Origin of the sequence: Sphingopyxis sp., from assembly GCF_036261875.1 — a bacterium.
Lineage (GTDB): Bacteria > Pseudomonadota > Alphaproteobacteria > Sphingomonadales > Sphingomonadaceae > Sphingopyxis.
Genome location: NZ_DATAJZ010000032.1, coordinates 1 through 57,671 on the forward strand (window position 1 = coordinate 1; position 57,671 = coordinate 57,671).

The following is a 57,671-nucleotide window of genomic DNA, read 5'->3' on the forward strand; positions in this document are numbered from 1 at the left end:
CCCTCGATCTGCACGCGGTTGCCGCGCGCCGAGATATAGACGCCGAGGCGGTTCTCGATCGCGACGAGATTGCGGTCGAACTCGCCGAAGAGGATGCCCAAAAGCTGCGTTCGCTCGAACTCCGCGGTCAGTCGGACGCGGTCGCCGGGTTCGGCGGGGGTTGCGGCGGTCAGCGGGCGTTTGGACATCAAGCCTCCTGCAATTGGCGCAAAATCGCGCCCAGACTGTTCGGACCTGCCGAAATGATTTCGACATCGACCATATCGCCGATCGCAAGCCCGGGCGCGGTGACATGGACCGACTGGAGCCACGGCGACTTGCCGATGAGCTGGCCGTCCAGCTTGCCCTTGCGTTCGAGGAGCAGGCGCGTGGTGCGGCCGACGGTCGTTTCGTTGAACGCCTGCTGCTGTTCGTTGAGCAGCGCCTGCAGGCGCTGGAGGCGGTCGTTCATCACCGCTTCGTCGATCTGCCCGTCCATCGTCGCCGCGGGCGTGCCGGGGCGGCGCGAATATTTGAAGCTGTAGGCCATGGCGTAGCGCGTCGCGCGGACGATATCGAGCGTCGCCTGAAAATCCTCTTCGCTCTCGCCGGGGAAGCCGACGATGAAGTCGCCCGAGATCGCGATATCGGGCCGCACCGCGCGGACGCGCTCGATGACGCGAAGATAGGATTCGACCGAATGGCTGCGGTTCATCGCGGCAAGGATGCGGTCGCTGCCCGCCTGCACCGGCAGGTGGAGGAAAGGCATCAGCTTCTCGACCTCGCCATGCGCCGCGATCAGGCCGTCGGTCATGTCGTTGGGGTGGCTGGTGGTATAGCGGATGCGTTCGAGGCCGTCCTCTTTCGCGAGTTCGCGGATCAGGCCGTCAAGGCCGATCGCCCGGCCCTTGTCGTCCTCGCCGTCCCACGCATTGACGTTCTGCCCGAGCAGCGTGATTTCGCGCACCCCGCCCGCAACAAGCGCGCGCGCCTCGGCGATCAGGTCGGCGAAAGGCCGGCTGATCTCGGCGCCGCGCGTATAGGGCACGACGCAATAGGTGCAGAATTTGTCGCAGCCTTCCTGCACGGTCAGGAAGGCGGTCGGGCGCTGCCCCCCCGCGCGCTTCGGCAGCGCGCCGAACTTGCTGTCGAGCGGCATATCGAGGTCGATCGCCTTCTCGCCGCGCTCGGCGCGCGCGATCAGATCGGGAAGGCGGTGATAGGCCTGCGGGCCGACGACGACGTCAACCGATGGCGCGCGGCGCGCGATCTCGGCGCCCTCGGCCTGCGCGACGCAGCCCGCGACCGCGATCGTCGGGGTGCTGCCGTCCTCGCGCTTCAGCCGGCCGATGTCCGAATAGACTTTCTCGGCCGCCTTTTCGCGGATGTGGCAGGTGTTGAGCACGACGAGGTCGGCATCGGCGCCATCGGCCGCGGGAACATAGCCCTCGGCGCCGAGCATCTCGGCCATGCGCTCGCCGTCATAGACGTTCATCTGGCAGCCGAAGGATTTGACGTGAAAGGTCTTGGGGGCGGGTGCGGACATGGCGGCCCCGATAGAGGAAGCAGGCGGGGATTTGAAGGAGATTCGGCCGGTCATCCGTCGCCCTCGATACTCGCAGGCTGATAGCGGACCGGCGCGACATAATGCGGAAAAGGCCGCAGCGGCTTGCCGAGCGTCGCGACCAGCGCCTCCTCGATCCGCCGCCGCGCCTCGGCGGTGATCGCCTTGCGGCCGGGAAAGTCGCGCGGGTGAAAGGGTTCGAGGAAATGGATGTCGAGCCGGAAAGTGCCGGGCCGCGCAAGGATGCGGCGGGCGTTGTCGATCCCCGCCTCGTCGCCGATCCAGCCGATCCACTCGGCGATCGGCCCGTAATCGAGCATCACCGGCTGGACGAGCACCGCGGGCGGAGGCGGATCGAGCACCTGCATCATCGAGCTCTTGAACGGCAGCAGCGACTGACCGTCGGTCGTCGTCCCCTCGGGAAACACCGTCACCGACCAATTGTCGGCGAGCGCCTCGCGCAGCAGGTTGATCTGGTCGGCGACTCCGCTGCGATCCTCGCGGCTGACGAACACGGTGCGGTTGAGACGGCAGAGCCAGCCGATCACCGGCACCCTGCCCAGTTCGGCCTTGGCGACGAAAGCGGTGCCGCTGGCCCCCGCGAGCGACAAGATGTCGACCCAGCTGATATGGTTCGAGATGAAGAAGACGTCGCGGCGCAGCGGCGTCCCGTGCTGCACCACCCGCGCGCCGGCGATGCGCGCGGCGAGGAACAGGAACAGCTTCGGAAAGGGCGAGCCGTAGCTGACGAACCGGTAGAGGTAATGGAGCGGCACCAGGACGAGAAGCGCGAGGAGAAGCAGCATCACGCGCCACGCGATGCGCGCCTTTCCCCTCAGCGAAATCGGTGCCGGCTGCCCCGCCGCGATCGCAGCGCGCGCTGCGGCCGGATCAATCCTTGCGGTCGAGCCGGACGCCATAAAGCTCCATGCGATGATCGACGAGGCGGAAGCCCAGCCGTTCGGCAATGACCTTCTGCAACGCCTCGAGCTCGGGATCGACGAATTCGATGACCTTGCCGGTTTCGACATCGATCAGATGATCGTGATGCGCCTCGGGCGCCGCTTCGTAACGCGAGCGGCCGTCGCCGAAATCGTGGCGGTCGAGAATCCCCGCCTCTTCGAACAGGCGAACGGTGCGATAGACGGTCGCGATCGAGATGCCGCTGTCGACCTTCGATGCGCGCTCATAGAGCGTCTCGACGTCGGGATGATCCTCGGAATCGGAGATTACGCGGGCGATGATGCGGCGCTGCTCGGTGATGCGCAGCCCCTTTTCGTGGCACAATGCTTCGAGGTCGATGGTTCCGGACATGCGGGCCTTTCCTGCAATATGCAGTCGGATCTTTCTTGTTGCGAACTGTATAGGCACGGCCCGTCGATAGAACAAGGGCGGCCCCCGCTGGCACCGCCCTCCTTCCGTCCCGACGGAACCAATCGTCGTTCCGACTCAGGCCTTGCGGCGCTTCCGCCCGCCGCCGCGCCCCTTGGTGCCGAGGCCGATTTCCTTCGCGAGCGCGCGGCGCTTTTCGGCGTAGGAGGGCGCGACCATCGGATAATCGGCGGGCAGGCCCCATTTGGCGCGATAGTCGTCGGGGGTCATGTTGTAGTGCGTCATCAGGTGACGGCGCAGCATCTTCAGCTTCTTGCCGTCCTCGAGGCAGACGATGTAGTCGGGCTTCACCGACGCGCGCACCGACACCGCCGGCACCGGCTTTTCCTCGACCACCGGCTGTTCACCAAGGTTCGACAGCGCCGCATGGACATTGTTGATCAATATGGCGAGGTCCGAAATGGCGACGCTGTTGTTGCTGACATGCGCCGCGACAATATCGGCGGTCAACGTCACGAGCATTTCATTGGTATCGGCTTGATCCGACATGGGAGGATTTTCCTTTTTTGCGAGACCCTTGGAAGAGCGAGCGGACTATAGTGTGGGAATAGTATCCGGGCGGCGATTCATGCCATTCTGGATGTAATTTCGCAATGACCGATTTCGCCTGAAAATCCTAGCGCCGCCGCATGGTTATCGCGTCGCGGACGACGCCGTCGCCGCCGCGATAATAAGAAGGGCGGCGGCCGCATTCCGAAAAACCGGTGCGCTCGTAAAGATGAACGGCGTCATTGTCGGCGCGCATTTCAAGAAAATATTCCTCGGCCCCCTCCTCCTTCGCCCAGGCCATCCAGTCGTTCATAAGCATCCGGCCGACCCCGCGGCCCCGCCAGCCCGGATCGACCGCGAGAAGAAGCAGTTCGCTTTCGGGGCCTACCAGGCGCGCCGCCGAGAAGCCGCACGCCGTGTCGCCGTCCCAGGCGAGAGAGACGCGCGCCGAGGGGAGCGCGAACAGGGTGAGAAGCTGTGCGGTGCTCCACGCCTCGCCATAAGCGGGGTCGAACGCCGCCTCCATCACGCGCATCGCCGCCGACAGATCGCCGACGCGGGCGGTGGCGAGGCGGATCGAAGCGCTCATGTCGTCGCCATCGGCTTGGCGTCGGGCGCGCGGCCGTAGATGGGGCTGGGATCGGCAAAGAACGCGCCGACCGGCAGGTTCGGGAAGGCGCGGGCATCGGGCAGGACGGCGATGGCGCGGCCGCTGCCGCGACGTGCGACGAACGCCTCGGCGCGGTTGCCGATCGCCAGATCGTCGCCGGCCCGGACCGCCTCGTCGGGAAGCAGCGAACGAAGGCCGGCGCGCGGCGTCAGGTCGGCGGCGAACGGCTGGACGAACCATTGCCCATGACCGCCCTCCATCACGACCAGCGCGCCGTCCGCATTGGCGACCGCCTCCGCCGCGCCCGCCGCAACGAGCGCGAGGGTCGAAAAGCCCCGCACCGGCAGGCCCCAGCCGAGCGCGAGCGCGCGCGCCGCCGCGACGCCGATCCGCACCCCGGCGAAGCTGCCCGGACCGCAGCCGACCGCGATCGATGCCGCGCGGCCGCCGTCGGCGAGTTCGGCGATCAGCGGAACGAGCCGTTCGGCGTGGCCGCGGCCGATCACTTCATGCCGGAAATCGATGATGCGCCCGCCCTCGACCAGCGCGACCGAGCAGGCCTCGCTGGCGCTGTCGATGACGAGCGTTCGCCCCTCAGGCAATGCGGTTGAAACGCTCGAAATCGGGGCGCGGGCTGCGCTCGAAGATCGTCGCGGGATCGCCATAGCCGAGCGTCGAGATGAAATTGCTCTTCACCTTGGGCGTATCGGCAAAAAAGGCCGCATCGACCGCATCGTTGCTGAAACCCGACATCGGCCCGGTATCGAGCCCCAGCGCCCGCGCCGCCATGATGAAATAGGCGCCCTGCAGGCTCGAGTTGCGGAACGCCGTGGTCTCAGCGACCGCTTCGTTGCCGACGAACCAGCTCCGTGCGTCGGTGTGCGGAAAGAGGTCGGGCAGATGGTCATAGAATTCATGGTCCATCGCGATGATCGCGGTGACCGGCGCCTGCAATATCTTCGGCCTGTTCGCTTCCGAGGCGAAGGCGGCGAGCTTTGCCTTCGCTTCGTCCGATACGCACCAGATGAGGCGCGCCGGCAACGCATTCGCGCTGGTCGGCCCATATTTCATCAGATCCCAGATCGCGCGAAGCTGGTCCTCCGACACCGGCCGGTCGAGATAGCCGTTATAGGTGCGCGCGGTGCGGAAAAGCTGGTCGAGGGCGCTGTCGGAAAGCGGCTCGCTCATCGAGGTATCTCCTGGCTGACCGTCCGGATCAGACGGCGTGGACTGCCGTTACCTCGGGCACATAATGTTTCAAGAGGGCTTCGATGCCATTTTTCAGCGTCGCGGTCGACGACGGGCAGCCCGAACAGGCGCCCTGCATCTTGAGATAGACATTGCCCTTGTCGAAGCCGCGATAGATGATGTCGCCGCCGTCGTTGGCGACCGCGGGGCGGACGCGCGTCTCGATAAGCTCCCTGATCTGTTCGACGATGTCGGCGTCGGCGGGATCGTCGGCAAAACCGCCCTCCTCCTCGCCCGGAACGCTGATTCCCGCAGCGCTCGCGGGGTTGAAGAGCGGCATGTCGGCCAGGAAATGATCCATCACGATGCCGAGCACGTCGGGCTTCGCATCGGCCCATGCGGCGCCCGGCGCGATCGTCACCGACACGAAATCGCGGCCGAAGAAGACGCCGGTGACGTCGCCCAAGGCGAACAGCGCGGCCGCGAGCGGCGACGCCTCGGCCTCTTCGGGGCTTGCGAAATCGCGGGTTCCCGCCTCCATCACCGCCCGGCCGGGCAGGAATTTGAGCGTCGCGGGATTGGGCGTCGATTCGGTTTCGATCAGCATGAAGCGCATGTGGGACGCCGCGGCGCTTTGTGCAAGGTGGCAGGCTTGGCTATGGCGACCTGGATGCGCCATTTCACCCATTTCGCCGCGCTCGACTGGTCGGGCGCGCGCGGCCCGCGCCAGCGCGGCATCGCGCTGGCGGTCGCAAGCGGCGCCGCGGCGCCCGCGCTGGTGCGGCCGGGCCATGTCTGGTCGCGCGCCGAAATCCTCGCCTGGATCGAGGAGGCCGCGGCATCGCGCGCCGACATGCTGATCGGCTTCGACTTTTCGGCGGCCTTCGCCTTTGCCGATCGCGGCGCCTATTTCCCCGAATGGGCCGAAAGCCCTGCCGACGTTCCCGCATTGTGGGCGCTGGTCGAAGCGCTCGCGGCGGGCGATCCGCATTATGAGGTCGGCGGCTTTCTCGCCCATCCCGAGGCGCGCCGCCATTTCCGCCACGGCCGGGGCGATGTCGGCGACCTCTATGCACCCGGCGCAGGGCGGCTGCGCATCGTCGAACAGCATCAGCGCGCGACGCGGCAGGCCGCGAGCGTCAGCAATTTCAACCTCGTCGGCGCGGCGCAGGTCGGCAAGGCGAGCCTTGCGGGGATGCGCCTGCTCCACCGGCTGCGCGGCCGCGTCCCGCTCTGGCCGCTCGATCCGGTGCCCGCGACAGGCCCGCTGCTCGTCGAAATCTACACCAGCCTCGCCGCGCGCGCGGCGGGGATCGCGCCGGGGCGCAGCAAGATTCGCGACGGCGGCGCGCTCGATGCCGCCCTCGCCGCGCTCGGCTCGCCGCCCGTCGGCGTGACGGGGCCGGTGAGCGACCACGCCAGCGACGCGCTGCTGACCGCGGCCTGGCTACGCGCGATCGCATCGGAGGCCGCACCCTGGTCCCCCGCCCCGCTTTCCGACTCGCTCGCCGCAACCGAAGGCTGGACCTTCGGCATCATATGACGCCGCCTCCGCCTTTCGCATTTTCCAACCATCGAGGTGTTTCCATCCCCCGCAAAAATGCTCTAGGGGAACCGGGCGCCGGCTTAGCTCAGTTGGTAGAGCAACCGCCTTGTAAGCGGTAGGTCGTCAGTTCGAGTCTGACAGCCGGCACCATATAATTTGCTGAAAACTGCGGCTTTTTTGGAAATACGGCTGATTTTCCGGTCATATCGGAGGCATCCGCCATCCCAGATTGCCTCCGTTTGCTCCACCCTCTCCTGCGACTCCGGGGGCGCAAAACGGGAGGGCCAATTCACGCAAAGATTGGTCGCCCCAGACCATGCTCTCCATAACACGGATTCGCGCGCTCAGGCCGAGAGACAAAACCGCAGCCGATCGCCCGCCGACCTCCGATTAAAAGACGCCTTTTGCGCCATCGTAAAAAGGGGTCCCGTTTGCACGCCGATCGACACTCGGCAATTTTCGCAAGCGTCGAAATGACATCGGCGACCCGGAAATGAAGATCGGCCCATCATGCTCGCGCGGTCATTTTAACAGCGCGTTATATAAATGGATTGACTCTCTGGACCAGCCGGACCTAGCCTTGGCAGCGAACAGACGCTGGCGCGCCCCTCGATCGGCGCAGCAATCCGGGAGCATATGATGACCGATCAGGCGATGAATTTCCGAGACGACCGACATCCGGCCGACTCCTATGAAGACGTGCTCGCGCGCGAAGACCGCCCGATCCCCGACTATATGCGCGAGGGGCGCCAGCTCGGCGACGGCGCGATGACCATTGCCACCGAACGCTATTGCAGCCCGGACTTTGCGGCGAAAGAAGTCCGCCACGTCTGGCTGAAGACCTGGCAGTTCGCCTGCCGCGAGGAAGACATCCCCAAGCCCGGCGACTTCCACGTCTATGAGGTCGTCGGCAAGTCGCTGATCGTCATCCGCCAGGACGACGGGTCGATCAAGGCGCTGCACAATGTCTGCCTGCACCGCGGGCGCAAGCTGGTGTCGGGCAAGGGTTGCCGCAGCGAAATCAAATGCCCCTACCACGCCTTCACCTGGGCGATCGACGGCGCGTACAAGAGCAACCCGATCCCCTGGGATTTCCCGCATATCGAGCCAGCGGAATTCAGCCTTCCCGAAGCGCGCGTCGATACATGGGGCGGCTTCGTCTTCGTCAATTTCGATCGCGATGCGAAGCCGCTGCTCGACGTCATCGGGCCGCTGGCAACCGATTTCGAACGATTCGACTTCGCCAACCGCTATCGCGCGATCTGGGTCCAGAAAAAGTGCCGCTGCAACTGGAAGGCGCTGTCCGAGGCCTTCGCCGAATCGTTCCACAGCATCACCACCCATCCGCAGATCCTGCCCGGGATCGGCGACGCGAACAGCCAGTTCGACTGTCCGAACGACTATGTATCGCGCCAATTCTCGGCCACCGGGGTGGCCAGCCCCTTCATCGCGCCGCTGAGCGAGCAGGAGATTTTCAGCCACCTGACCGGCGCGCGTACGCGCATCGCCGTCGACGGCGGCGCGCAGTTGCCCGAAGGCGCAACCGCACGTTCTGCGCTGGCGGCAATGGCGCGCGAGACCCTGACGGCCGAAACGGGCAAGGATTACAGCGATGCCACCGACGGAGAGATGCTCGACTCGATCCTCTACGACGTCTTTCCCAACATGTCCTTCTGGGCGGGCCATGTGTCGAACATCGTCTATCGCTGGCGGCCCAACGGGCTGTCACCCAATGAGGCGATCATGGACATCATGATCCTGAAGCCTGTGCCGGCAAGCGGCGAACGCCCCCGCCCGGCTCCGGCCTTCGAAATCGGACTCGATGAATCGATGACGCTGGCCAACGACATTCTCGGCCCCGGGCTCGCCGCGGTCTTCGAGCAGGACATGCTCAACCTGCCGCAGGTCCAGGCAGGGCTCGAGGCGTCGGAAACGGGGCTGGTCTATCTCGGCCGCTATGCCGAGCAGAAGATTCGCTCGCTCCACCTGATGATCGATCGCTACATCGCCGGGGGCGAAGCCGCAGAGGGATGACCGTACGGGCGCGCGGCCCCGCAGCCGCGCGCTCAGCCCGCTACGCGTTCGCTTTCACCGACGCGCACAAGCAGTTCGCCGATCGCATCCTCGACATTCGCCGAGGAAAATTCGTTGAGCATGACGGTCAGGATATGCTGCTGCGCGCGCGCGAGGAAGACATTCTGCAGACGCGGATCGAAGCGGTCGCGCACCGTGTGATAATCGGGCAGGTGCGTCTCGACGATCGTCGGCGCATCGATCATCCAGTGGAAGGCGTCGACGCTGATCGCGAGGCGGTACATGAAACGGAATTCGTCGAGGCTGATCGGCGGTCCGCCAGCGGCGCGATACTGGTCGACGAACGCCTCCATCAGCGCCTCGCGCTTCGCATCCATCAGGTCGAGTTCGGCTGCGCAGACCATCCCCCAGAAGGCGCGGGCGATGTTCATCTGCCCGGCGCTGCCCCAGTCGAGGAAGCCGACGCCGAGGCGGTTCCGATCGTCGCGCCAGAACCAGGCATTGTCGATGTTGATGTTCCAGTGGCAGAGCGCGATGAAATCGGACGCGTTGTTGAGATAGCCGTAGATTTTGTCCTGATGCTCGATCACGAGGCGCGTCTCGCGCGCGAAGCGATCGAGAAACTCGTCGGTGGCAAAGTCTTTGGGCAGCAGATGCGGCGCCCGTTTCGCATAGGCACGCAAGCGCTCGATACGTAGGTCGACATTGGCCTGATCGTGCGGAAAGCGCTCGCCGCCGATCTGTCGCGGCCCCGGAAAGCGGAATTTTTCGGCAATCGTCGATCCCAGCTTGCCCGCACGATGCTCACCCGCCAGCGCGGCATTCGCGCGGCTGACAACAAGATAGCGGTCGAACTGGTCGTCGAGCTGAAAGTCCTGGCACTTCTCGAGCGCGGGTTCGACATTGCCCTCGCCATAGCCGATCCGCTCGGTGATCAGGATACCGCAGAGCGCCTCGCTGTTGAAATCGGCGAAAAAGGCCGTCGGGATCGGCACCGGCAGCGGGGTCCGGATCGACAGCAGATAAAAGCGCACTTCGGCCTGCATCGGCCAGGTAAAAATCTCGCGCTGCGGATGCCCCTCGTCGAGCGGAAATTTGACGAACAATTTCCGTGCCAGCCCGTCGCCGCGTTCATATTCGACATCAAGCAACAGCTTGCGCCCCATCCCGCCGCCGACGAACTCGTCGGCGCGCGTGATCGCGGTTACGCGATCATCGGCCGGAAGCGTACCCACGGCATGAAAGGCGCGCGTCAGAAAGTCGGCCCCGACCTTGCGAAAGGATTCGATGGTCGTCGGAAATAACTGTCCGGTCTCCTCGCCTGTTACCAAATCGGGAAGCACGATATTTCCTCCATTCGCGGCGCAATGCCGGATGTTTCCGCCGATCGGGCGCAGATCATCCCCGCCGCGCCCGTGTCGATCAATGTTCGATGACGGCAACCACGGCACCGACGGGATAAACCTCGCCGACGACACCGATGCGCTGGACCTTTCCTGCCACGGGGGCTTCGACATCCTGCGCGGTCTTCTCGCTTTCGAGCGTGTAGAGGATGGCGCCCTCGGCGATGTCCGCGCCATCGTCAACATGCCATTCGACCAGCGTGCCTTCGGCCATGCCGGCGCCGAGGCCGGGAATGCAGATTTCGGTTTTCATATTCGCTCCTGATGATGTCATGAAATGCCCGGCGCGGTCGCTCCGGCGGAGGCCTCTGCCGCTTCGGGCGGGGTTGTTGCCGGGCGCAGCGCAGTGCAGCCGTTGCGGATGACTGCAATGTCGCGCTCGACCGCAGTAGCCTTGAAATCGACGATGTCGCTATCGATCCAAAGATCGATGCGCAGCGTTTCGCCAGGAAAAAGTGGCGCCGTGAAGCGCGCGCCATGGCTGAAGATGCGGCTGCCGTCATAGCCGACGACGTGCTGCAAAATGGCGCGGCACGTCATGCCGAAGGTGCAAAGCCCGTGCATGATCGGTCCCGGAAATCCCACCCGCGCCGCCGCGGCCGGGTCGGCATGAAGCGGATTACCGTCGCCGTTCAGCCGATAGAGCAGCGCCTGATCGCGCCGTGTCGGCATCGTCACGCTGATGTCCGGCGCGCGGGCCGGCTCGCCGGCAAGCTGCGCCCGTTCGGCACGCGGCCCACCGAATCCGCCGTCGCCGCGCGCGAAGATCGTGTTGACCAGCGCCGCGACGTCGGCGCCGTCGGCGTCGGTCCAGCGCGTTTCGGTCACGACGACGGCGCCGCGCCCTTCTCCCTTGTCCTCGACGCTCAGCGTGCGCGTGCTGGTGAACAGGGTATCCGCCGGACGGAGAGGCCGATAGATGATGATCTCCTGCTCGCCGTGCACGACCTTTGGAAAATCGAAACTGCTCTTCCTCAGCCCCGGACCGGGAACCAGCGGCGGCATGATGCTGCCGCCGAGGACGGTCACCGCGGTGGGGACGAGCTGCAGTCCCTGTTCGTAGACGAAGGGCAACCCGCCCGCGTCTTCGCCCATGCCGATGCTGAGCGCGTAGAGAATGGCGTCCTTCGTCGTATAGGAAAAGGAGCGTCGTTCGCTCGCTTCACTCAATATGTCGGGATAGTGGATCGGCACATATTTTCCTCTGAAGAGGGCGCGGGAGTCGGGCAGCCGGCTCCCGACCGAAGGCCGGGATGGCGGGCCCGCCGGACTGCTCCCTTAGCCCATCATCCGCTTGATCGCGGTGGTGACCTCGTCCTCGCTGTAGAGAAAGGCCTGCTCCAGCGGCGGACTGAACGGCACCGGCGCATATTTGGAGCCGATCCGCTGCACCGGCGCCTTCAAATCGCTGAACAGTTCCTCGTGGATGCGTGAGGAGATTTCGGCTCCAGTGCCGAACGATTTGATCGCTTCGTGGACGATCACCGCACGTCCCGTCTTGGCGACCGAGTTGAGCACGGTCTCCTCGTCGAACGGCGCGATCGTGCGCAGGTCGATGACCTCGACATTAATGCCTTCGCCGGCCATTTTCTCCGCCATTTCGTCCATCAGCCGCACCGGACGGCCATAGGTGATGACCGAGACGTCGGAGCCTTCGCGGCGGACGCGCGCCTTGCCGAGCGGAACCTTGAAACCGGGCTCGGGCGCCTCGCCCTGCTGCGAGTACATCATGATGTCCTCGATGAACAAGGTCGGGTCGTCGTCCTCGATGGCGGAGAGCAACAGCCCCTTGGCCTCGGCCGGATTGGACGCCGACACCACTTTCATGCCCGGAACATGCGCAAACCAGGCTTCGAGCATGTCGCTGTGCTGGCCGCCGAAGCCGACCCCGGCGCCAGTGGTGCAGCGCACCGTCAGCGGAACCCAGGTCTTGCCGCCCGACATGAAGCGCAGCTTCGCGGCATGGTTGACCAGCTGGTCCATGCACACGGTCAGGAAATTCATGAACATGATTTCGGCGACCGGGCGATAGCCGGCGATCGCGGCGCCGACCGCGGCGCCCATGATCGCCTGTTCGGCGATCGGCGTCGTGCGGACACGGCCAGTGCCATATTTGGTCGACAGACCTTTCGTGGCCTTGAAAACGCCGCCGCCCTGCGCGTCGGCGATATCCTCGCCCATGATCATGACTTTGGGATCAGCGCCCATCGCCTCGTCGAGCGCCTGGTTGATCGCCTGCGCGAAGCTGATCTTGTCGGTGGTGCTCACGCGCGGATCTCCTCTTTCAGCACGTCGATCCTCAGTTCCTCGAGGCCCGGATATTCACTGGACAGCGCGTGCTCGACCGCTGCGTCGAGCTCGGCGTCGATCGCCGCCTCGATCGCCGCGATCTCGTCCTCGCCCACCCCGCGATCGAGCAGCAGCGTGCGGAAGGCCGGGATCGGGTCGTTGGCCTTCGCTTCTTCCTGAAGCTCCTTCGGAACGTATGAAAAATCGGCGCCGAAGGTGTGGCCGAGCATACGATAGGTCATCGCCTCGATCAGCGTCGGCCCCTCACCGGCGCGGGCGCGATCGACCGCGGTCTTGGCCGCATTATACATTTCGATGGGGTTGTTCCCGTCGACCCGCACCGCCTCCATGCTGTATCCCGGCGCGCGATCGACAATCTGTTTCGCCGACGTGCTGGCGGCATAGGCGGTATGTTCGCCATACCGGTTGTTCTGGCACAGGAAGATCACCGGCAGCTTCCAGAGCGAGGCGAGATTCAGCGCCTCGTGGAATGCGCCGATGTTGGTCGCGCCGTCGCCGAAGCAGACTACCGTCACGCGGCCGTCGCCCGACTCCTGCGACGCGAGCGCCAGCCCGTTCGCAATCGGCAGGCCGGCACCGACGATACCCGTCGTGACCATCACGCCGGTATCGGGGTCGGTAATGTGCATCGGGCCGCCCTTACCCTTGCAGGTGCCGGTCACCTTGCCGGTGAATTCGGCCCACAAATCCTTGAGCGGAATGCCCTTCGCAACCTGGTCGTGCACGCCGCGATAGGTGGTCACCAGATAATCGTCGATGTTGAGCGCGCTCATCATCGACGCCGAGAGCACTTCCTGACCGCGCACCGGATAATAGACGAGCCGCAGCTTGCCGCTCATCAGCATCTGCCGAAAACGCTCGTCCGTCTTGTAGACCCGCATCGACCGGCGGAAAATCTCGATCAAGGTCGCGCCGTCGATATCATTGGCCTGGTCCAGTTGCTGGGCCATCCGCTCATCCTCCCTCATCTTTCGGGTCTTCGCGCACAGCGTGAAGACCCGGAATCACCATTCCGATAATCTATCATGCGTTATAGAAATCACCAAAGCAAGAGACCTTGGGGCGAAGGTTTCCCATCGTCATCCAATGGTCCTGTCCGACGGCCAGTACGGCGCGCGCAGTTGGCGCTTGTTTACTTTGCCCGCCGGATTGCGCCCGACGTCGTTCACGAAATCGATCGATCGCGGGCATTTATAGGCCGCGAGCTGGCCACGCAGCCAGCCGAGCAGCGCCTCGGCTTCGGGAGGCGCCGCGGGATCGCGGGGAATGACGAGCGCCTTCGCTTCTTCGCCGAGGTCGGCGTTGGGGACGCCGATCACCACCGCGTCAACGATGTCGGGATGCGCGACGAGCAGATGTTCAATCTCGGCGGGATAAATATTCACTCCGCCGCTGACGATCATGTCCGACACGCGGTCGGTGATGTAGAGGAAACCCTCCTCGTCATAATAGCCGACGTCGCCGAGCGTGAAGACTCCGGGCTCGCGGTGCGCAGCGCGCGTTTTTTCGGGATCGCCCCGATAGACGATCCCCCGCCCCCGCGTGTCGCGAAAGAAAATCTGCCCCGGCTCGCCCGGACCGAGCCGTTCGCCCGCCTCGCTATAGATTTCGAGCTCGAAGGGCGCGATCGTCTTACCCACCGAGCCCGGATGCGCCAGCCACTCGTCCGAATAGATGAGATTGGTCGTCCCGCTTTCGGTACCGCCATAGGCTTCGACGAGCACGGGACCGAACCAGTCGATCATCGCGCGCTTGACGTCGGGCGGACAAGCTGCGCCGGTATGAGTCACCACCTTGAGCGAGCCCACGTCGAAACGCGCGCGCACCGCCTCGGGCAGCGACAGCAATCGCTTGAAATGGGTGGGCACCATCAGCGTCGTGACGATATGATGCCGCTCGATCAGTTCGAGCGCCCGCTCGGCATCGAATCTGGTCATCACGACCAGCGGGTTGCCCGCGCCAAGGATGCGGACCGAGGTCAGCGAGGCATTGAAATAGAGCGGACCGAGACACAGGTGCGTCCCTTCGGGCCGTTCGGCGGTCCACTCGCGCAGCAGGGTGAAGAATTGGGCAATCGTGTCCGCCCGTGGCAGCGTTGTGTCGACCGCGTCAATCGCCTTGGGAAATCCCGTCGTCCCCGAGGTGAACTGCAGATAGCGTCGCGGCGCCATATCGTCGGGCGGCGGCGCGTCGGACTGGCTGGCCAGCCAATCCTCCCACGCGGTCACCCCTCCTTCGGCCTCACACCGCCAACCGATCACCTCGACGCCGCCGACAGCGCGCGCCACCTCGCCTCCGACCTTTGTCGTCTCGGGGCCGACAAACAGGATTTCAGCTTCGGATTCCCTAAGGATATAGGCAAGTTCGTCGGCCTTGAGGTTCGGGTTGACCGGCACAGCCGAAACACCGGCGTGCAGACACGCAAGATAGGCGACGACCGCCTCGCTCGAATTCGCCGCAAACACTGCGACACGGCGCTCGCCCCCCATCGGTCGCGCGATCAGGCCGTTGGCCGCCCGATTCAGCATCGCATCGAGCTCAACCCAGCTCAGCGAAATCCGTTCGTCGGCCAGCGCCAGCCCGTCTCCGGCGATTGCAGCCATGCGATGCGACGCGAGCGCCATAGTCTCTCCTCTCCTTCGCGGTTCGCCGATACGGCCGCCCGCCTGCCCGGTTTCGCCGAACCGGGAATCATCTCGCGCGATGCTATAATCATCATCGCATCACGTGAATAGTATTATATGTTATAAAATTATTACGGCGATGCGGATCGATCAGGGCAAGGCATAGCCGCCGTCGACCAGCAGCTCGGCGCCGGTCGCAAAGCCGGCCTCGTCGCTCGCGAAGAACAGCACCGCGTTTGCAATTTCCGCGGGCAGGCCCAGCCGCCCCATAGGATGCCGCGCGATCGCCGCGGCGCGCATCGCATCGGCATCGGGGGCCTGCCGGATCAACTCGGCGACGAGCGGCGTTTCGACATAGCCGGGGTGAACCGAATTGACGCGAACGCCTAGCGATGCCCATTCAAGCGCCGCCACCTTGGTCAGCTGCGCGACGCCTGCCTTGGACGCGCAATAGGCGGCGCCGCGGATCACCGCCGCCTTGCTGGCGACCGAACTGATATTGACGATGGCGCCGCCGCCATTGGCGACGATCGCCGCTCCGCCATAACGAAGCCCGAGGAATACGCCATCGAGATTGATCGCAAGCGTGCGCCGCCAATTGGCAAAATCATGCTGCAAAAGCTCTTGCCCGCCGGTCGCGACGCCCGCGCAATTGACCAGAATATCGAGCCCGCCAAAGCCGCCGAGCGTGTCGTGGACGACGCGCTGCCATTCCGCCTCGCTGGTGACGTCGAGCCGCTCGAACGCCGTCGAGGTCCCGCCCGCGCGCAATTCCGCTGCCAGCGCCTCACCTGCCTCGATATTGATGTCGGCGACGACGACGCGCGCGCCTTCCTCGCTCAACCGTTCAGCGATCGCCGCCCCGATCCCCGAAGCCGCGCCGGTGACGAGCGCAACCTTGCCCGCGACCCTTCCGTTGGTGTCCATATCCCTACTCCCTCGACGACGCACCCTCTTCCTCGCTCGCGCACTCAGTGGAGCGCACCAGCCGGGAGGGCGCGTGCGTTTTTCGCCGGACCACAAGAGCCGGATCGAGAAATAGTAGCGCACGCTATACTATTATACCAGAGGCTTGTTAGCCATCCAGCGACACCAGACGATCGCGCGTTTCAGGTCTTGCTGACCGCCTTTTTCGCGGGCGATCGGCGGAGGGTCGTCGCGGCTTTCGCGGCGCCTCGCTTCCTGGCTTTAGCCCCTGCCGCGTCGCCGATCGCCGCCTTGTCGGCCGATGTCCCGGCCTGCCCCTGCTGCTTCGCCTTGTGCGTCTGCAGGAAGGCCGCACGCAATTCGCCGGGCTCGACCTCGGCCATCTTGCGGAAGGTCATCCAGCTCGACCGGCTGTTCCGGAGGTCACCCAGCCATTGCTCGGCATCGGCCTTGTGCTTGCCGCGCGTCGACGCCGCGACGATCATCAGAAAACCCTCGCAGACCCGCTCAACGAGCAGTTGGTCCTCGATGTCGCCGATGCACCAGTCGGTCAGCGTCGCATAAGTATTGGTCGTCAGATAGGCGGTGATATGTTCGGGAGTAACCTTGGTTTGCAGTCCCTTTTCCTCGTTCAGCATCTCGACGAAGGGCTTGTAGGCATTGGTTGACATCAGCCGCACCGCGTTGCGCAGCTCGCGATCCGACTGGGCCGAATTATAGACCGACATGATCGCGGTCGTGTAGGATCGAAGCTGCGTATTGCGCGAATGGACCTTGATCATCCGCTCGATCTGTCCTTCGAGCGTCTCGCGCGGAAATTTATAATAGACGGAATTATTGAATTCCTGGGTATATTGCGTGACGGCCAGCGTGATCACATGATCCTTGCTGCCAAAGGCATTATACAGTGTCTTCTGCGCAATACCGGCACGCGCGCACAACTCGCGAACGCTCAGTTCCGCAACCCCCGACTGGGCGATCATCTTGCGCGCGACGCGCAAGATACGCTCGCGCCGCTCCATGATGCTATCGCTCTTATATTTTGTCGGGCGTCCGGCAACGGATTCTTCCATGATCACTCTCCTGCCGGGACCGCCCCCGCTGACCTGCGCATCGTGCAGCCGATAGTCTGTTGCTGCTAACCGCCCGCAACATCTCGCACGGTTCACCGCTTCGTTTCAACAATGTTTCGCACGCGCCGCCTTGCCATGCCGCACAACATTATATAGCGCATGGTAATATTTAGACCTGCCGGAGAATATGATGCTGGACCACAAGCCCTGGAGCCAATCGATCGCTCCCGATCCGCTGCTGCTCGAAGAGGTCCGGAAGCAGGGCATTGCCGACGACAGCTACATCGTCCAGCCGCTCGACGTCATCCGGCGGACCATGGCACGGCGCATGACCGAATCCTTCGGCGAAGTACCGCATTTCTCGTTGAAGTCGAAGATCGAGGTCGATCGGTTGCAAGCCGCGCGCGCGGCGATCAATGCCGGTCGCACCGACGGCCGGATTTCGTTCAACGACCTGATCATCAAGGCGGCGGCGATCGCCATCGCCCGCTATCCCGCGATCAACGCGAGCTATCACCCGAAGGGCATATTGCTCCACGCCCACGCCGATATCGCGGTCGCGGTCGCGATCGAAGGCGGGCTGATCACCCCGATCATCCGGGCGGCGGAGGAAAAATCGGTCGCCGACATCTCGGCGGAAATGAAGGACATGGCCGCACGCGCCCGCCGCAAGCGCCTCCTGCCCGAAGAATATTCGGGCGGCACGATGACCATTTCCAACCTCGGCATGTTCGGGGTGACCGAATTCACCTCGATCATCAATCCGCCGCAGGCATGTATCCTGTCGGTCGGCACCGCATTCGAGGAATATCGGGTGGTCGATGGCGCGCCCTATGTCGCGACGGTGATTGCACCCACACTTACCTGCGATCACCGCGTCGTAGATGGCGCCACCGGCGCGCGGTGGCTTCAGCAACTGCGCGAGGTGATCGAAGCGCCTGAGGAATGGGCGACCACTTAACCGCGCGCCTCCAGATACCGCAGCAGCGCGTCGCGCATCAACGCATAGGGATCGGTCAGGACCTCTTGCGGCCGACCGACGAACGCGTCGCGCAGATATTGGGAATGCAGATCGGGGAACACCGCCGTTTCACCACCCGCCCAGCCGTCGAGGATGTTCGCCGCAATCTCCTGCGGCGAAGTCTTGGCGAAGTCCGAACTGCGCATCATGTCGGTATCCATCAGTCCCGGATAAGCGAGGGTGACCGCGACGTTGGGCATCGCCCCGCGCACCGCATGGCCCAGCATCGTGCCCGCCGCCTTGCTCGCGCTATACAATTCGGCGCCGTGCGCGGGAACGAGCGCCGCGAGCGAAAGCACAGAGATAAAGCCGCCGCCGCGAGCATCGAGATCCGGACCAAAAGCATAGACCAGCCGGAGCGGCCCGAAGAAATTGGTCTCCATCGTCGCACGCGCGCCCTCCAGCGTCGTCTCGAGCAGCGGCACCATATGCGTCACGCCCGCATTGCTGACGACAATGTCGACGTCGACGACGTCCGATGCGGCCGCGACATGCGCGTCGTTCGTCACATCGAGCGCGACGGCAACCGCGCGTCCGCCGAAACGATCGAGCGCCGGTCCGAAGTTCGCGATATCGCGCACGCCACAATAGATCTTGGCCGCACCCCGCGCAAAGGCAGCTTCGACAAGCGCCGCCCCCAGCCCGCGGTTCGCGCCCGTGATCAACAATGTCTTACCTTCGAAAGTCCGATTGTCGTCCATCTGGCACCTCATGATCTTCAGGAGAATGGAGCCCGTCGCCGAACGGTGCGAGCGCGGCCCAAGCCAGCCGCTCGGCAAGCGCCCTGCCCTCGGCACCGCGTTCGCGGTCGCGCCATCCGGGGACGGCGGCGGCGGGCACCTGATAGGTAAGGCAGGTTCCGACGGCATCGTCGACCTTGTGCGTGTCCAATATGATCGTCGCCAGGTGATTGATCCCCGCGTCGGCCCAGGCCCGGCCGGCAGGGACATCGCGATAGGCCGAACGGTTGAGGAAGGTGGCGCAGAAATTGCGCCAGCTCTCACCGGTCGCGGTATGGACGAGCAGCCAGCCGTCGCGCGCGCGCCAGAGCGACAAGGGCGGGCGGAGAGGCGCGCCTTCCGCCGCATGTTCCGCTCGATCAGGATCACTCGGCACGGGCCGCAAAGGAGCAGTAGCAGCCCCTGAAACAAGCGCGAGCAGGACGCCGGCGGCATCGCTCGGCATCCCGTCTCCCTGTAGATCGACACGCCAGTCGAACGCCCCGCCGTTCAGCGCGACGGCACCGCTCGGCAAGCGCGGAGCCTCAATTTCCGGCCAGAATTTCAACATGGCCCGCAGCGGTGCGCCGCCCGAAACATCGATCGCCAAGGCCGCCGCCCCACCCTAGCCTTGCGGCGCCAGCGCGCGCGACCAGGCGCCCGCAAAATCGCCGGATAGCACATCGTCCAAAGCAGCGTGCCCCGGCACAAGCGTCGCCAGCACCTCATCGAGCTTTTTCTCGAGCGCGTCGGGCGAGGGCTCCGCGGCATCGGGCGCGACGCAAAGCACCAGCTCGACCTCGGTCGTCTGCTCGTCCCGCGGCCACGCAGCCATCATGCACAACTCGCCCGCCGTTTCGGCGAAGCAAATGTTCGGAAAATGCGACGGGGCGTCCGCGGCGCGAGCCCCCAGATGCGCCATCACGCGCTTCCAGTTCGCATCGACCACCCGGGTCCGGCGCCCGGCAAACCGATATTGCGTGTGCGCTTCGAGCCATGGATGCAAGGCGCCGAGCGCGTTGGCGAGGTCGGGCGCCTCGCCACTCTGATCGATCCACAACCAGCCGCCCAGTTCGGCGAGACGCAGCGGCACCAGCGAATGCGCGCAGCGGTCGATATTACCGAAATCGCGCTCGTCGGGGATCGCCATCAACTTGCCGAAAGTGTCATAGGTCCAGCTATGGTACTGGCAGCGAAAGGCACGGGCGCGCCCGGTCGGAGTTCGCACCACGGGAGCACCGCGATGGCGGCAGCTGTTGTAATAGCCCCTGATCTGCTGATCGACCGATCGGATCATGACCGTCGGGATGCGCGTGCGCTCCCAAGTGAAATAGCCGCCAACCTCGGCCAGTTCCTCGGCGCGGCCGACGGGCATCCAGAATCGGGCGAAAATCTGCTTGAGCTCGCGCTCGTAGAGTTCGGCGTCACCTAGGAAATTCTTGGAAAGGACCGCATTCTCCGGCGGCTTGGCAGGCAGCGTCAGCGACAATGATCCTCTCCCGAACGATAGCGACGGCTTTTCTTCTCGCTCTAGCCGTATCGCATTCTCCGAACAAACTCTAGCACGCATTCCCCTTTTCGTATAGTGATCGGGAAAATGTGCCGCCGAAAGCGATTTTGGCAGCACGAAAGGCCGGAAAAGCAGGGCGAGGAGCGGGAACGATGGATCAGGCACTCATGGACCGGATCAAGGGCAAGATTCTGGCGGAATTCGACCGCGAAGGATTGCCCGAAGGCTTCCCGGAGCTCCCCGTGATTCCAGCGGGACGCTACACCGAACAGCTGTTTTTCGACCTCGAACAGGAGTATATGTGGGCGCGAACCTGGCTCTACGCGGGCCGCGCCGAGCAACTGCCGCGCCCGGCGAGCTATCAGGTCTGGGATTATAGCGGGCGATCGATCGTCCTCGTCCGCGACGCACAGGGGCAGATCCGCGCCTTTCTCAACCAAAGCCCCAACGACGCACCACTGGTGCCGCTGGCCGACTTGGGCGCGCATCAGCATGAAATGCCCTTCGACGCGCCGGGACGGATGTTCATGCAGGTCGAATTTCCCGACTTCGACCTGCCTGGCGGCGTCTTGCAATGCCAGCGCAAGGGCTGGACCTACGACCTCGACGGACGGCTCGTCGCGGTTCCCGCCGGGCAGACGCTGGAAAGCGTCCCGCACGCGCATCGCCAGTTGACCGAATATCGCTGCGACGTCTGGGAAGGCTTTATCTTCGTCAATCGCGATCCGGACGCGATTCCGCTGCTCGAGTGGCTGGGTCCGGTGGTGCCGCAGATGGCGCAATATGAATGCGCGAAGCTGCGGATGTTTTCGCGCGCCACCGTCCTGCTGAGGACCAACTGGAAGGTCGCGACCGAAGCGTTTCAGGAGGTCTATCACTTCAAGCACATCCACCATCACGACGGCGTCGTCTCGCTCGACCAGCGCGGTGTGACCCATGCGATGTTCCCGCACGGCCATTCGCGAATGGTGACGCCCTTCGCCAAGCGGCAGCAGGAAATGATGGGCATGACGGGCCCGACCGACTGGGATGCCGCCACCGACAGCGCGCGCGAATCGCTGATCGGCAACGGCACGCCGCTGATCAAGACGGTGCAGCCGATCGTGAACGGCGCTGTACTGACCTACAGCCTCTTCCCTAACCTCACGACCCCAACCTCCGCTCGCGGCCTCCCGATCCTCGCAGCCTGGCCGGTCGACCCCGCCCACACTTTCTTCGAATGGACCTCTTTCGTGCCCGACTGGGGCGAGGACACGCCCGCGATCGAACAGATGCGGCAGGCGACGCTGCAGACCCCGATGACGATCATGGAAGAGGATGTGCGCAATATGGAACCGATGTTCAGGTCGCTGTCCTCCCCCGGACTGCCCGGACTGCGCATCGGCTATAACGAGCGCCGCCTCTATAATTCGGCCGAGATGCTCGACCGCATCATCGGCATCGAACGCATTCCCGAACGCTTGCGCGTCCGCCAGCTTCTCGACGGCTTCGTGGAGCAGGACTGATGACTCTCGGGCGCAGAGCCGTGCTGCAACCGTTCGGATTTCTGGCAATCGAGGAGGTGGAGCTTCCAGCGCCGGCCGCACATCAGGTTGCGGTGGAGATGTTTGCCGCCGCAATCACGCCCGCCGACGTCGCGCTGCTGGCCCGATCCGACGAGCCCGACTGGCAGCCGCTGGTGCCGGGCCTCGAAGGCGTCGGCATCGTCGCCGCAATCGGCAATGCGGTGACGCAGGTGAAGGTCGGGGATCAGGTCATCATCGCGGCGACATCCGATAGCGACGCGGCAAAGGCCGATCGCCCGGTTTCCACCTGGACGACCAATGCGCTCGTCGATGACCGCCATGTCGCGCCTTTTCCGCGCAACATCGTCACCGACCGCGACAGTCTGGGCCTGGTCGGCGGGACGGCGCTCACCGCCACCGCGCTCGCGAAGCGGTTCGTCGAATCCAATGCCGACGAGCCGGTCCTCGTCGCCGGCGGTGGCGGACTGGCGCTGGCGGCGATCGCCGCTCTGCGCGCCGCGGGCGCGGCCAACGTCATCGCGGTCGCGCCCGACCATTGCCATGCCGCCGCAGCGGCGGCAGGCGCGAGCACGTGCCTGGCCATCGGCGCCGACCTTGCCGCTGCCGGTGCGCGACGCGGTCTCGACTGCCGCGACGACCGATCGCCAAGCCGCGGCGCGCTCGATCCCGCGGTCGCCTGGACCGACGCAGGGGCTCCGGACAAGTCGACCGATCGCGACCGCGCAATCGCATTGCTGACCGACTGGATCTCCGCCGGGCGCTTCGACCCCTCGGTCATGATCGGCAAACGCTATACAATCGAACAGATCAACGAGGCGGTGATGGAAATGGAAAGCGGTCGCATCGCGGGTGCGGGGCTCGTCGTCATGGAACCGCTGAAATAGGCGTGTCCGGAGCGCGTGCGTTTCCGCTTGCCTCGGCAGGCGAAATGATATTAGCACGCGATATAGAAATGGCCGATCGGGAAGCCCGGCGCCGCGCCTGACGGGCCGGCCCCTTCCGGAAAACAGCGGCGCATTCGGGAGAGAGACATGGATATTCGGGGAAAGCGCGCATTAGTCACGGGGGCGGGCGGCGGCATCGGGCGCGCCTGCGCGCTCATGCTCGCGCGCAATGGCGCCAGCACGATCGTCCTCGCCGACATCGACGAAAAGGGTCTTGCGGCCGTCGCCGTCGAAGTTGGCGACCTTGGCGCCGAAGCGCTGACCGAGACCGTCGACCTGTCCGACTCCGCCGCCGCGATCGCGATGTACGCACGCGCCGAGGAGCGGTCGGGCGGCCTCGACATCATCCACAATAATGCCGGCATCATGGGCGGCCCGCCCGATTTCCCCGACGACAATATCAACCGCATGATCGCGGCGATGCAAATCAACCTGATCGCGATGATGATCGGGACCAAAATGGGCGTCGGCTTCCTGCGCGCGCGCGCCGTGCCGGGGGTCATCATCAACACCGCCTCGACCGCAGCGCTCGGCCCGCTTCCCAAGGATCCCGCCTATGCGGCGTCCAAGCGGGGCATCCTCGCCTATTCGGAATCGTGCAAGCCGCTGCACGCCGAGTTCGGGATTCGCGTGATCCCGCTCTGCCCGGCAGTCACCGACACCGCGATCGTCGCCAAGGATGCCGACTGGCTCCAGCCGATCCTCGAATCGATCCGCCTGCTGCGGCCGGAGGAAATCGCCGAGGAAGTCCGGCGGATCATCGAGGACGACAGCCTGTCGGGCGAGGCGATCGTGGTCCACAACGAACCGTTGGCGCCATGAAGGGCCTGCGGGCGCGGGCGGGCAAGGCCTGACCGCGAGCGGCCGGCGACAAGGAAGAAGCGGAAACAACGGATCGGATCATGGCCAGAATTACCTATATCGAACCCGACGGCTCCGAGCGCATCGTCGACGTCAAAGTCGGACTTTCGCTCATGGAAGGCGCGATCAACAATGGCGTCAACGGCATCGAGGCCGATTGCGGCGGTGTGTGCGCCTGCGCCACCTGCCATATCTATGTCGACGCCGACTGGATCGAGGCGGCGGGGCCGCGGACCGACATAGAGGACGCGATGCTCGACCTCGCGAACGAGGTCCGCGACAACAGCCGCCTCTCGTGCCAGGTCAAGGTGACCGACGCCATGGACGGCCTGATCCTGTCGATCCCCGAGGAACAGCGTTAGCCGGACGCAAGAAAGCGCGACCCACCCGACGTGCTCTCGAAACCTCTGGCCGTGCGGCTTCGCACGGGGAGTTCGCGCGAGAAATACATATCGTTATAATTTCTTGATAATCGCTGTTTTCTCGGACTTATCGGGATTTTCCAAGAGATTCCTCTCTTGACAATCGCGCAAACGATCTATTTGTATAACGCGTCCTCCATTTAGGAGGCAGTGCACGCAAGATGCATTCGGAGAGGGAGGATGAATTCATGACGATTCCGTCAAACTTGCCTGGCACCATCGATGTGGTGTCGAAGCGGATGCCCGATACGGCGGCCTCCCGTTCCACGGGTTCGGGTTTTGCCAAAGGATTTTGGGGCGTCTCGCTGCTCGCGATCGCGACGCTCTGCCCCATGACCGCACAGGCGCAGGACAGCGACCCGCAGCCTGCCCCCGCCCAGCGCAGCACCGCAGGCGACGACGAGATCATCGTCACCGCACGCCGGACCCAGGAACGCCTGCTCGACGTCCCCGTCGCCGCCGCCGCCTTGTCGAGCGAAGCACTGCAACGCTATGCGACCAGCGATCTGTCCGAAATTGCCAATCAGGTCGTGGGCGTCCAGCTCGTCCGCACCCCCTCATCGTCGAGCGGCGGTAGCTTCTCCATTCGCGGGGTCGGCAATCTCGCCAACGACCTTGGCAACGAACAGCCGGTGGCGATGAACTTCGACGGCGTCCAGCTGACCCGCGGCCGCGTCGTCACCATGGCGCAGTTCGACCTCGAGCGCATCGAAGTGCTCAAGGGGCCGCAAGCGCTGTTCTTCGGCCGCAACAGCCCCGCGGGTGTTGTCTCGATCCTCAGCAAGACCCCCGAACTGGGCGGCGTCATCGAAGGCTATGCCACCGCGCAATATCAGTTCAAGACCAACACGCCGACAATCGAGGGCGCAATCACGCTGCCGGTCGCCGACAATTTCGCGGTGCGCGTCGCAGGGCGCGTCAGCAGGATGCAGGACGGTTATCTCCGTTATGTCTCCGAACCCATGGCCGATCCCTTTCCGGCTGAGGCCGGTATGATCCTGCCCGGTTCGGGCTATGAATGGGGTCCGGGAACGAAATCGAACGCCGTGCGCGCAACCGCGCTCTGGAAGGCGTCCGACAATCTGACGGTCACGCTGCGCTCGCTCTATTCGACCGAACGCAACAATGGCGGTTCGGGGACGCGCGAGATCGTCGCGTGCGGCGGAACACGGCCGACCGCCTATGGCATTCCCGACCCGTTCGGCGACTGCGTCGCCAACAATGTGTCGTCGAATGGAATGCCGCCGCTGGAGGTGACCCGCAACCTGTACAACGGTCCCGAGGACGGAAAGCCTTTCAGCAAGACACGCGTTTCGCTGTCATCGCTGACGCTCGACCTCGCGCTCGGTGCCATCGACCTCACCTCGGTGACCGGCTATTATGACTACAAGAACAGCGCGTTCGATAATTTCGACTACACCAGCTTCGGCCAGGCAACGAATACGCAGCGCGACAAGGGCTGGCAGTTCTCGCAGGAGTTCCGCGCGGTCTCCAACTACGACGGACCGCTGAACTTCTCGGCAGGCCTTTTCTATCAGAATGAGCGGCGCGAATATGTCGCCGGCACGAAGATCGCGGCCCTGGGTCCGTTCACCGGCCCCGGGGAGTTCAACGGAATCTACGACACGCTGATCTCGACCGGACAAAGCCGCGGCAAAACCTATTCGGCCTTCGCGCAGCTGCGCTGGTCGATCCTCGACAATCTGGAATTGGCGGGCGGCGCGCGCTGGACGCGCGAGGAAAAGTCGACGAACATCGGCAACATCTTCAACCGCCTGCCCAATTTCTCGCCGGCCGGCTTCCGCTACAAGCCCGAGTTCGAGGGCGAGAATGTGTCGCCCGAAGCGACGCTGACGTGGAAGGTAACGCCCAACGTCACGATCTACGGGGCGTACAAGACCGGCTACCTGTCGGGCGGTGCGTCGAATCCGTCGACCGTGGCCAATTATTCGACGCTTCCCGACCCGTCGCGCCCCTTCCTGTTCGACGAGGAAACCGTCGAGGGCGGTGAAGTCGGGATCAAGGCGTCATTGCTGGGTGGGCGCCTCACCGGCGACCTCACGGCCTATCGATATGATTATGACGGCCTACAGGTTCAGACCTTCGATGCAACGACCACCTCTTTCTTCACCCAGAACGCCGGTGGCGCCCGCAACCAGGGGATCGAGGGCCAACTCCGTTTCAAGGCAACGCCGGACCTGACCTTGCGTCTCGCGGCCTCCTATGCCGACCTCAAATTCACCGACTTCGACGGCGCGCAATGCTATGCGGGACAAACGGTACTTCCAGCCCCGACCGCCGGAACGGCGAAGACGCCCGGCGCGTGCTATTCGACCGGCGTCGGCACCGGGAAGGCCCGGTATATGTCGGGCCTTCGTTATGGCCCAGCACCGTTCCAGGCGATCATCGGCGCCAGCTACGAGACCCCGATCAGCAACGACTGGGGGATAGGCTTCACGATCGACGGCTATATCTACAACAAGACGCCGGCATGGCAGATTCCTTATTCGCCGGGCCAGGAATCGCATGAGATCGTGAATGCGTCGCTCCGGTTGAGCCGACTCGACGACAGCTGGCAGTTCGCGCTGATCGCCACCAACTTGTTCGACAGCAACTGGCACCCACCGGCGACGACGGACAAGCCGCTCGGAAACGCAGGCGACATCGTGGCGGATTCGCCGGTTCCGCGGCTTGTCACCCTGCAGGCGACCTTCCGCTTCTGACAACGAACCCCCGGGCAAATCTCTAGGGCAAACTCGGCGCCTCCTTCGGGAGGCGCCTTTTTCTTTGTGCAATTGAACCTGGAGAAGCATCCGGACAACGCGCGGCAGCGCGGCGCGAACCGCTCGTGCCGCGCAAGAAGGACATGAAACTGGCGGTATTATTGCGGGGTGAGCGACGACGACACGGCCTGCGCCGGCACGCCCTTCTTCAGGATCAGCCGGGTTTCGCCCGTCGCTCCGTTGGCGAGCAGGTCAAAAACTTCAAGCGCCACATCCTGGGGCGTCAGGCTGTCCGGCGTGTGCAGTTCGGGCGGGAACAGGTCGCTCGTGAAACCGCCGGGGCAGATCGCGTTGATGCGTATGGGACCGGACGGATGAGCCGCACCCAGGCTGCGCACGAGCCCGACCAGCGCATGTTTCGTCAGCGAATAGATGGGATCGAAGGGAATTGGTGCCATACCGCCCATCGAACTGGTGATCGTGACGGCCCCGCCGCCGCGCCGCGCCATGCGGGGAAGCAGCGCCTGCAGTCCGAACACAACCCCGTCAATATTGACCCGGCGCAGCGCTTCGTATCGGCCGAGCGCAAAATCCTCGATCGGCGGCACCGATAACGCAGCGTCGAGCGGACGGGTCATGATCCCGGCGTTCAAATGGGCAAAGCCGATCGGTCCCAGTTCCGCCGTCACTGCCTCGACCGCCGCCGCCCATTCGTTCGCGGACCCGACATCGACGCGCCAGAAACGCCCGCCCGTATCCCGCGCCACGGCAAGGCCCGCGGCTTCGTTGACATCGAATATCGCAACCCGCGCACCTGCCCGTGCCGCGAGGGCAGCCGTGGCTGCGCCCAGCCCGGTCGCGCCACCCGAGACCAGCAGCACCTGCCCATCGAAAGCTGCCATTTGCCTCCCTTTTTCGCCGGTCATCGTATCAGGCGGCGGCGATCAGCCCCAACCGCTGCGCCAGCCCGCGCGCGGCGGCATCGGGGAAAAGTTCGTCAACCCCGCCGCTGATCAGCGCCTCCAGCACCGCCTCGGTCAGCACGCTCGGCGGATTGAGCAGCGCCTTGTCGGTGGTTTCGAGATGCATCTCGGTGTCATAGCCGCCGGCATAGACCGCCATCACCGCGACTCCCGCTTCGGCGAGGTCGACGCGCAAACCCTGCGTCATCGAGCGCGCCGCCGCCTTCGATGCATTATAGGTGCCGACGAGCGGCATATAGGCCAGCGCAGCGATCGACAGGATGTTGACGATCGTACCCTTCGACCGGGTCAGCGCCGGCGCGAACGCACGCGCCATCGCCAGCGGGCCGAAATAGTTGACCTCCATCTCATGCCGCGCCTGGCCAAGATCGGGGGCATTCAGGAAGCTGGCATAATGGAGAACGCCCGCATTGTTCACCAGCACCGTGACGTCGCTGGCCTCGCGGGCCGCCTGCTCCACCTGCTCCGGCCGCGTCGTATCGACGACAAGAGGGTGGACGCGCGGGTCGATCGCCGCCGCCGCTGCCGCGGCATCCTCGTTCCGCACGCCGGCATAGATTTTGGGGACCCCGGCTTCCAGGAACGCATCGACGAAGGCCCTGCCGATTCCGCGCGACGAACCTGTAATCAACGGCCGGCATTGATCGAATTTCATGCGCCTCTCCCGACAGGCTTGACCGTCGCGCGTTGTGAGAGGGTCACCCTCCCTGCCCGTCCGGCTCGCTCGTTTGCGATGCTCTTCAACAAAAATAGCGTATGATATATTTTTTTCTTGCGCGCAAGCTGTCGACCCGCGCAAAATCGGCGCCGCGGTGGGCCCGCCCGGATCGCCCATTCCCGCCCGTCGCGATTAAACGTCCGTTTTTCTGGAATTTCTTCATATTTCCTATCTGCGGCGCAGATCATGGAAGCGCGATCCGTTGGCTTGACAAGAATAAAGCGCGTGATATTTTTTAGACTGCAAAGACGCCATGAGCGAAGGCGAAGACCTTCGACAACGGGAGAGCGAACATAATGAAAGAGGCGAAAACCTGTCCGGTCGACGGCGTCGTCGAAGTCGACATGAATTCGGAGGCATTCGCCGAGAATTTCAAAGACATCTACACCCGGATGCACGCGAGCGGATGCCCCTATGCGCACTCCACAGTCGGCGATTTCTACGCGATCGGCAAGCATCAGGACATCACCAAGGCCTGCACCAACACCAAGCTGTGGAGCAGCAAGCTCGGCCCCGCGCTGCAATATCAGTCGCCCGAGACTCCCGGGGTTCTCGTCAGCGTCGACCCGCCCGAGCACACGTTCGAGGCCCGACTGGTCGGCAAGGCCTTTTCCAAAACCTATTTCGAATCCTTCATCCCGGGCATCAAGGCGTTCCTCAACGAACGTATCGACAGCTTCATCGCCAACGGCCGCTGCGACATTCACAAGGAAATTTCCGAACCGCTGCCGCTCTGGGTGATTTTTGCCATGTTCGGCAAGGCGATCGACGACGAGGGAATCGACGCCTATCGCGAGGCGTTCGTTGGCTCGATCGGCCAGATGCTGGCCACGGATCCGCTCGCCCGGCCGTCGCGCAATCCCTATGCGGACAGCTTTCTTTCCGATCATCTGGTCGATGTGAAGCGCAAGCTGGCCTCGGGAGAGGCGCAGCCGGACGACAATCTGCTCACCCGCTTCATCACCACCGAAATCGACGGCCAACGGCTTACCGACGACAAGATTCTCGCCTTCTGCAACTTCCTGCTCGCCGCAGGCAGCGGCACGACGACGATCCTGCTCTCCGGCCTGCTCTACCAACTGCTGAACGCGCCCGAGCAATTCGAAAAGCTGAAAGCGAACCCCGACCTCGTTCCGCTCGCGATCGAGGAATCGCTGCGCGTCGAATCGCCGCTCCACGGCCTGTTCCGCACCAACAATGAGGAAGTCACCGTCGGGCCGCTGACGATCAAGCCCGACACCAAGGTGATGATGATGTGGGCGGCTGCCAACCTCGATCCGACCGTCTTTCCGAATCCGGAGAAATTCGACCTCGACCGCGATCTCGCCGACGTCCGCAAGCATCTGGCCTTCGGTTACGGAATCCACATCTGCCGCGGTGCACCGCTGTCGCGGATCGAAGCGCGGCTGTTCCTCGAAACGATCCTTGAACGGCTTCCCAACCTGCGCCTCGACGGCCCGATGAAGAAGGATCGCCGCATCCCGATCTTCAACGGCATCGGCGAGTTGCCGGTCGCCTGGGACGTCTGACACGCCGCAAGGCGACCGGGCCCGCGCCCTATGACGGGCGCGGGCCCGTACCAATCCTATCAATCAGGGTAAGACGATGAACGAAAAGGCTCGGATGGTTGTTCTGGCCCGGCGCCCCGGATCGAATATTTCGGTCGATGATTTCGCGGTCGAGGAACACTCCCTGCCCGAACCGGCCGAGGGTCAGGTGCGGGTCCGCAATCGTTACATCAGCGTCGATCCATACATGCGGCTGGCGCTCAGCGACCGGAACGGCGTGGGCGCGGCCAAGCCGGTCGGCGAAGCGATGACCGGCGGCGCGGTGGGCATCGTTGAAGTATCGCGCGCTGCCGCCCTGCCCGTCGGAACGATGGTGACCAGCCAATTCGGATGGCGCGACCGCTTCGTGGCCGATGCCGCCGCTGTCCAGGCGGTCGCGGCGGACGTCGGCCGCCCCAGCTGGTATCTGGGCATATTGGGTCTTACGGGGCTCACCGCCTATACCGGGATCGAATATATACTGGAGCCGAAGGCGGGCGAAACCGTCTTCGTTTCGGGCGCGGCCGGCGCGGTCGGCTCGGTCGCGGCCCAGCTCGCAAAACAGCGTGGCTGCCGCGTGATAGGCACCGCCGGCACCGACGAGAAGCTTGCCTGGCTGAAGGAGGTGCTGCACCTTGATGCGGCGGCCAATTACGCGACCACCGACCTGACCGCGTTTCTGGCGAAAGAATGCCCCGCCGGCATCGATCATTATTTCGACAATGTCGGGGGCCCGACGCTCGACGCCGCGATCACCGCGATGAAACCCAAGGGCCGGATCGTCGTGTGCGGCGCCATCTCGCAATATAACACTCCCAATTATTGCGCGGGTCCGGGCGAGTTCTTCAAAATCTCCGAAAAGGGGATCACGATCGTCGGGCTGAACGTCGGCATGTGGTTCGACCGGGGCAAGGAAGCCTTCGGCGATCTCGCGCGACGCCTCGCCGCCGGCGAACTGGTCTGGGAAGAAACGGTGGTCGATGGGCTGAGCAACGCGCCGCACGCCTTCATCTCTCTCTTTTCGGGCCAGAACAGAGGAAAAATGGTCGTCGCGATCGACCCGGCACGCTGATCGAACGGAGCGGAAGAAGCCATGACCTTCACGCATATCATGACACCGATCCGCATCGGCCCGGTCGAGATCAAGAACCGCGTTTTCCGCTCCGCGCATACGACCGCCATCGGCGGCGGCACGCTGAGCGACGACCTCGTCGCCTATCATGAGGCACGCGCGCGCGGCGGCGTCGGGCTGAGCGTGATCGAGGCCATGTCGGTACACCCTTCCTCGCTCGCGGCGCTCAACATGATCGACCCGTCGCTCGCGGAGAAATATCCGCGCATGATGGATCGGCTGCGGCCGCACGGGATGCGGGTATTCCAGCAATTGTTCCATGCGGGCCAGCACGGCCGCACGCTCGACGGATCGCCACCCTGGGCGCCTTGCGACCAGCCGGGAGTGACCAGCGGCATCGCCCCCATCCCGATGACCAAGATGATGATCGACGCCATGGTCGGCGCCTATGCCGCGGCGTCGGAAAAGCTCGAGCAATGGGGCTGCGAGGGAGTCGAATTCCATTGTGGTCATGGCTTCCTGCCCCAGCAGTTCCTGTCGACCTATGCCAACGACCGCACCGACGATTATGGCGGGTCGCTGGAGAATCGCGCGCGCTTCACCATGGAGGCGCTCGCCGCGATCCGCGCCAGCGTCAGCGCCGGTTTCGTCGTCGGAATCCGCCTCTCACCCGACATGCTCGAAGGCGGCGTCGGGGTCGAAGACAATCTGGCCGTCGCGCAAATGGCCGAAGCGGCGGGGCTCGTCGACTATGTCAGCATCTCGTCGGGCACATTCCAGACGATGGATAAGACGATCGGCGGCATGCACGAGCCCATGGGGTTCGAGATGCCCGTCACGACCCCGATCACGTCGCAGCTGAAGGTGCCGACGATGGTAGTCGGGCGATTCCGCACACTGGAGGAAGCCGACCAGGCGATCCGCGCAGGCGATGGCGACATGGTCGCGATGGTGCGCGCGACGATCGCAGACCCCGATCTTGTCGAAAAGACGCTGGCCGGCCATCCCGAACGGGTCCGCCCGTGCATCGGGTGCAATCAGGGCTGCATCGGTCAGTTGCAGGCACCGCCGAACCGGATGGGCTGCGTCGTCAATCCGGCGGTGGGCTATGAACTGAAGATGGGCGACGACCGGCTGACGCCTGCCGAACAACCGATGCGGATACTCGTCATCGGCGGCGGGCCTGCCGGGATGGAAGCTGCCCGCATCGCCGCGCTGCGCGGCCACAACGTCGTGCTCGCCGAAGCCGAGTCCGACCTCGGCGGCACCGCCAAGCTCGCCGCTGCCGCACGGACCCGCGCCGGCATCCGCGACATTCTGGTCTGGCTGCAGGATGAGGTCTATCGCCTCGGAGTCGATGTCCGCACCAGCAGCTATCTCGACCTCGACGACATTCTCGCCGAAACGCCCGACAAGGTCATCCTCGCCACGGGCTCGATGCCGCGCATGGACGGCATCCAGCTGTCCAATCCGGGCGAACCGATCCAGGGCTTCGCGCAGCCGCATGTACTGTCGTCGAACGACCTGTTCCTTTCGCCGAACCGCCCGCCCGCAAAGTCGGCGGTCGTGATCGACGATTGCGGTCATTATGAAGCGATTGCGTGCGCCGAATATCTCGCCGAACGGGGCGCCCAGGTCACCTTCGTCACGCGACATATTTCCTTCGCCCCGCTGGTCGAAAGCGCGCTGATGACCGAACCGGCATTGCGCCGGCTGCACGAGGGCAAATTCGCCTTGCATACGCGGATGCGCGCACTGTCGATCGGACCGGATCATGTCGTGCTTGCGCCGACCTTCCTGCCCGCGAACAGCAACGCGACGATCAGCGTGCCGGCGGACACGGTCGTCTTTGTCTCGCGCAACCGCCCGAGCCGCGACCTTGCCGACGCGTTGCGGGAACGGGGCATCGCCGTGTCGCTGGTCGGCGACGCCAACGCCCCCCGCTTCCTGCTCGCCGCCATTCGCGAGGGAAATCAGGCCGGCACTGCAGCCTGAGCCGACGCGGGGCGGGCCCACTATCCATTTTCTTGCAAATGTATTGCGTGTTATATAAATGATTCGTCAGCACAGGGTATCGGGCCCGGCATAACGGAATGGGTAGAGATATGGACGACGCGCAGGGATTGTCCCCGATCGCCGCGGGGCTTTGGGCTGAGGGTCCGCCGCCGCGCCTGATCGGTGGCCGGAAGGCCAATGGAGAGATCGTCTTTCCGCTGCCCGACGAGCCACTCCAGCCGCTCGAGCGCGTCGAACTGTCACCAACCGGAACCCTCTGGTCATGGACCAGCCAGGAATTTCAACCGAAGCCGCCTTTCTCCGGCCCCGAGCCGTTCGAGCCTTTTTTACTCGGCTATATAGAATTGGCGAATGAAGTGATCGTCGAAAGCCGCATCGTCGGGACGTCGATCGATCGCCTGAAACTGGGAATGCCGATGCGGCTCGTGATCGTCGCGTTCGACGACCACCGCAGCACCTATGCCTTTCGTCCGGAGCAGCCTGCATGAGCGAGAATGTCTATATCATCGGTGCAGGCATCCATGCCTTTGGCCGCACCGAGGGACGATCGGGCCGTGCGCAGGGCGTGTTCGCGCTTCGGCAGGCGCTCGCCGACGCCGGGGTCGAATGGGCCGACATCGGCTTCGCCAGCGGAGGCTCGGTCGCTGCCGGATCCGCCGACATCATGGTCAACGACCTCGGCTTCACCAGCCTGCCCTTCATCAACGTCCATAACGGCTGCGCGACCGGCGGCAGCGCGCTAACCTCGGCGCACAATGCGATCGCATCGGGCATGTGCGACGTCGCGGTCGCGGTGGGATTCGACAAGCATGAACGCGGCGCTTTCAACGCGAAGCCATCCGGCTACGGCCTTCCCGAATGGTATGGCGAGACCGGCATGATGCTGACGACGCAATTCTTCGCGCTCAAGATTCAGCGTTACATGCAATTGCACGGCATCAGCCGGGAAACGCTCGGCAGGGTCGCCGAAAAGGCGTTTCGCAACGGAGCGCTCTGCGATCATGCCTGGCGGCGCTCGCCGGTCGATCTCGAGACTATTCTGGGCGCACCGATGGTCAACGACCCGCTGACCAAATATATGTTCTGTTCACCCGCCGAAGGCGGGGTCGCACTCGTCCTCGCGAGCGAGAAGAAGCTGCGCGAACTCGGGAGCGACGGCGTCCGGATCGACAGCATCGCCTTTCGCACACGTCCGGAGGGATCGTTCGAGGTGTTCGCGCCGTCGATCCGCACCCCTCCCGGCGGCAAGCCCACCGTCCTCGCCAGCCGGGCCGCGTTCGAACAGGCAGGCATCGGACCCGGCGACATCGACGTTGCTCAGCTTCAGGACACCGAGAGCGGGGCCGAACTCATGCATATGGCGGAAAATGGCTTCTGCGCTGACGGCGAGCAAGAAGAATGGCTCGCCAATGGCTGGTCCGAAATCCACGGGCGTTTGCCGATCAACACCGACGGCGGCTGCCTCGCTTGCGGGGAGCCGGTCGGCGCGTCCGGGCTCCGCCAGGTCTATGAAAATGTCCAGCAGCTTCGGGGCCGCGCGGGTGCGCGTCAGGTGCCGCGCGATCCGAAGGTCGGATACAGCCATGTCTATGGCGCGCCCGGCCTGTCGGCGGTTGCAATCGTCACGCGCTAGGCCAAGCCGGCCGAATCTGGGCAGGCCTGCTTGCCGCGCTCACGCTTGGCGCTTGCCGATGGGATCGGCGGGAGGATCCAGAACCTCGAAACCGGCAGGATCGGACAAGGCATGGACCGGATAATCGGTGTAGCCCTCCGATCCCTGCGTATAGAATGTCGCGGGGTCGGCACGCGATGTAGGCCAGCCGTATCGCAAGCGCTGCGGCAGGTCGGGATTGCTTATGAATGCGCGCCCGAACGCGATCATATCTGCCCCCTCGCAGGCAATGGCGGCTGCCGCGCTGCGCCGCGAATAGCCCGACACCTGGATGATCGGACCGTCGAACAGGGGCCTGAGCGTCGCATAGACATCCCAGCCGACTCCGTAGTCGCCAATCTGCAGATAGGCCATCCCGCGTTTCGAAAGCTCTCTTGCAAGGTGGCTGTAAGTGGCGACCGGATCGGTGTCGAAAATATCGTGAAAGGTCCAGCCGGGCGATATTTTGACGGCGACGAAACCGGGATATGTCGCCCCAGCCATCGCGTCGACGCACGCAAGGAGGAATGCCGTCCGGCGCTCGACACTTCCACCCCATTCGTCCGCGCGCAGGTTCGTGTTCGACGACAGAAACTGCATCGGCAGGTAACCGGAACCCGCGTGGATTTCCACACCGTCGAAACCGGCGGCGCGGGCCCGTGTCGCGCTGTCGGCAAAGGCATCCACGGTCGCCAGAATGTCGGCGTGCGTCATGGCTTGCGGCCGGGGATAGGGACGTTTGGGCCGTGGGCTATTGATCGTGTAATGACGGGCAGTCGGATCAGGCTGAACCGCCGATGGAGCCAGCGGAGTCGCGCCGCTCAGGATAAGCGGATCCGACAGCCGCCCCACGTGCATGATCTGCGCAAAGATCGCACCGCCATCCGAATGAACGGCATCGGTTATGTCGCGCCACCCGGCTTGCTGCCCATCGTCATGCAGGCCCGGTGAAAACAGATAGCCGCAGCCGCGCGGGCACGGGTAAAGCCCCTCGCTGACGATCAGCCCCGCCGAAGTGCGCTGCCGATAATAATCGACCATGATTTCGGTGACGCCGCCCGCGAGTGATGCCCGCTGCCGCGTCATGGGCGCCATGACAATCCGGTTCTTCAATTTGAGGCGCCCTATTTCGATGGGGCGGAAAAGAGGGTCGACGTCGGGGTCGCAAATCGCCGCGCCACCACCGGGCCCTCCCGCCATCGGCCTTGACGAAGTTCGCATATGCCTCTCCCGTTCCCGTTCATGTTGGATCGCCGCTCTGCCGGGCGCCGCTCCGCGCCGCGATCTCCGCAAATGATATCGTGGCCGCGGGAGCCAGGTCCCACGCGCGGCCCCTTGCCTGCGGCAATGGGCGCCGAGGAACCGCCAACAATTGGATATCATGATATATATTTATCCAACGTCAAGACCGGACATCCGGCAGAGAAATCACCTGAACGAATGCCTCAGCCTATCCAGGCTGGACAAATTTACAATTTTAAACCATATTTTCAATATATTGAATGACGATTCCGCTCTCGGCGCGCGCTACGATCTTCAGAAAACAGCCAATACCAAAAATGTAACAAGAAATATTATTGAAGCAATTTTCAGCTTCGTGTAGGCAGTCGAACATCTTCGGGGCTCCGAACGGACCGCCGGAGAACGCCAGATGGCGGCCATAGCCGCGTGCCTCGCGCGGCTGAGCGCCATTCCGGCGAAACGGTGAAATATAATATTGCGGCGACGCGCTCCGCGTGATCCGCCGACCAAGGGAACGGGATATGGCCGACGATCACACAAGCCTTCTGGAACAAGTGGACTTTCTCGATCCCGACACGATTCAGTGCCCGTTCGGCTTCTATGAAGCGCTGCGCACCGAGGCGCCCGTATTCGAGCTTCCGCGCAGTCCCATTCCGGATCGCCGCGTGCTGGTCGTCAGCAAATATCGCCTGATCAAGGAAGAGGTGCTTCCCCGCTGGCAAATTTTCTCCAATCGCTTCGGCGCGTTGATGGGGCGTTCGTCGGAAGACCCCGAAATCCAGGCAATCCTCGCCAAGGGCTACCCCGGCGTCGAGACGATGCTGACGCAGGACCCGCCGCTGCAACGCCAGTATCGCACGCTCGTCAGCCCCCTTTTCGCGCCGCGCCGCGTTGCCGCGATGGAGGAGAAGATCGCGCGGATCGCCAATGATCTGATCGACCGGTTCGAAACGAAAGGCGAAGCCGATTTTCTGGTCGAATTTTCGACCCCGCTTCCGATCTATGTGATCGCCGACGCACTCGGCGTGCCTCCGGAGGACCATGGCCGCGTCAAGACCTGGGCGAATGCCGCGATCGCGGCGATCAGCCAGATGAAGGGGCGCGAGGCCGCCATCGAGGGCGCCAAGGCATCGGTCGAGATGCAGCACTATCTGGTTGACCTGATCGAGCAACGCCGCGCCGATCCGCGCGACGATGTAATTTCCGCGCTGGTTGGAGCAGAGTTCAACCGTGAGCGGCCGCTAACCATATCCGAGATGCTGTCGATGCTGAGCCAGTTGATGGTCGCCGGCCACGAAACGACGACGAACGCTCTGGGCGGCGGCCTTGCCTATATTCTGAAGGAACAGGGCGCAGCGCAGCGCCTGTTGGCGGATCCAGACCTGCTCGCCAACGCCGTCGAGGAGATTCTTCGCCTGGAAGCTTCGACCAAGGGCATGTGGCGCATCGTGACCGAAGACAGCGAGGTCGGCGGGTTTCAGGTCAAGGCCGGGGATATCCTGTTCCTGAGCTATGATGCCGGCAATCGTGACGGAGACATATTTCCTGATGGCGAGCGGTGTTTGTTCGACCGGGCGAATGCAAGAGACCATCTGTCATTCGGCGGCGGACTCCACACCTGCGTCGGCGCGCAGCTCGCGCGCCGCCAGATGCACATCGCCTTCGAGCTGTTGTTGAAGCGGCTCCCCAACCTGCACCTGACGCCCGGAAAGAACGAGTTTCACTATCTGGAAAGCTTGCTGCACCGTGGCTTTACCGGGCTCCAGATCAGTTTCGATCCGGTTCCACGCTAGGGTCAGGACCCATTAATTCCACGATCGAGGCGTCGAAATGGCGAAGATATCTGGCCTGGGTGGGCGCAGCGGGTAGCATCGCTACCCGCAAGGCCGCACGGGTCCGAGATCGAAGCCATTTCGGCGTCGCTTCGCGATTTGACCGATTTTGCCCATGGCTTCGTCGAAAAGCCTTGAAATATATTCATATTCCCACGCCTTTTCTCCTCGCCCTGAGCAAAATCGCTTCAAACCTCGAACGCGGAATTAATGGGTCCTGACCCTAGGCGCTCAGCTTTCGCCCTCAATCTGGCGCTGCCATTCCATCAGGTCGAAATAATCGCGCCAGCGGACTATCCGTCCGGCGTCCAGCTCGAAAATACCCATGACACGAACGCTCATGGTCCGGCCGTCGCGGACGAACCGGTCGGTTCGTTCGGTCAGTACGACCGCGCCGGCTTCGGCGAGATGATGGATTTCCCACTCGATGTGCGAGCAGGACGACACGAGCGGCGCTATCGCCGCCGAGACCGCGGCGCGCCCGATCACCGGAGCCATTGGAATATTGTGGTAGAAGATATCGTCCGCGAGGAACCCGGTAATCGCATCCAGGGCCCGCGCACCCCACGCTTCGCAGAATGCACGGACGATGTCGGCGCCGGATCCTACCACGCCGTTCACCCTGCGGCGACCGGGGCAGCCTCGCCGTCGGCCGCATCGTCGAATACCTCGGCAAGCTCGTCCTGTTCGTTATAGGTGGTCATGTTCCGCAGCGATATCCAGCTCGCCCGCCGACCGCGAATATCCTCGATCCAGCGGCGCGCATCGTGATTGACCCGGCCGCAGGTGGTGCCGACCAGCACCATCAGCGCCGTTTCGGCGACGCGATCGAGAAAGAGTTCGTCGGGAATTTCGCCGCACGCCCAGTCCTTCGTGATCGAAAAGGCGTTGGAACAGAGCAGATGCGATATCCAATCGGTGGAAACGCCCGGCAACAGGCAGCCTTCAGCCTCGATCGCCGTGGTGAATGCCTCGTGCCAGCGGCCGGCCTCGTTGCGTATCTTCGTCCGGATGACGTTCGACGAGTCGCTGCCATAATAGACCGCCACGATCGCCTTCGTGTAGCGCCCCAGCAACTGGTTGCGTGAATGAATGCGATTCTGGCGCTCGAGAAAGCCGTCGATATTCGAGGCTTCGAAATGGAAATGCACGTCCGAATAGGTATCGGAGATGAACTCCTGCACCGCGCTCGCCACGACATTGTCCTTGTTGCCGAACGCGTTGTAGAGAGTCTTTGGCGCGATCTCCGCTCGTGCACAAAGGTCCCGGATATTGAAGCCCGAATAACCCGTCTCGGCGATCAGACGGCGCGTCTCCTTGAGGATTCGACGACGGCGCTCAAGAATGGCGTCGCTTCGGTATGTCAGCGTCGATAGGCCGATATGATCATTCATTGCCCGTTCCGGATATTGATATGGCCGCCAGGGCTTTGTTGCGGCCCCATCCAGCGTTACCATTTGCGGCCGAGGCGTCAAGTGTTGGCAAATTGTTATAATTTTGACGCCAAGTCATCAGCCTCCCCCCAAGTCGACTGAACCGATCCCTTTTATATCAGATACATGGTGACCCAGTTTCGGCTTTATTGCAGCCATAAAAAGAATATCATGTACTACAGTTAAAAGAGGCACCGCCGGTCAGTCCGCGGCGTTTGATGGGCAGATCGGCTAACGCTGATACTCAGGCATCCGCACAACGAGACCGTCAAGGTCGTCACGAACCTGAACCTGGCAGGACAACCGGCTCTCATCGGTGGCCCCGATCGCAAATTCGAGCATCGACTCCTCCATGACCGAAGGCGTGCCAAGCTTGGCCGCCCAATCGGATCCGATCAGCACATGGCATGTCGCACACGCACAGGCACCGCCACAGTCCGCCTCGATCCCGGGCAACCCGTTTTTGACCGCCCCCTCCATCAGCGAGAAGCCCGATGGAACATCGATCCGATGCTCCGTCCCGTCGAATTCGACATAGATAATCGTCGGCATAGAATATTGAATCCTGCGTTGAGGGGCGGCCCGAGCGCGCGCATCCCGATCCAATCGCCGAGCATCCCGGTGACACGCCGCGCGCATAGCTTTGCGGCCGCCATTCGCCCGGCAAACTCTCGCCGGAAGGGCGCGCCAAGAACGCCACCGGCACCGCCGCCCATTAGCGAGTCCTATCCGACTGTAAAGACAATTATTCAACATGATATATAAATCAGAATCGGGAGGCCCCCGATAGAGAGCGCTGCGGGCCCGACGCCGGCGGCTGCATGGACGGACTAGATCGTTGCCATAAAATATAAAACTATCTATATGTTTTATTTGTATATATTTATAGACATCCAATTCTGGACACGTTGCCCGGCACCCTCGGGATTATCCAGACGGGACCCTCCAGCGGCGTCCTGAACACAAAAATATAATGTGCTTGCCAATTTGTTTTCGTGTAAATAATATGACATGTGCAATATTTGAGATGAAGCCGCGGAGTCGGCCCTCAGGATTGCATCGCGGAGGCAAGCAAACGAGCCGACGCGATCGAGCCTCGCGCGCAAGATGCGGGGAACAGATAAATATGGTGAGGGAGAGCTGATCATGAAAATCACGAGGCTTGTTAGTCATTCACTGCTGGCGTCCGCAGCAGCCCTGGCGCCTGCTGCGACGGCCTTCGCGCAGGCTTCGGAAACCACCGAAGCGCGCGCTCCCAATGCCGAGGCCGAGATTATCGTCACCGCACGGAAGCGTGAAGAGACGCTGATGAGCGCGCCGATTTCGGTTCAGGCGATCACGTCGGAAGACATAGCCCGCAATACGGGCACCGATCTGCGCGGCCTCACCGACATGTTGCCGAACGTGACCGCATCAGCCGGCGGAACCGGCGCACTCGGCTCCTTCAACATTCGCGGCATCGGCGGCGCGAACTCGAACGACGTCGGCGTCGACCAGGCGGTCACGCTGGTCGTCGACAACGTCCCGATCTCACGCGGGACAGCCGCTTCGAGCAGCTATTTCGACCTTTCGAATATCCAGGTGCTGCCGGGGCCGCAGGCCTTGTATTTCGGCAAGAATGCCTCGGGCGGCGTCATCGCGATCACGACCGCCGACCCTGGCGACCGCTTCGAGGGCTATGTGAAGGGCGGCTATGAGTTCGTCGCCAACGACCGATATATCGAAGGGGCCGTTTCAGTGCCCTTGGCCGAGGGCCTCTCGATCCGCGCTGCCGGCCGCTATAGCGAAAGCGACGGCTGGCTGAAGAATGTCGCGGTCCCGGTCCTCAATCCCTATGAATCGGACCCCAATCTGGCGCTGCAACCCGGCGCGCTCGATACCCGCCTCGGCGGCTCCCGGATCGCGGCAGGCCGCATCACAGTCGCTTACCGGCCGGTCGAATCCAACTTCTCTGCCGTTCTGAAACTCCAGATCGCCAATTCGCGATCGGATTTCCTGGGCCCACCGCTTGAAGTCTTCGCCTGCTCGCCGGGCCGCACCGTTCCCCATACCTACGGCTTCATCGATACGGCCGGCGACTGCAAGCTCGATGGCACCGTTGCGATCACGTCGATGAACCCGCTCCTCGCCGCCAATTTCCAGCGGTCCGAAGGCGGGCTCAATTACAGCAAGAATGTCAGCAAACTCGCAAGCCTGAAACTCGAAAACGAGTTCGAGAATGTGACGCTCACCTCGGTCACCGGCTATTATGACTCGCACGTCCGGGGTCTCAGCAACGCTTCCTACGGGTCGATCGACTATTTTCCTGGCGGAAACAGCGCGAGCGACGAACAGTTCAGCCAGGAACTGCGCCTCGCGACCACCTTCGACGGACCGGTCAATATCATTGTCGGCGGTTATTATGACCATCAGACGCGCTATGGCGACACGATCGGCCGCGGGCTGATTGCCAGCTTCCTGCCGCCGATCAACACGGACACGCTGGCGCAGGGGTCCGACGACATTCTCCCGACCGCAATCGGCTATTGGCCCCAGCACCGCGGCAAGACCGATACCTATTCGCTGTTCGGTCAGGTGAACTGGGAAATCCTGCCCGATCTCAGCCTCGACGCGGGTGTGCGCTATTCGAAGGTCGAGGGAACGCAAACCAGCCGCAATGCCTATGTGGCCCCCTTCTATGCCGGCCTTGGCATCTTCGTCCCGCCCAGCAGCTCGGCAACCTTCGACTTCGACGAGGAGAATCTCTCGCCCGAAGCGACGCTGAGTTATGAGCCGTCGCGCAACCTCACCGTCTATCTGTCGTACAAATCGGGATACAAGCCGGGCGGCATCTCCGCGCCCGCGGTGCTCCTGAATTCAAACCTTGCACAGGACCTCGTCTTCCAGAAGGAAAAGTCGAAGGGCGTCGAAGGCGGCATCAAGGCGAGCGTCCTCGACAATCGCCTCAGCATCATCACCTCCCTCTATTATTACAAGTTCACCGGCCTCCAGCTGAACCAGTTCGACTCCGCCACGACCAGCTTCTTCATCCGCAACGCGGGCGCGGCAGTCACCAAGGGGTTCGAATTGCAACTGAACGGGCGCGTGACCGACGAACTGACGCTCAAGGGAAGCGCAAACTACAACGACGGCTATTTCTCGGATTATCAGAACGCCGCCTGCTATACGGGTCAGACGGCGACGACGGGATGCAACATACCGGCTGCGGGCGGCCGCTTCCTCCAGGATCTGAGCGGGACGGCGCTTCCGAACGCCCCCAAATGGGTTCTCATGGGCGGCGCCTCCTATCTGACGCCTGTCAGCAGCGGCCTGAAACTCGGCATCGACGTCGATGTCAAATATTCGGACGGCTATCAGCTCAACGCGACAGGGTCGCCGCGCGCGCACCAATCGAGCTATGCCAAGCTCAACGCCCGCCTCCGCCTCGCCGAAGCAGACGACCGCTGGGAGCTGGCATTGATCGGCCGCAACCTCACGAACAAATATATCCTGCTGACCGCCGTCAACAAGCCCGGCACGAACAATGCGTTCGACGGCTTCTCCGAGGAATTGGCGGGAACGACCGACCGCGGCCGCCAGGTCTCGCTGCAGTTCCAGGTCCGATTCTGATTTAAGGGGCGGCCGGAATTTCCTCCTACTCCTCCGGCCGTATCCATCTTTGGGGAGAACCGCCCCATATTGTAGCGACAGCGTTGCGATATATGGTGCCGGTTCTCCCTTCCTTTTCTCGAGAATGAGGACAACAGCCACGATGGAAACCAGTCCCGACAGCGGCGCGTCGCCGAGTTCGACGAACCTCCGCCCGCAGCTCGGGGGCCGCCCTCTCCACGAATGCCGGCCCGACGATGAATTCCTCCATCCTCCGGCTGCCTCGGGTCATTATTCGTCGACCGAAACGACCTATTGGGGGTTCAACATTCCGGAAAAGCAGCTCAACGGCGAAATCTATATGTGGTTTCATCCCGTGCTGCGCATGTGCAGCGCGAGCGTCTATATCTGGAAGGGTTTCCACGGTTCGACGCTTTCGTGCGAATATGTGAACCACTATCACTATCTGCCCTTCCCCGAGAAAGGGATCGCCGAATATCGCGTCGCCGACACGATGAACCTCAGCTTTCGCGTCATCGAGCCGCTGAAGACGATCGCGATCGAATATCGGGATGCCGAGCGCGGCGTCGCGCTGTCGCTCCTTAACGAGGCGATCATGCCGCCCGCCGGACGCCCGGGCGGCTTTCACTTCACCCAGGCGATGAAGGTGACGGGAGAACTCGACCTCTTTGGCGAGATTCACGCGATCGACGGCTATTTTTCGCGCGATCACAGCTGGAGCCAGGAACGCCGCGAGACGTCGCGAAACGGCCCGCCGCTGACGTGGATCGTGGGCGTGTTCGGCGACGACCTCGCCTTTCATGCCGTCGGTTACGACGACCCGTCGCTAAACCCCGGATGGGAAGATCGCTATCCTGCGGTAAAGCCCGGCCAGGGGCTAGGCTGGGGCTATATCTTCCAGGCCGGCGTGACCAAACCGCTCAAGTCGATGCGCAAGCTGACTCATCGCGAAGAGGATGGTCTCTCGCCGATCGGTTTCGATGTCGAGCTCGTCGATATCGACGATGTGACGCATATCATCAAAGGCCATGTCCAGGCGCGTATGCCCTGGCAGACATGGCAGAATATGAACGTCTATTTCTGCCAGACCCGTTGGGAACTCGATGGGAGGACAGGCTATGGCGACGCACAGGACATCCAGATGAACGACTTCGTCCATCATTTCGCGAAGCGCCCATGACCCTCGATAGCGCGACCTTGTTGATAACCGGGAGCAATCGGGGCCTCGGCCGGTCGTTGGTGGAGGCCGGCCTGCAGGCGGGGGCAGGAAAAATCTATGCCTCCGCACGGCGTATCGCGGACGTGACGGTCGACGATCCCCGCATCGTCCCCATCGAACTCGACATCTGCGATCCGGCATCGATCGAGGGAGCGCGCGAAGCCTGCGGCGATGTCGACATTGTCATCAACAACGCCGCATCGCTCGCCAATGCATCGGCCTATCGGGCAGAATCGCTCGTCCCGGCCATGGCCGAAATGCAAACCAATTTCTGGGGCCTCGTTGCGATGTGCCGCGCCTTCGCGCCTTTGCTCACCGGCCGCAAGGGCAGCGCGATCGTCAATATCCTGTCGATGGGCGCACTCGCCGGCATTCCCTTTTGCAGCAGCTATTGCGCCTCGAAAGCGGCCGCCTGGTCCTTCACCCAGTCGCTTCGCCTCGAACTTGCGGGCAGCGAGACGGCGGTGCTCGCCGCTTTCCCCGGCCCGATCGCCACCGATATGGCACGCCCGCATGAACGCGAGGGGCGTTGGCCGGCCAACGAGGTCGCGCGCGCCATCTACGACGGCATCGCCCGGCAGGATCCGCATATTTTCCCGGACCCCGTGGCGCAATCGGTGGCCGCCGCCTACGCCGCCGACCCTTGGGCCCTGCCTGCGCGGTTCGCGGGATCGACCGACTGAGCAATCGGGCGCGCGGGCCGAATGAGAGACATCAAGAGTGGAGTGTGACGTGGCTGACCAAGGGGCTCAGATAGCCGGCGAGGTGCTCGCGGCAATTCGGCTGGAACTCAATCAACGGATCATTCCGGCGCTCTCGGACCCCGATGCGCTGCATTCGGCGAAAATGGCCGAGGATATTCTTTCGCATCTGAGCGGCTGGATCCTGTTTGGTCGGGACATATCGGACGAGGTCGTCGCCGACTTCAGGGAAATGGCGGACGGGACCGCCACGACCCAATTCATCGACGATTATCTCCTGCCTTCCGGCCCTCTAGGCACATTCCGCGAGCCTCTTCAGGACGCGATCGAGGCAGGAAACACCGGATTGCTCAAACCGGCCGCCGCAACGGAAAGAAAGATGTTCGCAGCCGAGGCGCGGGCGATCGACCGCGCCGCGGACGAAGCCGAAACGCGACTTGAAGCAAGCGAACGGGTGGTCGGCCCCGCCCTCGCGACCGCCTTCCTCGAAGCCGTCCTTGGCCCCGGGCACCGGGTTGCCGCGGTCAGCCGTGCGCCCGGCGGCTATTCGAAGGACACGCTTTTCTTCGCCGGGATTGCGCCCGACGGTTCGGAGCTGCCGCTCGTCATTCGACGCGACCTTCCCTTCGGTCCCGGCGAGACCACGGTCGTCGACGAATTTCACCTGATCGAAGGATTGGCGGACGCGGGATTTCCCGTCGCGCGCCCACTCGCGCTCGACCCGAGCGGCATCCTCGGCAAGCCCGCGATGATTTCCGAACGCGTTGCCGGGCGCTCGGGCACCGCGGAATGGGCGAGCGATCCGAGCCTTCGCGATCGTATCTCGGCGACACTGGGCGAGGTGACGGCGCAGTTGCACGGAATCGACCCGAGCGACTTCGGCCTCGCCGAAGCCGGCCAAGATCCGCGCGCGGTTGTCCGCGATTACGTCCTCGAATGGCAGGAACGCTGGCGCCGCAACCGGCTGCACCCGTCACCCGCGCTGGCGGCCGGTTTTGCCTGGCTGCTGGCGAACATCCCCGACCGCATCGACCATGTGTCGATCGTGCATGGCGACATCGGTTTTCACAACACCATGGTCGCCGATGGCGACCTGATCGCGCTGCTCGATTGGGAATTCGCGCACCTCGGCGATGCGACCGAAGATCTCAGCTATTGCCGCCCGTTCATCGAGGAGATCGGCGGCTGGGATGTCTTCATGGAGGCCTATCGCGGCGCTGGCGGCCCCGAATATCGCGAACAGAATGCGCGCTATTTCAACGTCTGGCGATCGGTACGCAACGCGACATCTTGTGCGACGGCGTGGCGCGGCTTTGCGAGCGGCCGCTATCCCGCGCTCAAGATGGTGCATCAGGGCATCCCGCTCTACCGGCGCTTCGTCCGCGAGGTCGTCGCGGCGCTCGAACTGGTGGCCTGAACGGCTGCCTCTCCGGATTCCCCGACCACAGGACAAGAGTGCCCATGCAATCCGCCGATATCGTCGAGGAAGCACCGCGCAGCGAATGGCGCGAGGGTTGGCCTCTCGTACTCACCGCGGCACTCGGCTGCGCCTTCGCGGCGTCGCATGCCGTCACCATGGGGGCGTTCGTCGGACCTTTGACCGGAGAGTTCGGCTGGTCGCGCGGCGAGGTGACCGCGGGCATATCGTTCGGCGCGCTCGGTTCGATCTTTCTCGTACCCGCGCTCGGGCCAATCGTCGACAAGATCGGTGCCCGCAAGATCGGCCTGCTGGGCCCGCCGGCCTATGCCGCGGGCCTGCTCCTGATCAGCCTGTCCGGGCCTTCGATCTATGGCTGGTACGCCGCGTGGATCGCCATGGCAGTTCTCAGCCTGTTCATCAGCCCGCTCGTCTGGACGATGGCGGTCGCAAGCCGCTTCGAAAGGAGCCGTGGCCTCGCGCTTGCCTTCGTGCTGGCGGGCATGAGCGTGGGGGCGGCAATCTTCCCCTTCGCTGCCGCGACCCTCATCGAGAACTTCGGCTGGCGGGTCGCCTATCGGGTGAACGCGCTGGCCGCGCTCGTCGTCGTGCTGCCCCTCGCGCTCGCCTTCCTGCGCGATGCCCGCGACCTCCGCGCCGCTCAGACCGACCAGCCCCTTGAACCCGCAGCCGTCGTGCCGGGCCTCAGCCTAAGGGAAGCATTCCGGACCCGCACCTTTTGGCAGATTCTCGCCATGCTCGCGCTGGTCGCCGGCGTCTACAACGCGATCTACCAGCATTTTCAGCCAATGATGACCGACGCCGGGATGACCGCGATCGAGGCCGCGGCGATCGCCGGTATCATCGGCCCCGTCTCGTTCGCGGCGCGGCTGCTCACGGGCCACCTCCTCGATCGCTTCAGCCCGCCGCTGGTGGCCGCTTCCGCCTTCGCGATCCCGATTCTGAGCTGCCTGCTCCTCATCGGCTTTGATGGTGACCCGGTGATCGCCGGCATCGCCATCGCCTGCTGTGCACTGGCCTCGGGCGCCGAGATCGACATGATCGCCTATCTCGGCGCGCGCTACTTCGGGATGCGCAACTACGGCGCCATCTACGGCTTTATCTTCGCAGGACACACGCTTGGATGGGCGCTCTTCCCCCCTCTCGTTGGCGTGGCGTTTGACCGAAGCGGGAGCTACGATGCCGCTTTGATGATCATGGCCGTCCTGCTGGTAGTAGCGGTGGCTCTTGCCGCTTCGATCCGCAAGCCGCCAATGCGCGATGCAGATCCGTGATTTCTTAAGAATCCGGCAAGACGCCCGAATGATGGCCGCGCCGCAATCGCTCATCTCATCAACCTTTCGGTCAGACACGCTCCGATGGCATTGCTGGGAGCCGTCATCGCGGCGGGACGAGAAGGGCATGGCCTTGCGCGGCGGACCGTCCTAAAGTGCGTCGCGATGCGCTTCCTTCGTTTCGCCGCCGCCTTCCTGCTCGCCGCCGCCGGGGCGCCTGCCCTCGCGGCGTCGCCCGCCGCCGATACGAGCGTCTGCGCCCCCGCGACCTACCGTCTACCCAGTGGCAGGGTAATCGACCTTGCGGCGTCCGACCCCGGCACGCTGCGCTGGCGCGACCTCGACGGCGCATCCGGCAAGCTGGTCGCGGCGGACGGCGACTGGGTCAGCCAGTTCGGCTGGACCGGCCGGCCCGATGGACACCGGGTGAGCCTGGCGGACTGCGCCGCGGGCCGGATTGCGTTCGACGGCACCCCCGCAAAGCGCATCCCCTTCGTCACGCAGGAAACGAGCTTCACCAGCCACGGCACGCGGCTCGTCGGCCGCCTCGTCCTGCCGCCCGGCAAGGGGCCGGTGCCGGTCGTCGTCCTGCTCCACGGCGCCGAGTTCGATTCGGCGCGCGACGGCAACAGCCTGCAGCGCCTGCTTCCTGCCGCCGGGATCGGCGCCTTCGTCTATGACAAGCGCGGCACCGGCGCGTCGGGCGACGCCTATACGCAAGATTATTCGCTGCTCGCCGACGATGCCGCCGCCGCGCTCGCCGAGGCGCGGCGCATCGCGGGGAAGCGCGGCGCGCGCTTCGGCTTTCAGGGGCCGAGCCAGGGCGGCTGGGTCGCGCCGCTCGCCGCGACGCGCACCGATGTCGATTTCGTCATCGTCAGCTTCGGGCTCGCGGTGTCGGTGGTCGACGAGGACCGCGAGGCGATCGCTTTTCAGATGGGGCTCAAGGGCTATGGCCCCGACGTCATCGCCAAGGCGCAGGAGATCGGCGACGCCGCGACCCGCGTGTTCGAGAGCGGCATGACCGAGGGGATCGCGGAACTCGACGCGGTGCGCGCGCGCTATCGCGGCGAGCCGTGGTACAAGGACGTCTACGGCAACTACACGCACATCATCCTCGGCATGAGCGCCGAGGATATCCGCACCAAGGGCGCGCAGTTCCGCTTTCATACGCCCTTCCGCTACGATCCGATGCCGACGCTCCGCGCGGTGAAGGCGCCGCAGCTCTGGGCGCTCGGCGGGATGGACATCGACGCTCCGTCGGCCGAGACCGCGCGGCGCCTGAAGACTCTGATCGCCGCCGGCCAGCCGATCACCCTCGCCCTCTTCCCCAAGGCCGAGCACGGGATGACCGAGTTCGAGACCGCGCCCGACGGCAGCCGCCTATCGACCCGCTACACCCCCGGCTATTTTCGCCTGCTCATCGATTTCGCGAAGGGCGGCAAGCTCGCGGATCAGTATGGCGACGCGGCGATGACGCGCCCGGCCGGAGATTGAGCGCGGTTCCTTGAAGCGGCCTGCCGGTAGATCGGCACCGCTCCAATCCCGTTCGTGTCGAGCGGGACGATGGGGCTCCTCGCAATGACGATTCCAATTCCTGCCATGTCGGCTTAGGGTGGCGCGATGCGCTTCCTTCGCCCCGCCACCGCCATTCTGCTTACCGCGTCCGCGACGCTTGCGCTCGCCGGGTGCGGGCTGTTCGGCAGCGGCGGTCCGGTGAAAATCGCCGCGATCGGGCCGCTGAACACCGCCGCCAACCCGCTGAACGGCGAATTGTCGGCGGCCAATGCGGCGCTGCTCGACGCCTCGGCGCAGGGTCTGGTCAGCTTCGACGGCGAAGGACAGATCGACACCGGCCTCGCCGAACGCTGGACCGTCACCGCCGACGGGCGCAGCTATATCTTCCGTATCCGCGAGGCGAAATGGACCAACGGGCGCAAGGTGACCGCCAACGACGTCACGACGGTGCTGCGCGCCTATCTCGCCCCGACGAGCCGCCACCTGCTCAAGTCCGACTTCCCGGAGATCGACACGATCAAGGCGATGACCGACAGCGTCATCGAGATTCGCCTGTCGGTGCCGCAGCCGAACATGCTCGACCTGCTCGCGCAGCCGTCGATGGCGATCGTTTACAAGGGCATGGGCTGGGGGCCGATGCGGGTGCACAAAGTCGGCCGAGCGGTCCTGCTCTCGCCCGCCCCCGACCCGCTGGCCGAAGATCCGGAGGCGGCCGAAGCCGCCGCCAACGATCCCGCGGCGTCGATCGAGCTGATCGGCACCTCGCCCGAGGGCGCGGTCGCGCGCTTCAAGAACGGCTATGCCGACGGCGTCGTCGGCGGGCGCTTTTCGACCCTGCCCTATTTCGCCGCGACGAATATCGGCCGCTCGCGGCTGATCGTCGATCCCGCGCCCGGCCTCTTCGGCCTTGCCTTCTCTCGCGCCGAGGGCTTCCTCGCGACCGACGTCAATCGCGATGCGCTGTCGCGCGCGATCCGGCGCCAGCGGCTCGTCGATGCCTTCGGGCTCACCGAATGGCAGCCGCAGGAGGCGCTCCGGCCCTCGGTCTATCGCCGCGATGGCGGGCCGGAACCGCTGCTGCCCGCCTGGACCGCCTATGACGAGGCCTCGCGCCAGATCCAGGCGAAACGCGCCGTCGACGCCTGGCGCCACGCCGGCCGCACGATCGACCCGCTGCGCATCGCGGTTCCCGACACGCCGGGCGGGCGCATCCTCTTCGCCTATGTCGCTGCCGATTTCGCGGCGATCGGGCTCGAAAGCAAACGCGTCGGCATGAACGCCGCGTCGGACCTCCGCCTGATCGACGAGGTCGCACCGAACGATGATGCGCTGTGGGCGCTGCGCCGCCTGTCATGCCAGCCCGACACGCTCTGCAATCGCGATGCGCAGCAGCGCATCGACGCGACCATGGCCAATATCGACGCGGGTCAGCGTGCACGCCAGGTCGGCGAGGCCGAAGCGATGCTCGCGCGCTATGTCCCCTTCATTCCGCTCGCGACCCCGCTGCGCTGGTCGATCGCGTCGCAGCGGCTGACCGGGATGCGCGCCAACGCCCGCGCCGCGCACCCATTGAATCACCTGATTGCCTTACCTAAGTAATACAGCGGCGCGCACCCCCGGCGCCCTCTGAAAGGACCCGCATGGCCCCTTCCACCCCCAATCCCGACGCGATTTTCGACGCGCTGGTGTCGAACCGCCGCGACCCCGCCGCGCTCCGCAAGCGGATCGAGACGCTCGAATATCTGCTCGAACGCAGCTTCGTCATCCCCGGCATCAATCGCCCGGTGGGGCTCGACGCCATCGTCGGCCTCGTCCCCGTCGTCGGCGACGTGATCACCGCGACGATGGGTGCCTACATCATCTGGGAAGCGCGCAACCTCGGGATGCCGAAGTGGAAGATCTGGCGGATGATCGGCAACCTCGGCGTCGATACCGCGCTGGGCGCGATCCCGATCGCGGGCGACGCCTTCGACTTTCTGTTTCGGTCGAACAGCCGCAACCTTCGGATTATCCGCAAGCATCTCGACAAGCATCACCCCGGGACGATGATCATCGACCAGTAAGAGGGCATGGGCGGCCGGTACGCCAACTCCAACTGGATTACGAACCTCGAAAATCACGTCTTGATGGGAGCCAAACCGGTAGATCGGGGTTCCGCACCGCGGGGCTTTCCCCTATTCGATGCGGCGGCACGGGCGCAAAGTCGCGACCGGGGGCGATGGTGCGCCCGCACGGGGGAGAGAAGATCATGCCACGTCCCGCATTCGCTCTCTTCAGCGCGCTGCTGGCGGCGGCATCGCTCGCGGCGTTGACCGGGTGCGGCGGCGGAGCGCCGCAGGCGAAGGAGGAAGCGGCCGCGCGCACGCGCACCTGCCCGCGCATCGCTGACACGCCGGTGCGCCTCGCTGGCGGCAGTTTCGCGATGGGCGAAGAGGATGTCTATGACGAGGAGGGGCCGGTGCGGACGACCAGCGTCCACGGCTTCTGGATCGACCCGCACGAAGTGACCAACCGCCAGTTCGCCGCCTTCGTCGCGGCGACGCACTATATCACGGTCGCCGAAAAGCCGGTCGATCCGAAACAATTCAACGTTCCCGCCGACCAGATTCCGCCCGACATGCTGAAACCCGGATCGGCGGTCTTCACCCCGCCCGATTTCCCGTCGAACCGCTACACCGACTGGTGGAAATATGTCCCCGGCGCTTCGTGGAAAAAGCCCTATGGTCCGAACGGCCCCGACGCCGTCGCGGACGAACCCGTCGTTCATCTCGCGTGGGACGACATGGTTGCCTATGCCGAATGGGCGGGCGGCCGCATCCCGACCGAGGCCGAATGGGAATATGCGGCGAGCGCGGGTCAGCGGTCGAAGAATGTCCAGCCCGAAGAGGCGAACAGCTGGCAGGGCGCCTTCCCCAATTACAATGCCGAAACCGACGGCTTTAAAGGCGTGGCGCCGGTCGGCTGCTACAAACCCAACGCCAACGGCCTTTACGACATGGTCGGCAATGTGTGGGAGGTGACGTCGGATTTCTTCCGCCCCGGCCACGATCCGAAGGACAGGGATGATCCCAAAGGCCCCGACGAAGGATCGGCCTATGATCCGTTCAGCCCCGACGTGCCGTCGCGCACGGTGAAGGGCGGCAGCTATCTCTGCGCGCCCAACTATTGCCAGCGCTATCGCCCCGCCTCGCGCCAAGGTCGCGATCCGGGCATGGGGACGAGCAACGTCGGCTTTCGCCTTGTTTACGACAAGCCGCCTGCGGCTGGTGGGAGCCGATAGTTCAGAACACCGTGCGTTTTAATCCGCCCCCTCTCTTCCGTTTGTGCTGAGCTTGTCGAAGCACCGTCCTTCTTCTGGCAGCGCTGGAAGAAAGAACGGCCCTTCGACAAGCTCAGGGCGAACGGCAGAGGTTTAACGCACGTCGCTCTATATCAGGACGGTTCGACCAGCCCCCCGCCCAGCGCGACATAGAGCGTTACCAGATTGTCGACCTGCGCCCGGCGCAGTTCGATCAGCGCCTGCTCGGACGCGAAGAGGTTGCGTTCGGCGTCGAGCACTTCGAGGTAGGTCGACACCCCCTCGCGATAGCGCTTGCGCGCAAGGTCGGCGATGCGGCGCGTCGCCTCGGTCCCGCGCTCCTGCGCCTCGACCTGCTCGGCGAGATGGCGGCGGCCCGCGAGCGCGTCGGCGACCTCGCGGAACGCCGACTGCACGGTCTTCTCATAGGTCGCGACCGCGATATTCTCGCGCGCCTCGGCGACGGTCAGATTGCCCTTGTTGCGCCCGAAATCGAAGATCGGCAGGCTGATCGTCGGGCCGAAGCTCCACGTCAGGCCATTGTTGCCGAACAGGCTGTCGAGCGACGACGACGCAAAACCGACATTGCCGGTGAGCGAGATCGACGGGAAGAAAGCGGCGCGCGCCGCGCCGACATTGGCGCGCGCGGCGCGAAGCTGTTCCTCGGCCTGCAAGATGTCGGGCCGCGCCACCAGCAGCTCGGACGGCAGCCCCGCGGTCAGCGCCGGCGGGCGCGACTGGTCGACGAGCGGCAGCGGCGCGGGCAGGTCGGCCGGAAGCGGTCCGCCGACGAGCACGGCGAGGAAATTATCCGCCTGCGCCTTGGCGAGCTTCAGGCTGGCAAGCTGCGTCTCGGCCTGCGTCAGCAGCGTCTCCGACTGGCGATAGTCGAGCGCCGAAGTCACCCCGGCGTCGAGCCGCAGCTTGGCGATGCGCAGCCCCTCGCGGCGGCTGGTCACCGTCGCTTCGGCCAGGACGATCTGCTCCTCCGCCCCGCGCGCGGCGAAATAGGTCGAGGCGGTGTCGCGGATCAGCGACAGGCGAAAGGCGCGCTCGGCCTGCTGGGTCGCGAAATATTGGCTGCGCGCCGCTTCGGACAGATTCTTCACCCGCCCCCAGAAATCGAGCTCGAAGCCGGTGACCCCGACCCCGACCGAATAGCGGTTCGAGGTGTCGGGGCCCGGCGGCGTCGACAGCGCCGAAAAGGCGCGGCTGCGCGTCGCGTCGGCGCTCGCCCCGACGGTCGGCAGGCGGTCGGCGTCCTGGATGCGATATTGCCCCTTCGCCTCCTCGATCCGTGCCACCGCGATCGCGAGGTCGCGGTTGCGCTCGAGCGCGCGCGACACCAGCGCCGCGAGTTGCGGGTCGGCGAAGAAATCGCGCCACGATATCTCGGTCGCGCGCTGGCCGAGCGTGACGTCGTTCGCAAAGCCTTCGGGATAGTCGGGCGCGGTCGGCAGCGCCGGGCGCTCATGCGGCGGGGCAAGGTTGACGCACCCCGACAGCATCGTCGCCGCGGCGAGAAGCAGGATCGGCTTACGCATGGGTCGGCCCCTCCTCATGATGGCTTTTCTCGGACGGCGCCGGGGGCCGCTTGCGACTGAGCCACTTGCGCACCGACAGATAGAAGAGCGGGATGAAAAAGATGCCCAGCAAGGTCGCGGCGATCATGCCGCCCATCACGCCGGTGCCGACCGCGCGGCGGCTCGCCGCTCCCGCCCCGCTCGCGATCACCAGCGGCACCATGCCGAGGATGAAGGCCATGCTGGTCATGATGATCGGGCGGAGGCGCAGCTTCACCGCCTCCATCACCGCATCGAGCGTCCCCTTGCCTTCGGCCTCCTGCTCGATCGCGAATTCGACGATCAGGATCGCGTTCTTCGCGGCGAGCCCGATGATCGTGATCAGCCCGACGTTGAAATAAATGTCGGCGGACAGCCCGCGCAGCATCGAGAAGAGCACCGCGCCGAGCACGCCGAGCGGCACGACGAGCAGCACCGAAACCGGCACCGACCAGCTTTCGTAGAGCGCCGCGAGCAACAGGAAGACGACGACGAGCGACAGGCCAAGCAACATGCCGATCTGCCCCGCCGACTGCTTTTCCTCATAGGAGATGCCCGTCCATTCATAGGCGAAGCCCGCGGGCAGCGCCTGCGCCAGCCGCTCCATCTCCGCCATCGCCTCGCCGGTCGACTGGCCGGGCGCGGGCTCGCCCGAGATCGTCATCGCGGGATAGCCGTTGTAGCGCTGAAGCTGCGGCGCCTGCGCCGACCATTCGGCGGTGCTGAACGATCCAAAGGGCACCATCTCGCCCGCCGCGCTGCGCACCTTGAGGTCGAGCACGTCCTGCGGCGTCATCCGGCTCGCGGCATCGGCCTGGAGCAGCACGCGCAGCACGCGGCCCTCGCGGGTGAAATCGTTGGCATAAGCGCTGCCGAAGCTGATCGCGAGCGTCGCATTGACGTCGCCGATCGACAGGCCGAGCGCGCGCGCCTTGATGCGGTCGATGTCGACCTTGAGCACCGGCGCGTCCTCCTGCCCTTCGGGCCGGACGTTGGCGAGTTTCTTGCTCTGCATCGCACCGCCGAGCATCTGGTTGCGCGCCGCGAGCAGCGCATCGCGGCCCGCCCCGCCGCGATCCTGCAGCTTGAAGGTGAAGCCGCTCGACGTGCCGAGTTCGGGGATCGACGGCGGGCTCAGCGAAAAGACGAACGCCTCCTTGATGCCCATGAAGGCGCCCATCGCCTTGCCGGCGATCGCGTCGGCGCTGTTCTCCTTGCCGTGGCGTTCCTTCCACGGTTTCAGCGGCGTGAACATGATCGCGTTCGCCTGCCCCTGGCCGAAGAAACTGAACCCGCGCACGAAGACGGTGTCCGCGACCTGCGGCTGCTCCGCGAAGAATTTCTTGACCTGGTTCGCGGCGATGTCGGTGCGCTGCGTCGTCGCGCCCGGCGGCGCCTGAACCACCGTAATCAGAAAGCCCTGATCCTCTTGCGGCAGGAACGAACCCGGCAGGCGGAAGAAAAGCAAAGCGGTGATCGCAACCAGCGCCAGGAAGACGCCGAGCCAGCGCAGCGGCGCCGACAGCACGTGGCCGACCTGTCCCTGATAGCGGTCGGTCGTGCGGCCGAACCAGCGGTTAAACCCATCGAAAAAACGGTCGACGCGCTCGCCGATCGGCCCGCTGCGCTTTGCCGCGTCGTGCGGCTTCAGCAGCGTCGCGCACAGCGCCGGGGTCAGCGTCAGCGCGAGCAGCGCCGAAAAGCCGATCGAGATCGCCAGCGTCAGCGAGAATTGGCGATAGATGCCGCCGGTCGATCCGGGGAAGAAGGCCATCGGGATGAACACCGCGATCAGCACCAAAGTGATGCCGATGATCGCCGAGGTGATCTGGCTCATCGCCTTCACCGTCGCCTCATAGGGCGAGAGATGCTCCTCGCTCATGATGCGCTCGACATTCTCGATCACGACGATCGCATCGTCGACGAGGATGCCGATCGCCAGCACCATGCCGAACAGGGTCAGCACGTTGATCGAGAAGCCTGCCATCCATAGGCCAAGGCACGCACCGGCAAGCGCGATCGGGACGACAACGGTCGGGATCACCGTCGCGCGCCAGTTCTGGAGGAAGAGGAACATGACGAGGAAGACGAGCGCCATCGCCTCGGCAAGCGTCTTGACCACCTCCTCGATCGACAGGCTGATGAAGGGGGTCGTGTCGTAGGGGATCGACCAGGTGACGTCGGGCGGGAAGCCCTTGGCCAGCTCGTCCATCCGTTCGCGGATGCCCGCCGCGGTCGAGAGCGCGTTGGCGCCGGGGGTGAGCTGGACCGCGAGGCCCGCCATCGGCTTGCCGTTGAGTTCGGACGAGAAGAGATAGCTCGCGGCGCCGAGTTCGACGCGGCCGACATCGCCCAATGTCACCGCCGACCCGTCGGGGTTCGCGCGCAGGATGATGCTTGCGAACTGTTCGGGCTTGGTGAAGCGGCCCTGCGTCGTGATGACGGCGTTGAGCTGCGCGCCCTTGGCGAGCGGCTGATCGCCGAGCTGGCCGCCGGGCGTCTGGCTGTTCTGTTCCTGCACCGCGCCGAGCGCTTCGGCGGGCGACAGATGATAGGAGGCGAGCTTTTGCGGGTCGAGCCAGATGCGCATCGCATATTCGGGCGCGAAGGCCTGGACATTGCCGACGCCGTTGACGCGGCGCAGCTCGTCTAGCACGCGCGTGTTGGCGAAATTGTTGATCTCCATCGGGTCGGTCTTGCCGCTCTTCGACGTGATCGCGACGATCAGCAGGAAGCCCGAATTGGCCTCGGTCACCGAAATGCCCTGCCGCCGCACATCCTCGGGCAGGCGCTGCTCGACGCGGCGCAGGCGGTTCTGGACCTCCATCTGCGCATTGTCGATGTCGGTCCCCGCCTCGAAGGTCAGGGTGATCGACGCGGTGCCGTTCGATTCGCTGGTCGAGGCCATGTAGAGGAAACCCTCGACCCCGTTCAGTTCCTGCTCGATCACCTGCGTGACATTCTGCTCGAGCGTCCCGGCGTCGGCGCCGGGATAGGTGACGCTGATCGTCAGCGACGGCGGCGCGACCGACGGATATTGCTCGACCGGCAACCCGCGCAGCGCGATGATCCCGGCGAGCAGGATGCCGATGGCGATGACCCAGGAAAAGATGGGCCGGTCGATGAAGAAACGGGGAGTCATGCGGTCGGCCTCAGCGCTTAGTCGTCGCGGTCTTGGGCGGTGCGGTCCGGGCGGGCTGGGGCCGGGTCGCGGCGGTACCCGCAACCTTCACCGCCTGCCCCGGCTGCACCTTTTGCAGGCCATCGACGATCACCTTGTCGCCGGCGCGCAGGCCATCGACGATCGCCCACTGCCCCTGCTCCATCGTGCCGAGCTTGACGGGGCGGATCGCCGCCTTGTTCTGGGCATCGACGATCATCACCGTAGCCGCGTCGGCGGACAGCTTCACCGCGCGCTGCGGGATCAGGATGCCGTTGGGGCGGATGCCGGCCTTGATCCGCGCCCGCACGAACTGACCGGGCAGCAGGGCATTGTCCGCATTCGGGAATTCGGCGCGCAGCGCCGCGGTGCCGGTCGCCTCGTCGATCGACAGATCGAAGAAATCGAGATGCCCGACGACCGGATAGGGTGTGCCGTCCTCGAGGATCAATTGCACTTCGGTCCGCGCTGTGGGCGGCAATTGCAACCGCCCCGATTCCATGTCGCGGCGGATCGCCATCAGGTCGGAGCTC

51 protein-coding genes, 1 tRNA gene and 1 pseudogene (1 of these 53 running past the window's edge) are annotated in these 57,671 nt (G+C 64.3%); 24 read left to right on the forward strand and 29 right to left on the reverse strand.

The window, feature by feature from the left end:
* From VHO04_RS14130 to VHO04_RS14170, 9 genes and pseudogenes are all read right to left on the reverse strand, one after another.
* Positions 1-188: pseudogene (locus tag VHO04_RS14130) on the reverse strand (phosphate starvation-inducible protein PhoH); the annotation flags it as partial.
* Positions 188-1,537, reverse strand: coding sequence for a tRNA (N6-isopentenyl adenosine(37)-C2)-methylthiotransferase MiaB (gene miaB, locus VHO04_RS14135; protein WP_329628943.1), 1,350 nt, complete (start codon positions 1,535-1,537; stop codon positions 188-190). The gene miaB and the pseudogene VHO04_RS14130, both read right to left, overlap by 1 nt.
* Positions 1,538-1,575: 38 nt before the next feature.
* Positions 1,576-2,463 (reverse strand): lysophospholipid acyltransferase family protein, encoded by an 888-nt coding sequence (locus tag VHO04_RS14140; RefSeq protein WP_329628881.1) that lies wholly within the window; start codon positions 2,461-2,463, stop codon positions 1,576-1,578.
* A complete protein-coding gene (locus tag VHO04_RS14145) occupies positions 2,435-2,857 on the reverse strand; it encodes a Fur family transcriptional regulator (protein ID WP_329628882.1) in 423 nt (140 codons plus the stop codon). The genes VHO04_RS14140 and VHO04_RS14145 overlap by 29 nt, the downstream gene beginning before the upstream one ends.
* Positions 2,858-2,992: 135 nt before the next feature.
* Entirely contained in the window at positions 2,993-3,424 is a 432-nt protein-coding gene (locus VHO04_RS14150) for a MucR family transcriptional regulator (RefSeq protein ID WP_297664388.1), read from the reverse strand.
* Positions 3,425-3,551: 127 nt separating this feature from the next.
* Positions 3,552-4,013 carry a GNAT family N-acetyltransferase gene (locus VHO04_RS14155; RefSeq protein WP_329628883.1) on the reverse strand — a complete coding sequence of 154 codons (462 nt, stop codon included), beginning with the start codon at positions 4,011-4,013 and terminating at the stop codon, positions 3,552-3,554.
* Positions 4,010-4,636 carry a tRNA (adenosine(37)-N6)-threonylcarbamoyltransferase complex dimerization subunit type 1 TsaB gene (gene tsaB, locus VHO04_RS14160; protein WP_329628884.1) on the reverse strand — a complete coding sequence of 209 codons (627 nt, stop codon included), beginning with the start codon at positions 4,634-4,636 and terminating at the stop codon, positions 4,010-4,012. Before tsaB ends, VHO04_RS14155 begins: the two co-directional genes overlap by 4 nt.
* Entirely contained in the window at positions 4,629-5,222 is a 594-nt protein-coding gene (locus VHO04_RS14165) for a malonic semialdehyde reductase (protein ID WP_329628885.1), read from the reverse strand. The genes tsaB and VHO04_RS14165 overlap by 8 nt, the downstream gene beginning before the upstream one ends.
* A 28-nt stretch (positions 5,223-5,250) precedes the next feature.
* Complete coding sequence (locus VHO04_RS14170) at positions 5,251-5,829, reverse strand: NifU family protein (protein ID WP_297664383.1); 579 nt, start codon at positions 5,827-5,829, stop codon at positions 5,251-5,253.
* Positions 5,830-5,880: 51 nt separating this feature from the next.
* Here VHO04_RS14170 and VHO04_RS14175 point away from each other — a divergent pair, with 51 nt between their 5' ends.
* The 3 genes from VHO04_RS14175 to VHO04_RS14185 all read left to right on the forward strand — a co-directional run bounded on the left by VHO04_RS14175 (position 5,881) and on the right by VHO04_RS14185 (position 8,802).
* The gene (locus VHO04_RS14175; protein ID WP_414713121.1) at positions 5,881-6,765 is read left to right on the forward strand and encodes a hypothetical protein; all 885 of its coding nucleotides are present in this window, start codon (positions 5,881-5,883) and stop codon (positions 6,763-6,765) included.
* 77 nt (positions 6,766-6,842) lie between these two features.
* Positions 6,843-6,918, forward strand: a tRNA-Thr gene (locus VHO04_RS14180).
* 486 nt (positions 6,919-7,404) lie between these two features.
* Positions 7,405-8,802, forward strand: a complete 1,398-nt coding sequence (locus tag VHO04_RS14185) for an aromatic ring-hydroxylating dioxygenase subunit alpha (RefSeq protein ID WP_329628886.1) — start codon at positions 7,405-7,407, stop codon at positions 8,800-8,802.
* 32 nt (positions 8,803-8,834) lie between these two features.
* On the opposite strand, the gene VHO04_RS14190 is transcribed toward VHO04_RS14185, so the two are convergent.
* From VHO04_RS14190 to VHO04_RS14225, 8 genes are all read right to left on the reverse strand, one after another.
* Positions 8,835-10,145, reverse strand: coding sequence for a hypothetical protein (locus tag VHO04_RS14190; RefSeq protein WP_329628887.1), 1,311 nt, complete (start codon positions 10,143-10,145; stop codon positions 8,835-8,837).
* Positions 10,146-10,224: 79 nt separating this feature from the next.
* The gene (locus tag VHO04_RS14195; RefSeq protein WP_329628888.1) at positions 10,225-10,458 is read right to left on the reverse strand and encodes a lipoyl domain-containing protein; all 234 of its coding nucleotides are present in this window, start codon (positions 10,456-10,458) and stop codon (positions 10,225-10,227) included.
* 17 nt (positions 10,459-10,475) lie between these two features.
* Positions 10,476-11,399 (reverse strand): MaoC family dehydratase, encoded by a 924-nt coding sequence (locus VHO04_RS14200; protein ID WP_329628889.1) that lies wholly within the window; start codon positions 11,397-11,399, stop codon positions 10,476-10,478.
* 84 nt (positions 11,400-11,483) lie between these two features.
* Positions 11,484-12,473, reverse strand: a complete 990-nt coding sequence (locus VHO04_RS14205) for an alpha-ketoacid dehydrogenase subunit beta (protein ID WP_329628890.1) — start codon at positions 12,471-12,473, stop codon at positions 11,484-11,486.
* Complete coding sequence (locus VHO04_RS14210; RefSeq protein WP_329628891.1) at positions 12,470-13,465, reverse strand: thiamine pyrophosphate-dependent dehydrogenase E1 component subunit alpha; 996 nt, start codon at positions 13,463-13,465, stop codon at positions 12,470-12,472. The genes VHO04_RS14205 and VHO04_RS14210 overlap by 4 nt, the downstream gene beginning before the upstream one ends.
* 129 nt (positions 13,466-13,594) lie before the next feature.
* Complete coding sequence (locus tag VHO04_RS14215; RefSeq protein ID WP_329628892.1) at positions 13,595-15,139, reverse strand: AMP-binding protein; 1,545 nt, start codon at positions 15,137-15,139, stop codon at positions 13,595-13,597.
* A 150-nt stretch (positions 15,140-15,289) separates the two neighbouring features.
* Positions 15,290-16,066 (reverse strand): glucose 1-dehydrogenase, encoded by a 777-nt coding sequence (locus VHO04_RS14220; protein ID WP_329628893.1) that lies wholly within the window; start codon positions 16,064-16,066, stop codon positions 15,290-15,292.
* Positions 16,067-16,248: 182 nt separating this feature from the next.
* The gene (locus VHO04_RS14225; RefSeq protein ID WP_329628894.1) at positions 16,249-17,139 is read right to left on the reverse strand and encodes a TetR/AcrR family transcriptional regulator; all 891 of its coding nucleotides are present in this window, start codon (positions 17,137-17,139) and stop codon (positions 16,249-16,251) included.
* 187 nt (positions 17,140-17,326) lie between these two features.
* Here VHO04_RS14225 and VHO04_RS14230 point away from each other — a divergent pair, with 187 nt between their 5' ends.
* Complete coding sequence (locus VHO04_RS14230) at positions 17,327-18,100, forward strand: 2-oxo acid dehydrogenase subunit E2 (protein WP_329628895.1); 774 nt, start codon at positions 17,327-17,329, stop codon at positions 18,098-18,100.
* Here VHO04_RS14230 and VHO04_RS14235 read toward each other — a convergent pair.
* The 3 genes from VHO04_RS14235 to VHO04_RS14245 all read right to left on the reverse strand — a co-directional run bounded on the left by VHO04_RS14235 (position 18,097) and on the right by VHO04_RS14245 (position 20,368).
* On the reverse strand, positions 18,097-18,861 hold the full coding sequence (locus VHO04_RS14235) for an SDR family NAD(P)-dependent oxidoreductase (RefSeq protein ID WP_329628896.1): 765 nt from the start codon (positions 18,859-18,861) through the stop codon (positions 18,097-18,099). The two genes, VHO04_RS14230 and VHO04_RS14235, sit on opposite strands and share 4 nt — an antisense overlap.
* A complete protein-coding gene (locus VHO04_RS14240; RefSeq protein ID WP_329628897.1) occupies positions 18,833-19,414 on the reverse strand; it encodes a hypothetical protein in 582 nt (193 codons plus the stop codon). Before VHO04_RS14240 ends, VHO04_RS14235 begins: the two co-directional genes overlap by 29 nt.
* 90 nt (positions 19,415-19,504) lie before the next feature.
* Positions 19,505-20,368: a Rieske (2Fe-2S) protein gene (locus VHO04_RS14245; protein WP_329628898.1), complete on the reverse strand. Its 864-nt coding sequence runs from the start codon at positions 20,366-20,368 to the stop codon at positions 19,505-19,507.
* A gap of 173 nt (positions 20,369-20,541) precedes the next feature.
* Between VHO04_RS14245 and VHO04_RS14250 the strand changes: the two genes are divergently transcribed.
* The 5 genes from VHO04_RS14250 (at position 20,542) to VHO04_RS14270 (ending at position 26,865) form a co-directional block, all read left to right on the forward strand.
* The gene (locus VHO04_RS14250; RefSeq protein WP_329628899.1) at positions 20,542-21,894 is read left to right on the forward strand and encodes an aromatic ring-hydroxylating dioxygenase subunit alpha; all 1,353 of its coding nucleotides are present in this window, start codon (positions 20,542-20,544) and stop codon (positions 21,892-21,894) included.
* Complete coding sequence (locus tag VHO04_RS14255) at positions 21,894-22,799, forward strand: alcohol dehydrogenase catalytic domain-containing protein (RefSeq protein ID WP_329628900.1); 906 nt, start codon at positions 21,894-21,896, stop codon at positions 22,797-22,799. Before VHO04_RS14250 ends, VHO04_RS14255 begins: the two co-directional genes overlap by 1 nt.
* A gap of 147 nt (positions 22,800-22,946) precedes the next feature.
* The gene (locus VHO04_RS14260) at positions 22,947-23,681 is read left to right on the forward strand and encodes an SDR family oxidoreductase (RefSeq protein WP_329628901.1); all 735 of its coding nucleotides are present in this window, start codon (positions 22,947-22,949) and stop codon (positions 23,679-23,681) included.
* 80 nt (positions 23,682-23,761) lie between these two features.
* On the forward strand, positions 23,762-24,082 hold the full coding sequence (locus VHO04_RS14265) for a 2Fe-2S iron-sulfur cluster-binding protein (protein WP_329628902.1): 321 nt from the start codon (positions 23,762-23,764) through the stop codon (positions 24,080-24,082).
* Positions 24,083-24,330: 248 nt separating this feature from the next.
* A complete protein-coding gene (locus VHO04_RS14270) occupies positions 24,331-26,865 on the forward strand; it encodes a TonB-dependent receptor (RefSeq protein ID WP_329628903.1) in 2,535 nt (844 codons plus the stop codon).
* Between the two features lie 158 nt (positions 26,866-27,023).
* Here VHO04_RS14270 and VHO04_RS14275 read toward each other — a convergent pair whose 3' ends face one another.
* Entirely contained in the window at positions 27,024-27,767 is a 744-nt protein-coding gene (locus VHO04_RS14275) for an SDR family NAD(P)-dependent oxidoreductase (protein WP_329628904.1), read from the reverse strand.
* Between the two features lie 28 nt (positions 27,768-27,795).
* On the reverse strand, positions 27,796-28,503 hold the full coding sequence (locus VHO04_RS14280; RefSeq protein WP_329628905.1) for an SDR family NAD(P)-dependent oxidoreductase: 708 nt from the start codon (positions 28,501-28,503) through the stop codon (positions 27,796-27,798).
* Between the two features lie 359 nt (positions 28,504-28,862).
* On the opposite strand from VHO04_RS14280, the gene VHO04_RS14285 reads away from it, so the two are divergent.
* From VHO04_RS14285 to VHO04_RS14305, 5 genes are all read left to right on the forward strand, one after another.
* On the forward strand, positions 28,863-30,095 hold the full coding sequence (locus VHO04_RS14285; RefSeq protein WP_329628906.1) for a cytochrome P450: 1,233 nt from the start codon (positions 28,863-28,865) through the stop codon (positions 30,093-30,095).
* A 76-nt stretch (positions 30,096-30,171) separates the two neighbouring features.
* Positions 30,172-31,185: an NADP-dependent oxidoreductase gene (locus VHO04_RS14290; RefSeq protein WP_329628907.1), complete on the forward strand. Its 1,014-nt coding sequence runs from the start codon at positions 30,172-30,174 to the stop codon at positions 31,183-31,185.
* A 21-nt stretch (positions 31,186-31,206) separates the two neighbouring features.
* On the forward strand, positions 31,207-33,180 hold the full coding sequence (locus VHO04_RS14295) for an FAD-dependent oxidoreductase (RefSeq protein ID WP_329628908.1): 1,974 nt from the start codon (positions 31,207-31,209) through the stop codon (positions 33,178-33,180).
* Positions 33,181-33,290: 110 nt separating this feature from the next.
* Positions 33,291-33,689, forward strand: a complete 399-nt coding sequence (locus tag VHO04_RS14300) for an OB-fold domain-containing protein (RefSeq protein WP_329628909.1) — start codon at positions 33,291-33,293, stop codon at positions 33,687-33,689.
* The gene (locus VHO04_RS14305; RefSeq protein ID WP_329628910.1) at positions 33,686-34,834 is read left to right on the forward strand and encodes a thiolase family protein; all 1,149 of its coding nucleotides are present in this window, start codon (positions 33,686-33,688) and stop codon (positions 34,832-34,834) included. The genes VHO04_RS14300 and VHO04_RS14305 overlap by 4 nt, the downstream gene beginning before the upstream one ends.
* A 39-nt stretch (positions 34,835-34,873) precedes the next feature.
* On the opposite strand, the gene VHO04_RS14310 is transcribed toward VHO04_RS14305, so the two are convergent.
* The gene (locus VHO04_RS14310) at positions 34,874-36,235 is read right to left on the reverse strand and encodes an alkene reductase (RefSeq protein WP_329628911.1); all 1,362 of its coding nucleotides are present in this window, start codon (positions 36,233-36,235) and stop codon (positions 34,874-34,876) included.
* 380 nt (positions 36,236-36,615) lie between these two features.
* Between VHO04_RS14310 and VHO04_RS14315 the strand changes: the two genes are divergently transcribed.
* The gene (locus VHO04_RS14315) at positions 36,616-37,887 is read left to right on the forward strand and encodes a cytochrome P450 (protein WP_329628912.1); all 1,272 of its coding nucleotides are present in this window, start codon (positions 36,616-36,618) and stop codon (positions 37,885-37,887) included.
* Positions 37,888-38,157: 270 nt separating this feature from the next.
* Here the strand turns inward: VHO04_RS14315 and VHO04_RS14320 are convergent, their stop codons facing one another.
* The 3 genes from VHO04_RS14320 to VHO04_RS14330 form a co-directional block, all read right to left on the reverse strand.
* The gene (locus VHO04_RS14320; RefSeq protein ID WP_329628913.1) at positions 38,158-38,547 is read right to left on the reverse strand and encodes a limonene-1,2-epoxide hydrolase family protein; all 390 of its coding nucleotides are present in this window, start codon (positions 38,545-38,547) and stop codon (positions 38,158-38,160) included.
* Positions 38,544-39,320, reverse strand: coding sequence for a TetR/AcrR family transcriptional regulator (locus tag VHO04_RS14325; protein WP_329628914.1), 777 nt, complete (start codon positions 39,318-39,320; stop codon positions 38,544-38,546). Before VHO04_RS14325 ends, VHO04_RS14320 begins: the two co-directional genes overlap by 4 nt.
* Positions 39,321-39,590: 270 nt before the next feature.
* Positions 39,591-39,911, reverse strand: coding sequence for a 2Fe-2S iron-sulfur cluster-binding protein (locus tag VHO04_RS14330; RefSeq protein WP_329628915.1), 321 nt, complete (start codon positions 39,909-39,911; stop codon positions 39,591-39,593).
* Positions 39,912-40,505: 594 nt separating this feature from the next.
* Between VHO04_RS14330 and VHO04_RS14335 the strand changes: the two genes are divergently transcribed.
* The 9 genes from VHO04_RS14335 to VHO04_RS14375 all read left to right on the forward strand — a co-directional run bounded on the left by VHO04_RS14335 (position 40,506) and on the right by VHO04_RS14375 (position 52,398).
* Positions 40,506-42,968, forward strand: coding sequence for a TonB-dependent receptor (locus VHO04_RS14335; RefSeq protein ID WP_329628916.1), 2,463 nt, complete (start codon positions 40,506-40,508; stop codon positions 42,966-42,968).
* A gap of 142 nt (positions 42,969-43,110) precedes the next feature.
* Positions 43,111-44,148 carry a DUF7064 domain-containing protein gene (locus tag VHO04_RS14340; protein WP_329628917.1) on the forward strand — a complete coding sequence of 346 codons (1,038 nt, stop codon included), beginning with the start codon at positions 43,111-43,113 and terminating at the stop codon, positions 44,146-44,148.
* Complete coding sequence (locus tag VHO04_RS14345; protein ID WP_329628918.1) at positions 44,145-44,870, forward strand: SDR family NAD(P)-dependent oxidoreductase; 726 nt, start codon at positions 44,145-44,147, stop codon at positions 44,868-44,870. The genes VHO04_RS14340 and VHO04_RS14345 overlap by 4 nt, the downstream gene beginning before the upstream one ends.
* A 49-nt stretch (positions 44,871-44,919) precedes the next feature.
* Complete coding sequence (locus tag VHO04_RS14350; protein ID WP_329628919.1) at positions 44,920-46,305, forward strand: phosphotransferase family protein; 1,386 nt, start codon at positions 44,920-44,922, stop codon at positions 46,303-46,305.
* A gap of 44 nt (positions 46,306-46,349) precedes the next feature.
* Complete coding sequence (locus tag VHO04_RS14355; protein ID WP_329628920.1) at positions 46,350-47,600, forward strand: MFS transporter; 1,251 nt, start codon at positions 46,350-46,352, stop codon at positions 47,598-47,600.
* Between the two features lie 165 nt (positions 47,601-47,765).
* Complete coding sequence (locus tag VHO04_RS14360) at positions 47,766-49,097, forward strand: alpha/beta hydrolase family protein (protein ID WP_329628921.1); 1,332 nt, start codon at positions 47,766-47,768, stop codon at positions 49,095-49,097.
* Between the two features lie 126 nt (positions 49,098-49,223).
* Positions 49,224-50,717, forward strand: a complete 1,494-nt coding sequence (locus tag VHO04_RS14365) for an ABC transporter substrate-binding protein (protein WP_329628922.1) — start codon at positions 49,224-49,226, stop codon at positions 50,715-50,717.
* A gap of 41 nt (positions 50,718-50,758) precedes the next feature.
* Positions 50,759-51,181, forward strand: a complete 423-nt coding sequence (locus VHO04_RS14370; protein WP_297664379.1) for a DUF4112 domain-containing protein — start codon at positions 50,759-50,761, stop codon at positions 51,179-51,181.
* Positions 51,182-51,366: 185 nt separating this feature from the next.
* Entirely contained in the window at positions 51,367-52,398 is a 1,032-nt protein-coding gene (locus VHO04_RS14375; RefSeq protein WP_329628923.1) for a formylglycine-generating enzyme family protein, read from the forward strand.
* Positions 52,399-52,550: 152 nt separating this feature from the next.
* Here the strand turns inward: VHO04_RS14375 and VHO04_RS14380 are convergent, their stop codons facing one another.
* The 3 genes in view from VHO04_RS14380 to VHO04_RS14390 are tightly spaced (at most 10 nt apart) and all read right to left on the reverse strand, a layout consistent with a single transcriptional unit that may run on beyond the window.
* Positions 52,551-53,960, reverse strand: a complete 1,410-nt coding sequence (locus VHO04_RS14380) for an efflux transporter outer membrane subunit (RefSeq protein ID WP_329628924.1) — start codon at positions 53,958-53,960, stop codon at positions 52,551-52,553.
* Positions 53,953-57,120, reverse strand: a complete 3,168-nt coding sequence (locus tag VHO04_RS14385; protein WP_329628925.1) for an efflux RND transporter permease subunit — start codon at positions 57,118-57,120, stop codon at positions 53,953-53,955. Before VHO04_RS14385 ends, VHO04_RS14380 begins: the two co-directional genes overlap by 8 nt.
* 10 nt (positions 57,121-57,130) lie before the next feature.
* A protein-coding gene (locus VHO04_RS14390; protein ID WP_329628926.1) for an efflux RND transporter periplasmic adaptor subunit crosses the window boundary here: on the reverse strand, positions 57,131-57,671 show its 3' end. It continues 641 nt past the right edge of the window; 541 of the gene's 1,182 nt are visible here — the last part of the coding sequence; its start codon lies beyond the right edge, outside the window — the gene reads right to left on this strand; the stop codon is at positions 57,131-57,133.

Coding starts and splice junctions, on each gene's coding strand:
- VHO04_RS14305 (WP_329628910.1), top strand. CDS start 33,686: ATGAGCGAGAATGTCTATATCATCGGTGCAGGCATCCATGCCTTTGGC.
- VHO04_RS14210 (WP_329628891.1), bottom strand. CDS start 13,465: ATGGCCCAGCAACTGGACCAGGCCAATGATATCGACGGCGCGACCTTG.
- VHO04_RS14285 (WP_329628906.1), top strand. CDS start 28,863: ATGAAAGAGGCGAAAACCTGTCCGGTCGACGGCGTCGTCGAAGTCGAC.
- VHO04_RS14145 (WP_329628882.1), bottom strand. CDS start 2,857: ATGTCCGGAACCATCGACCTCGAAGCATTGTGCCACGAAAAGGGGCTG.
- VHO04_RS14165 (WP_329628885.1), bottom strand. CDS start 5,222: ATGAGCGAGCCGCTTTCCGACAGCGCCCTCGACCAGCTTTTCCGCACC.
- VHO04_RS14265 (WP_329628902.1), top strand. CDS start 23,762: ATGGCCAGAATTACCTATATCGAACCCGACGGCTCCGAGCGCATCGTC.
- VHO04_RS14270 (WP_329628903.1), top strand. CDS start 24,331: ATGACGATTCCGTCAAACTTGCCTGGCACCATCGATGTGGTGTCGAAG.
- VHO04_RS14300 (WP_329628909.1), top strand. CDS start 33,291: ATGGACGACGCGCAGGGATTGTCCCCGATCGCCGCGGGGCTTTGGGCT.
- VHO04_RS14275 (WP_329628904.1), bottom strand. CDS start 27,767: ATGGCAGCTTTCGATGGGCAGGTGCTGCTGGTCTCGGGTGGCGCGACC.
- VHO04_RS14260 (WP_329628901.1), top strand. CDS start 22,947: ATGGATATTCGGGGAAAGCGCGCATTAGTCACGGGGGCGGGCGGCGGC.
- VHO04_RS14140 (WP_329628881.1), bottom strand. CDS start 2,463: ATGGCGTCCGGCTCGACCGCAAGGATTGATCCGGCCGCAGCGCGCGCT.
- VHO04_RS14185 (WP_329628886.1), top strand. CDS start 7,405: ATGATGACCGATCAGGCGATGAATTTCCGAGACGACCGACATCCGGCC.
- VHO04_RS14280 (WP_329628905.1), bottom strand. CDS start 28,503: ATGAAATTCGATCAATGCCGGCCGTTGATTACAGGTTCGTCGCGCGGA.
- VHO04_RS14345 (WP_329628918.1), top strand. CDS start 44,145: ATGACCCTCGATAGCGCGACCTTGTTGATAACCGGGAGCAATCGGGGC.
- VHO04_RS14175 (WP_414713121.1), top strand. CDS start 5,881: ATGGCGACCTGGATGCGCCATTTCACCCATTTCGCCGCGCTCGACTGG.
- VHO04_RS14150 (WP_297664388.1), bottom strand. CDS start 3,424: ATGTCGGATCAAGCCGATACCAATGAAATGCTCGTGACGTTGACCGCC.
- VHO04_RS14225 (WP_329628894.1), bottom strand. CDS start 17,139: ATGGAAGAATCCGTTGCCGGACGCCCGACAAAATATAAGAGCGATAGC.
- VHO04_RS14330 (WP_329628915.1), bottom strand. CDS start 39,911: ATGCCGACGATTATCTATGTCGAATTCGACGGGACGGAGCATCGGATC.
- VHO04_RS14375 (WP_329628923.1), top strand. CDS start 51,367: ATGCCACGTCCCGCATTCGCTCTCTTCAGCGCGCTGCTGGCGGCGGCA.
- VHO04_RS14340 (WP_329628917.1), top strand. CDS start 43,111: ATGGAAACCAGTCCCGACAGCGGCGCGTCGCCGAGTTCGACGAACCTC.
- VHO04_RS14385 (WP_329628925.1), bottom strand. CDS start 57,120: ATGACTCCCCGTTTCTTCATCGACCGGCCCATCTTTTCCTGGGTCATC.
- VHO04_RS14310 (WP_329628911.1), bottom strand. CDS start 36,235: ATGATATCCAATTGTTGGCGGTTCCTCGGCGCCCATTGCCGCAGGCAA.
- VHO04_RS14215 (WP_329628892.1), bottom strand. CDS start 15,139: ATGGCGCTCGCGTCGCATCGCATGGCTGCAATCGCCGGAGACGGGCTG.
- VHO04_RS14220 (WP_329628893.1), bottom strand. CDS start 16,066: ATGGACACCAACGGAAGGGTCGCGGGCAAGGTTGCGCTCGTCACCGGC.
- VHO04_RS14230 (WP_329628895.1), top strand. CDS start 17,327: ATGATGCTGGACCACAAGCCCTGGAGCCAATCGATCGCTCCCGATCCG.
- VHO04_RS14235 (WP_329628896.1), bottom strand. CDS start 18,861: ATGGACGACAATCGGACTTTCGAAGGTAAGACATTGTTGATCACGGGC.
- VHO04_RS14335 (WP_329628916.1), top strand. CDS start 40,506: ATGAAAATCACGAGGCTTGTTAGTCATTCACTGCTGGCGTCCGCAGCA.
- VHO04_RS14170 (WP_297664383.1), bottom strand. CDS start 5,829: ATGCTGATCGAAACCGAATCGACGCCCAATCCCGCGACGCTCAAATTC.
- VHO04_RS14290 (WP_329628907.1), top strand. CDS start 30,172: ATGAACGAAAAGGCTCGGATGGTTGTTCTGGCCCGGCGCCCCGGATCG.
- VHO04_RS14255 (WP_329628900.1), top strand. CDS start 21,894: ATGACTCTCGGGCGCAGAGCCGTGCTGCAACCGTTCGGATTTCTGGCA.
- VHO04_RS14250 (WP_329628899.1), top strand. CDS start 20,542: ATGGATCAGGCACTCATGGACCGGATCAAGGGCAAGATTCTGGCGGAA.
- VHO04_RS14365 (WP_329628922.1), top strand. CDS start 49,224: ATGCGCTTCCTTCGCCCCGCCACCGCCATTCTGCTTACCGCGTCCGCG.
- VHO04_RS14380 (WP_329628924.1), bottom strand. CDS start 53,960: ATGCGTAAGCCGATCCTGCTTCTCGCCGCGGCGACGATGCTGTCGGGG.
- VHO04_RS14370 (WP_297664379.1), top strand. CDS start 50,759: ATGGCCCCTTCCACCCCCAATCCCGACGCGATTTTCGACGCGCTGGTG.
- VHO04_RS14195 (WP_329628888.1), bottom strand. CDS start 10,458: ATGAAAACCGAAATCTGCATTCCCGGCCTCGGCGCCGGCATGGCCGAA.
- VHO04_RS14315 (WP_329628912.1), top strand. CDS start 36,616: ATGGCCGACGATCACACAAGCCTTCTGGAACAAGTGGACTTTCTCGAT.
- VHO04_RS14360 (WP_329628921.1), top strand. CDS start 47,766: ATGCGCTTCCTTCGTTTCGCCGCCGCCTTCCTGCTCGCCGCCGCCGGG.
- VHO04_RS14355 (WP_329628920.1), top strand. CDS start 46,350: ATGCAATCCGCCGATATCGTCGAGGAAGCACCGCGCAGCGAATGGCGC.
- VHO04_RS14325 (WP_329628914.1), bottom strand. CDS start 39,320: ATGAATGATCATATCGGCCTATCGACGCTGACATACCGAAGCGACGCC.
- VHO04_RS14155 (WP_329628883.1), bottom strand. CDS start 4,013: ATGAGCGCTTCGATCCGCCTCGCCACCGCCCGCGTCGGCGATCTGTCG.
- VHO04_RS14295 (WP_329628908.1), top strand. CDS start 31,207: ATGACCTTCACGCATATCATGACACCGATCCGCATCGGCCCGGTCGAG.